This is a genomic window from Brucella sp. TWI432, from assembly GCF_039674445.1.
Classification (GTDB): domain Bacteria; phylum Pseudomonadota; class Alphaproteobacteria; order Rhizobiales; family Rhizobiaceae; genus Brucella; species Brucella chromiisoli.
Map to the genome: position 1 here is coordinate 1 of NZ_JBDJNL010000012.1, position 57671 is coordinate 57671.

The following is a 57671-nucleotide window of genomic DNA, read 5'->3' on the forward strand; positions in this document are numbered from 1 at the left end:
AGCTGATAGTCCTGCAACAAAACAGGGCCGCGCTCACCCGCAGTCAGGGAATTCTGGTTATCCGGGATCGGTGCACCAGCACTTGTCGTCATAATCGGACGGTCTGCCATGGGAATTTCCTTCCTAAAAATCGTTTGTGATCCTACATTCAGCTTGGATTCTGACCTTGGACAGCCCCGCCGCATCATGCCTACTGGATAATGAACCCAGTTTAGACTAATTCTAAGTATAATCTCCAATTGCTTTTTTTGTTATTATTGATAAGTTTTTCCTATCATGTTTACAGTTCGCCAAATGCGCTACTTCGATGCGCTCGCCAATACGCTGCATTTTCGTAAAGCCGCAGAGCTTGCCCATATTTCGCAACCCGCCCTCTCAGCGCAGATTGCTGAAATGGAAGCGGTGGCTGGCGCTTCGCTGTTTGAGCGCTCTCATCGCACAATCATTATGACTAAGCTTGGCCGCGAGTTGCTCCCCGGCATTCGGGCCATTCTCAAAGAGCTTCACGCGATGGAGGAAATCTCTGCGCAGAGCAAAGGCCTGCTGCAAACCCAGTTGCGACTGGGGATTATCCCAACCGTTGCTCCATATATTATCCCGCATCTCATCCCACTGCTGGCCGAGCGGCACCCGTCTTTCCGTCTGCAATTGCGCGAAAGCATAACGGCAACGCTTCTTGAGGAGCTTCATTCAGGTGAGACCGACGCTGTCATTGCAGCTTTGCCAATCGTGGATGATCGGCTTACGCATCAGAAACTTTTTGATGATCGTTTTCTGATCGCCACGTCAAGCAATGACCAGACGGTATTGTCTTCGACCATGACGCAGGATGATGCGGCGCTTGATCGCCTGCTGCTGTTGGAAGAAGGCCACTGTATGCGTGATCAGGCGCTGGCGATCTGTTCTCGGCCATCCCAGCGGCAACTGGTAAAATATGGCGCAACCAGCATGACGACACTTTTACAAATGGTCGCCCATGGAATGGGCCTGACGCTTATTCCGGAAATTGCTGTTCATGCGGAAACGCGCAGCAACACTATGCGCATCGTTCCGTTTGATGGGGAGCAGCCCAAACGGGAAATCGCACTTTTCTGGCGCAGGCAAAACAGACGCTTCGATGACTTTCGCGCACTTGCAGATTGCATTGTCGAAAGTGCATCCGGCCTTCTCATTGATGACGATAAAATGAAGGCACTCTCAAAATAAAAGGCGACCTCAATGAGGCCGCCCTGATGAAATGCACGTCCGATATGATATTACATACCGCCCGGATAATTCGGGCTTTCACGGGTGATGGATACGCCATGAGAATGGCTTTCACGCAAACCCGCATTGGAAATGCGAACAAAGGTTGCCTTGTCGCGGAACTCTTCCAGCGTCTTGGCACCGACATAGCCCATGGAGGCACGCAGTCCACCGGCAAGCTGATGCAGAACAGCTGAAATCGGTCCTTTATAAGCGACCTGACCTTCAATGCCTTCTGGTACAAGCTTCAGCTCATCACGCACTTCCGCCTGAAAATAGCGATCTGCCGAACCGCGCGCCATCGCACCAACCGAGCCCATGCCACGATAGGATTTGAACGAGCGGCCCTGATGCAGATAGACCTCGCCTGGGCTTTCTTCCGTACCCGCCAGCAGCGAGCCAGCCATGGCAGCAACCGCACCAGCGGCCAGCGCCTTGGCAAAATCGCCGGAGAACTTGATACCGCCATCAGCGATAACCGGAATGTTATGCTTGTGCGCGGCTTCAACTGCCGACATGATGGCTGAAAGCTGCGGAACACCAACACCGGCGACAATGCGCGTGGTGCAGATGGAACCCGGCCCGATGCCGACCTTGACGGCATCCGCACCGGCATCGATCAGCGCCTGTGTTCCGCCAGCCGTTGCAACATTGCCGGCCAGAATGGCAACATTGGGATAGGCTTTTTTGATTTTCGCAACGGCATCAAGAACGCGCTGTGAGTGACCGTGAGCGGTATCGACAACCAGAAGATCAACACCCGCATCGATCAGACGTTCAGCACGCTCGTAACCGTCTTCGCCAACGCTTGTGGCAGCAGCAGCGCGCAAACGGCCTTGCGCATCCTTGGCGGCATTCGGGTTAAGTTGCGACTTTTCCATGTCTTTGACGGTTATCAGGCCAACGCAGCGGCCCTTGTCGTCAACGACCAGCAGCTTTTCAATACGATGCGCATGTAACAGTCGCTTCGCTTCGTCTTGGCGCACGTTTTCGCGCACCGTAACCAGGTTTTCGCGCGTCATCAGTTCATAAATCTTCTGCGCTGGATCAGAGGCAAAACGCACATCACGATTTGTCAGGATACCGACCAGTCGTCCCGGACCCTTGCCAGCGTTTTCTACAACGGGAATGCCCGAAATTCGGTGTGCTTTCATGAGCGCCTGTGCGTCGGCAAGCGTTGCATCCGGCCCAATCGTGACAGGGTTTACGACCATACCGGATTCGAACTTCTTGACCTGGCGGACTTCTTCGGCCTGACGTTCAGGTGTCAAGTTACGATGAATAACGCCGATACCGCCCGACTGCGCCATAGCAATGGCGAGACGTGATTCTGTGACGGTGTCCATGGCAGCTGAAAGCAGCGGCAGATTAAGCTCAATATCTTTGGCAATACGGGTGCGCAGATCAACCTGCCCCGGCATCACCTCTGAATGGCCCGGCTGCAAAAGAACATCGTCGAATGTGAGAGCAAGAGCTCCGGTGGAAGATTCTACGATTTTAGCCATTGCCAATTCCTTTACCGGGTTTACCGAATGAGAAAAGCCGCCTCTCCGGTAAGAAACCGGGAGCAGCGACTGCGCTTCGTTGCGTATTGAATTGGCACCGGCTGGTAACATGCTTATGACTGATTGGAAAGTCTTTTGCGGACAAGTTTCAGTTACTGATAACGATTTTCATGATAAACCCGCCGCCATATTCTTTAAATTTCGCCCAAAGGGGGCAAAATGCGTAAGGCATATCAACGAATCCATCTCATTCGTCGCTCACGCGCAATGTGGATGTCTCCACGATTGTGGAAGCCCCGCCTCGTTTTCTGGTGTGGCGCGATTGCAATTGGTGTTCTCAGTGTGGCCTTCGCGGAAGCCGCCGACATTGCACAGGGTTGGTTCAAGAGTCTGACCGATGGCCAAACCAGCCCATGGCGGGCCTGGTTGCCACTGTTGATCACGCCCTTCGGCTTTATGCTATGCGCGTGGATTTCAATGAAATTTTTTCCCGGCTCCGGCGGCAGCGGCATACCGCAGGCAATTGCAGCGCGGCACCTCAATGACCCAAAAGACCGAACTTTGCTGCTCTCGATGAAAATCGCTTTCGGCAAAATCTTCCTCACAATCGTCGGGTTGTTTTCTGGTGCTTCGATTGGACGCGAAGGTCCGACTGTGCAGATCGGTGCGTCGATCATGCTGTTATCTGCACGCATTGGCAGCTTGGAACACGCGCGTGGACTTATCCTTGCGGGCTCTGCGGCAGGCATTGCTGCGGCTTTCAATACGCCGCTTGCAGGAATCGTCTTTGCCATTGAGGAAATGGGGCGAGCCTATGCAGCACGAACGAACGGGCTTGTTCTGTCCGCCGTCATTCTTGCAGGTCTTGCCTCGCTCGGCCTTGTTGGAAACTATAACTATTTCGGTCTTACGACCGTAACTGTTGTAAGCCGCTTAGACTGGATTCTGGTCATTCTGTGCGGCGTGATCGGGGGTGCATTTGGCGCAACATTCAGCGCTCTTGCGCTCAATCTGACCAACCGTATCAGGCGTCGTGTACAAAAAGCACCGCTGCGCGACACAGTCATTATAGCGGGCATTTGCGGCCTGCTGATTGCCGTGATTGGTATTACATCGGGAGGATCAACTTTCGGCACCGGCTATGATCAGGCTCGCAGCGCCATTGAAGGGCTTTCCTTGCCACCACTTTATTTCCTTGAGAAATTCATCGCCGGACTTCTCTCAATGGTTTCGGGCATTCCGGGCGGCATATTTGCCCCATCACTGTCGGTCGGCGCAGGCCTTGGCAGCACGATAGGCTTATTGCTTGGCACCAGCATCAGTCTCGCTGCCGTTCTTGGTATGGCAGGATATTTTGCAGGTGTCGTGCAAGCACCAATGACAGCCTTTGTGATTATTCTGGAGATGACCGGCAATCATAACAATGTTATTCCGCTTATGTGTGCATCAATGCTGGGCTACGGCACAGCAAGACTTATATCGCACGAGCCACTTTATCACGCTCTTTCACGTATATTTGTGGCAGATGTCTTACGTCTGCGCCGGGCACAGAAGAAGAGTGTATTAACTGAGTAATCATCAAATGGGGGGAGAACAGCCTATGGACAGGCGCGCGTTTGCAAAAGGACTTGCAGGGTTTGGAACAATGCCTTTCATTGTCGGCTCAGCGGCAGCAGCACAACGAGGGGAACAGAGCATGCTGGAACTCATGGGGGGGAGCATCACTGATGTTCCGGGACTAAAGCTGGGCCATCATACGCTGACAAAGCGCCCGACCGGCTGTACAGTTCTTCTTTGCGAAGAAGGGGCTACGGCAGGCGTCGATGTCCGCGGCTCGGCACCCGGCACCCGTGAGACTGATCTTCTGGACCCCATCAACCTTGTGCAGAAAGTACAAGCGGTCATGCTTTCGGGCGGCAGCGCCTACGGGCTGAATGCAGCAACTGGGGTCATGCGCTATCTCGAAGAAAACAAACTGGGATTTGCAATCAGCAAAGGCGTGGTTCCAATCGTGCCGGCTGCGGTTTTGATGGATTTAGGCGTCGGCGATTTTTCCATACGTCCTGATGAAGAAGCTGGCTATCTCGCCTGCAAGGCAGCAAAAAGCGAACCCTCCGCCGAAGGCAATATTGGCGCCGGTGCAGGCGCATCCGTCGGCAAAATGTTTGGCATGGACTATGCGATGAAGGGCGGTTTAGGCACCGCAAGCTATAAAGTGCCCGGCACCGACGTTGTGGTGGGGGCGATTGTTGCCGTCAATGCGGTCGGTGATGTCTATGCACCCAATTCGCAGCAGATTCTTGCTGGCGCACGCAATGAAGACGGCAAAGGTTTCCGCAATATCATGGATGCGATCATGCAGGGCCGCAATGTCGTCAAATCGGGTGGCGCCAACACGACAATCGGTGCGATTGCCACCAATGCGCCCTTCAACAAGGCAGAACTCAAGAAAATCGCCGGCATGGCGCATGATGGGTTTGCCCGTTCGATCAATCCGATCCACACAATGTGGGATGGCGATACAATCTTTGCGCTCTCGACAGGCAAGGCAGAAGGGGTGGAAGCTGATGTCACGGCCATTGGTGCGATTGCGGCAACTGTGATGGCACATGCAGTCGCCCGCGCAGTTGTGCAGGCAGAAAGTCTACCCGATCTCAACCTGCCCGCGCATCGCGACTATGTTTAAAGGCATGTCCCCCAAAAGCGGCTCCTCCTTTTGGAAGACATATTTTAAATTGAAAGCTCTCAATAACCACATGAACATCCAGCAATTGAAACAGTCAGCAATATAAGCGATAGAAAAGGCAGCCTCTATAAGGCCATTATATTAGCAGTAGATTGATTTTTATCTGGAAAACAGGCTCGGACAAGGCATGACAGGCAATTCCCTCAAATTCGGCACAAGCGGCCTTAGAGGTCTCGCAACAGAACTAAACGGATTGCCTGCCTATGCTTATTCGCTGGCATTTGTTCAGATGCTGAAATCCAGAGGGGAGCTGACTGCGGGCGAGCGCGTTTTTGTCGGTCAGGATTTACGCCCATCAAGCCCCGATATTGCGGCCCTCGCCATGGGCGCAATTGAAGACGCTGGCTTCACGCCCGTTGACTGCGGCGTGTTACCGACCCCCGCATTGAGCTATTTCGCAATAGCACAAAATGCACCCTGCATCATGATTACCGGAAGTCATATCCCAGATGACCGCAACGGCTTGAAATTCTATCGCGCCGATGGCGAAATCGACAAAAATGATGAGACAGCAATCAGCGCTGCCTATGCTGCCCTGCCCGCTGATCTTGCCACAAGAAAAGCGATGAACCTGCCTGTAAGCACTCAGGCAATGGATGCCTATGCTGCGCGCTACATCAAGCTGTTTGGCGTAGACAGTCTCGCGGGATTGACAGTCGGCGTCTATCAGCATTCCTCTGTGGCACGTGATCTTTTGATTAAAATACTGGATGCTCTTGGTGCTGAAACAATTGCGCTTGGTCGATCCGATATTTTTGTGCCGGTCGACACCGAAGCCCTGCGTACAGAAGACATTGAGCTGCTTTCGCAATGGGCAACTCAGACTTGTTTTGACGCGATCGTTTCAACAGATGGCGATGCAGACCGCCCGCTTATTGCCGATGAGCAAGGGCATTTTGTGCGCGGCGATCTCGTCGGTGCGATCACGTCTGCATGGGCAGGCGCAGACACAATCGTAACGCCTGTCACCTCCAATACAGCGCTTGAGGAATGCGGAAAGTTCGCTCACGTTTTGCGCACACGCGTCGGCTCACCCTATGTGATTGCCGGAATGCAGAAAGCTTTAAGCGACAATGCAAAACGCGTTGTCGGTTTTGAAGCCAATGGCGGCGTGCTGCTCGGCAGCACCATTGAGAAAAACGGCCAGCCATTAACAGCCCTCCCAACCCGCGATGCGCTGCTGCCTATCCTTGCATGTCTGAGTACCATCAAACAGTCGCAAAAGCCGCTCTCCGAAATTGCGAAAAGCTACGGCTTCCGCATCGCATTGAGCGACCGTTTGCAAAACGTCGCACAAGAAAAGACTGCTGCCTTTCTCTCGGTCATTACGCAAGAAGAAGCGCGCCTGCGCTTGTTTCCATTAACGGACGCAGTTATTCGCCTTGAAACAATTGACGGTGTGAAACTGTTTTTTGCATCCGGCAACGCAATCCACTATCGCGCCTCCGGCAACGCGCCAGAACTGCGCTGCTATGTGGAAGCCGCGACCGAAGAACAGGCCGCACAACTTTTGACCATGGGACTTGAGATCGCCCGTAAAGCAACGAAGGATGCCAACAGCAAATGAGCTTTATTCCGGTTATCATCAGTGGCGGTTCTGGTTCCAGACTCTGGCCGCTTTCGCGCGACGCCCACCCAAAGCCTTTCATCGAACTGCCCGATGGCGGCACGTTGATTGGAAAGACCTATGCACGCGCATCGCATCTTGATGATGTCGAACAGATCCTTACGGTTACGAACCGCGATTTCCTGTTTCTGACACTTGATGCCTATGCGGATGCGGGTGCACGCAAAATCGAAAACACATTTCTGCTTGAGCCGCTTGGCCGCGATACAGCTCCTGCTGTTGCCCTCGCAGCTCTTCAAGCCGCTTCAACCTATGGTGCCGACGCAACTTTGCTCGTTATGCCTGCGGATCATCTCATCGAAGATGAAGCTGCATTTGGCCAAGCCGTTCTCAAAGCACGCAAGCTTGCAGATAAGGGCCGCATCGTCACTTTCGGCATCGTTCCCGATCACCCGGAAACAGGCTTTGGCTATATCGAAGTCAATGGCGACGATGTTTTACGCTTTGTTGAAAAACCGGACGCCTCCACCGCGCAAAGCTACGTCGAAAGCGGCCGGTACTATTGGAATTCCGGCATGTTCTGCTTCAAGGCATCAACGATGATCGACGCCATGCAAAGCCATGCGCCCGATGTGCTTGCGGGTGTAAAGGCAGCCCTTGAGCACGCGCGCCATGGCCTGAACGGCGAAACCAAAACGCTCGAAATCGCCCGCGATGCGTTTGCAGCAACGCCTGCAATTTCCATCGACTACGCCGTCATGGAAAAGGCTGACAATATTGCCTGTGTTCCGGTTTCCTGTGGCTGGTCGGATATTGGGTCCTGGGCGGCGATGGCAGACCTGATTACACCAGATGCGAATGGCAACCGCTTACGCGGTGAAACTGTGCTTGAAGACACGACCGATAGTTTTGTCCTGTCAGAAACCCGGCTTGTAAGCCTCGTCGGTGTTCACGATCTCCTCGTCGTCGATACGCCGGATGCGCTTCTGGTCGCCCATCGCGACAAGGCACAGGACGTTCGCAAAGTGTTCAACAAGTTGCGCGCACAGGGCCATGAAGCAGCCAAGCTGCATCGCACGGCCCACCGTCCATGGGGAACCTATACGGTTCTTGAAGAAGGCGACGGCTTTAAAATCAAGCGTATTGAGGTTAAGCCCGGCAGCCGCCTCAGCCTGCAGGCGCATCACCACCGTTCCGAACACTGGATCGTGGTTTCCGGTACAGCCAAGGTCGTCAATGGTGAACGGGAAATCCTGCTGACCACCAACCAGTCCACCTATATCCCATGCGGTTTCAAACACCGTCTGGAAAATCCCGGCATTCTGCCGCTGGTTCTGATCGAAGTGCAAAGCGGCGAATATCTCGGTGAAGACGACATTGTTCGCTTCGACGATATTTATGGGCGGACATGATCAGACTGATGGCGAATTAGCGGTTCTTCGCAAAAGCGAATCCGCTATAGTCACATCATGACAATCCGGCACTTAAGCGAAACCATTATCAACCAGATTGCTGCTGGCGAGGTGATTGAACGCCCCGCAAGCGTAATCAAAGAACTTGTCGAAAACGCCATCGATGCAGGGGCAACCCGCATCGAGGTTGTAACAGCGGGCGGCGGCAAGACACTTTTGCGCGTCACCGATAATGGTTCAGGAATCGCCGTCGATGAACTGCCGCTGGCAGTCTCGCGCCATTGCACATCGAAACTTTCCGATGATGTGAACGATATTCGTGCACTGGGCTTTCGTGGCGAGGCATTGCCGTCGATTGGCTCTGTTTCAAAACTCTCGCTGAAATCACGTCCACAGGATGCGGAATCAGGCTTTGAAGTTGCCGTTAACGGCGGACGTCTGGAAGGCCCGCGTCCCGCCGCCCTTAATCGTGGCACCATTGCCGAAGTGCGCGATCTTTTTTATGCAACCCCTGCCCGTCTCAAATTTATGAAGACGGACCGTGCAGAAGCCACCGCGATTACCGACATTGTCAAGCGGATTGCCATCGCCTTTCCGCATGTGCGTTTTTCTCTCGCCGGCACCGATCGCACGCCACTGGACTTGCCAGCAACGGGCAGCGGCGCAGACGCAACGTTAGAACGTATCGGGCAGATTCTCGGCAAAGAATTTTCCGAGAATGCGCTTGCAATTGACGCCGAGCGCGATGGTGTTCGACTTGCTGGCTTTGTTGGCATCCCCTCATTTAACCGCGGCAATGCACTACACCAGTTTGCCTATGTGAATGGCCGCCCGGTGCGCGACAAACAGATTTTTGGCGCATTGCGCGGTGCTTATTCCGACGTGATTGCACGTGACCGGCATCCGGTTGCAGTGCTTTTTCTCACGCTTGATCCGGCGCTGGTGGACGTAAACGTGCACCCCGCTAAAGCCGATGTGCGTTTCCGCGATCCTGGTTTGGTGCGCGGCCTCATCGTTGGCGCAATCAAGCAGGCACTCGCGCAATCGGGCATTCGACCGGCAACCAGTGGTGCGGAAGCCATGTTGCAGGCATTTCGGGCCGAAGGCTTCCAGCAGCGCCCGGCAGCAAACACTTACGCATCGCAGAACTGGCGCACAACGCCTCCTGCCCCCCGCACCGAGTGGTCGCCGCAAACCGCACACCCTGCCCATAAGCCACTTGATTTTGATCATATCCCCGCATTTCGCGAGGATACACAGGCGATTATTGAGACTTTTTCGCAGCCGGCAGCCGATGCGCGCGCAACAATCGCGCAGGCACCTGTAGAACTGATGCAGAAGCCGCTGGGGGCTGCACGCGCGCAAATCCATGAAAATTACATCGTCGCACAAACAGAAGACAGCCTCGTCATTGTTGACCAGCACGCAGCCCACGAACGGCTTGTCTATGAGGCACTGAAAAATGCCCTGCATGCGCGTCCCATACCCGGACAAATGCTGCTCATTCCTGAAATCGTTGATCTCACGGAAGAAGATGCGGAGCGGCTCGCAACCCATTCCGAAACGCTTGCACGATTTGGTCTTGGTATCGAACAGTTCGGACCCGGCGCGATAGCGGTGCGCGAAACGCCTGCCATGCTGGGCGAAATGAATGTGCAGCAACTCATCCGCGATCTCGCGGATGAAGTTGCAGAACATGATACATCCGATGGCCTCAAAGCCATGCTCAACCATGTCGCCGCGACAATGGCCTGCCACGGTTCGGTGCGTTCGGGGCGGCGCATGAAGCCCGAAGAAATGAATGCGCTGCTGCGCGATATGGAAGCAACACCCGGTTCAGGCACCTGCAATCACGGACGTCCGACCTATATCGAACTAAAGCTCACCGACATTGAACGATTGTTCGGAAGGCGCTAAAGCATGTCGCGCAAAAGTGGAAACCGCCTTTGTGGGCAAATCAGTCCACCAGGCTGATTTCCATTCCCGCTACGATCCGAGAACGCCATGCGTAAAAACAAGAAGGTCGAGCGAGCCTATTAGGTACGATTAAGCGCGGCACGCTCTAGACGATGACGCTGGCACTTGATAGATTTCCGTATCAAGGAATTACACAATGAACAGATTTGAATCACCCCGCTCTTCTCAAGCCGTTCTGCGCTATCTCGATGGCGATTTTGAAATTGTGCAGCACGGTTCTTATGTCGTCTGTGCGGTGTCTAGCGCGCATATCCCGCTCGACGAGCTGAAATACTGGAGCGTGGCGCGGCAGGAGCCCTATGCGACGGGGCTTATTTCTTACGAGCGTGAGCTCGAACTCAATCCGGAATTGCGCAGCCGCAAAAAGGCTTGATAATCAGGCGATTGAGCGGGCTTTGAACCGCTCAACAGCCGTATCGAGAATTTGGCGCAGCGCATCCTTGCACTCAAATTGCAGATCGACATCAAGCACAGCCAACTGACTGATGAATGCGTGCGGCACGCTGCTCATGGTGGCAAGGCGAACATGGTCCTTGGCAGTGGTGATCAGTCCAAAGCCAAGCTTTTTCGCGGTTTCAACCAGCGTGCGGATATCATCCGGCTGATAGCTGTAATGGTCCGGGAAGCTTCGCGTTTCCTCCACACTACCGCCTGCCTGCTCTACACTTGCAAAGAACTTGGCAGGATTGCCAATGCCTGCAAAGGCCAGCCAGCGTTTGCCTGCAACGTCTGATGAAGAGGATGGCAGCAATTGCGCTTCATAGACAGCTCGTCCGGCACGCGATGCCTGTCGCACCACGAAATCTGCCTCGCGCGCCTTGCCAATGCGCAGCAGCGCATCGGTTTTGCGCATCTGGTCCGTCAAAGATGCCCTTAATGGCCCTGCCGGGATCACCCGCCCATTGCCAATACCACGCGTGGAATCGACCACCAGAAGTGAAAAATCGGCATGAAGGCGTGCGCTCTGAAAACCATCATCCATGATGATAAAATCGCAGCCACGCTCAATCAGTTCCAAAGCCGATTTCAGCCGATCCGGGCAAAGTGCAACCGGCGCGTGGCGCGCCAGTAAAAGCGGTTCATCGCCAACATGACGCGCACTGTCATTGGAGGGGGCGACAATATGCAACCCGGTATAATTGCCGCCGTAACCGCGGGAAACAATGCCGGGGTGCAAGCCGCGCTCCTTTGCGGCCTTGGCAAAGGCAATCGCAGTGGGGGTTTTGCCTGCGCCACCCACTGTGAAATTGCCGATGCAAAGCACAGGCGCTGCGATTTTGGGAGGTTCAGCATGGAGAAGCCTGCGGCCCGCAACAGCGCCATAGCCCCAGGATAGCGGAGCAAGTGCGTATGCCCGCCAGTCAGGCTTTCCCCACCAGAAGGGCGGTGCCTCGCTCACCATGATCAGATGCCGCCGTTGATAAAGATCGCATCATTGCGATTTCCCGGCAACTGCGCTTGCAGCACCAGCGGCTGGATAAAAGGCTCCAGTGAATTTAATGTGCGGTTGAGTGCGCCGCGCATGTCTTTCACGGTATCCGAACCGGCATTGATCATCGTCTGCAAATGCTGCGGATTGTTAAACAGGAAATTGATAGCGCCAGCCAGCATATTGCGGTCTTTCACAACACGCGCACCACCATTTTTGATGAGACGCTGGAAAGAATCGCGGAAATTCTGCACATTCTTGCCGGTCAGTACGGCTGTGCCCATCATCGCTGGTTCAAGCGGATTATGACCGCCTTCCTTGGTCAGTGAATTGCCAATGAATGCAATATCCGTCAGTTGCAGATATAGCCCCATTTCGCCAATCGTATCACCAAGCAAAATATCTGTATCGGCTGCAATCATATCGCCACGGCTGCGCGCTGCGACCTTCAAGCCCTTTTCGCCAAGCATTGCCTCAATGGCGGGAGCACGGTTGGGATGACGCGGTACAATGACCGTCACCAGACGCGGATAGCGAACTTTGAGCATCTGATGCACTTCGGCAGCGATTTCTTCCTCGCCGTCATGTGTCGATATAGCTGCCCAGGTGCGGCGCCCACCAATCTGGTGCTGAAGTGCAGCCAATGCCTGCGGATCAGCAGGAGCAGGCGCGGTATCAACCTTGAGATTGCCGGAAACGCTGACAGGCCGTGCGCCCAGCGCGCGGAAACGATCTCCGTCAAGCTCGGACTGCGCAATCACATGCGCGAAATTTTCAAACAAGGCTTCGGCCAGTTCGGGGCGCTTCTGCCATGCTGTAAAAGAGCGGTCAGAAAGACGACCATTCACCAGAACCTGTGGGATATGCCGTGAGCTGAGTGAGAGCACGGTCGCAGGCCATATTTCGGATTCACAGCCAATCGCCAGATCCGGCTTCCAGTGATCAAGAAAATTATTGACCGCCGGTTGCAGATCAAGCGGCGCATATTGATGAATCACCTGACTGCCAAGCAGATCCGCAACAAGTTTGGCAGATGTCACAGTGCCAGTCGTCATTACAATATGGATGCCCGCCGCGGCAATACATTCAATCAGCGGAGCAATCGCAACCGTTTCACCCACACTTGCTGCATGCGCCCAGATAACGGGGCCCTGCGGTCTGGGGATAGCGGTCTTGCCGTAGCGCTCTGCACGCCGCAAACGCTCTTCCTTGCCGCGCGAAGCACGATAGGAAATATATGTCCCGATGAATGGGTAAGCGGCAGAGCCGAGCATACGATAGGCCGACAACATGTTTCGTGCCCAACGTTCACTCATTTCATTGCCTCCAATGCGGCATAGGCTTTGATCGTCGCGTCATTAAGCTGGCGCGTCAATTCCATGCGCTTTTCTTCCAGTTGTGCCTCGTCGGCATTTTCATCCACCCAGACCGGCTCTCCGCAAACAATCATCGAGCGGCCAAATGGCAACGGAATAGTGGTCTTATCCCATGTCTTATGCAAAACATGATTCCGCGAAAAAGCATATGCAAAAGGCATTATTGGCCGACCGGAGAGTTTGGCCAGCAAAATAATCCCCTCGCCTGCTTCTCGCGCCTTGCCATGAGCAATATCGGCAATCATCGATGCCGATTGTCCCTTTTTCAGCGCATTTTTCAATGTCAGAAGTGCACGCGCACCACCTTTTTTCGCCGAATTTCCTTCGCCACGACCACCAGAGCCACGCACAGTTATAAAGCCGAATGTCTCGGCAATACGTGCATTAAGCTCCGCATCCGCACTGCGTGAAAACATTGCCACGACTTGAAGATCGTGCGGGCGCACCACAGGCGCCATAATGTGCTGGCCATGCCAGAAGGTTATGATGGAGGGACTGTGTTCACTCAAAAGACCTTTTATATCCGCAGACCCTTTAAGGGCCGGATTGGTCAGGTGCACGAATTTCAGATAGCCGGAAATCAACTGCACCAGCGCAGATTTGACAAATGCAGAGCGCGCCAGCGGGCCGCGAATGCGGCGCCACACGCGCTTGGCAAAGCCATCCGAGCGGCTGCGCGCATCGGCTTGCGATGCGCGCTCTGTTTCGGCCACCTGATCTTTATGCGGAGTGGACAAAAGCGTTTATTCCGCCTTCAGGTCCACGCCTTCCGGGTCCAGCAAGCGGTGCAGATGGACGATGAAATAACGCATATGCGCATTATCCACGGTCTGCTGCGCCTTCGACTTCCATGCAGTCTTTGCAGTTTCATAATCCGGGTAGATTCCGACAATATCGAGATTGTCGAGATCGCGGAACTGAACCGTTCCAAGCTTGGTCAGCTCACCGCCGAACACCAGATGAAGAAGCTGCTTTTTGTCGCCTTCGGCACTCATATGATCATTCCTTGAAACAAACCCGTTCGCCGCATGATTAGCTCAATGGCCAGTCCGCGACAACACTCAACATTTCCTGCAAAAGGTTTCCACTCGACGCCACCAGCGCGCCATGTTGCAGCGTCTGCCCACCATAAATGAGCGGTCGGGCATCATGGTTCAAGAGCGCACCACCCGACTCACTCAAAATGAGGTCTGCCGCAGCCAAGTCCCAATCATGAGAATTGGGCCGAATGAAGGTACCAGCAATATCCCCACGTGCAACCATCGCGATACGATAGGCCAGTGACGGGACATAGGGATGAAGAACCGCCCTGTCGCGCCAGCTTTCAGGCATAACGTCGACCATTCTCCTGGCGGAAGCGATTGAAATTTTTTCATCAACAGGCGGCAGCCGGGTTTGAATAGGCATACCATTCTGCGATGCGCCAAATCCCTTGCCAGCCTCAATCACCTCATTGAGTGCAGGGCATTGCAACACACCGGCAATTGGCTTTCCGTCTTCAACAATGGCAACACTGACACACCACTGCGCCTGGCCGTTGATGTAACCGCGCGTTCCATCAATCGGATCAATCACAAAGGCACGGCTTCGCACCGCAGCGGCGCGATCATCGGTCGTCTCTTCCGAAATCCAGCCATAATCGGGGCGCGCTTCGAGCAGCACGTCCTTGAGATAGCGATCAACCGCAAAATCTGCTTCGCTGACGGGAGACTGGCCGTCTTTCATCCAGACTTCCGGCGACTGGCCGAAATAGCGCATAGCGATGCGGCCAGCCTCCCGCGCTGCGTTACGCAGGAGTTCCAGCTCGTTCTGAATATCTCTTCGTTTCTCAATTTCCGGCAAGGGTCATGCCTTCAATTACAAGAGTTGGGGCGGTCATACCAAAATTCCGATCAATATCGGAGGCGGGAGTCATGTTGAGGAACATGTCCTTCAGATTGGATGCAATCGTCACTTCGCTGACCGGATAGGCGAGAGTGCCATTTTCAATCCAGAAGCCTGACGCGCCACGGCTATATTGACCGGTGATCATATCGACGCCCTGACCAAACACTTCCGTCACATAAAACCCTGTACCGACCGAGCGGATCAACTCTTCCGGCGATTGGATACCCGGCTCAATGGCAAAATTTGTTGAGGCAGGCGAAATATGTGAACCTGAACGCACGCCACGCCCATTGCCCACAAGGCCCAGTTCACGCCCACTCGAACCGGATAACAGCCAATGGTTCAGCACACCGTTTTCAACCATGGTCAGAGCCTGCCCCTCAATGCCCTCACCATCAAATGGACGCGATGAGGCCCCGCGAATACGCAGTGGGTCGTCGGTGACGTTGATTCCCGCTTTTAAAATCTGCTTGCCGAGACTATCGCGCAGAAAACTTGTCTTGCGCGCAACCGAAGCGCCATTGATGGCGCTGGCAAGATGCCCCGCGATACCACGTGCCAGACGCGGATCAAAAACAACGGTCACGGGCCCGGTTTTGGCCTGCCTTGCGCCCAGACGGCGCACAGCACGCTCACCAGCACGTTTGCCGATATTTTCAGGCGTATCGAGATCAGCAAAATGAAGGCGCGAACTAAAATCATAGTCACGCTCCATCTTCGTGCCCTCACCTGCAATTGCAGACACAGAACGACCAAAACGCGTTGCCGCATATTCCCCTGAGAAGCCGGATGAAGTGACGAGTACCAGTCCGCCCATGCTGCGCGATGCCCCCGCACCGCCTGAATTGGTAACACCGGCAACAGCGCGTGCAGCCGCTTCGGTTGCCAACGCATCTTCTGTAAGGCGGGCAGTGTTAATCTCAGTCGTGTCAAACAGATCAAGATCACGTGGTGATTTTACCAGCAGTGCCGGATCGGCCAATTGTTCGAATGGGTCCTCCGGGGCAACGCGTGCCATGGCAACCGCCCGCTCCGCCAATTGCATTGGATCACTTCCAGCATTGGCCGAAACACTGGCGATACGACGGCCGACAAATACGCGCAGAGAAAAATCATCGCTCTCCGACGATTCGGTTCCCTCAACCTTGCCAAGTCGGACAGAAACGCTCACCGAGCGCGCGCGGATCACAACTGCGTCAGCATGATCAGCCCCTGCGCGCTTCGCAGCTTCAACAAGACGGGCTGCGCGATCGACGATTTTTTCCGAAGAATTATTTGAAATCATTACATTATCCAAGTCCACAGGGGCCTAACTTAACCAGACTGGCAACCACGATATATAACCAACCGTAACGGGAGTTTGCGAAAATATCGTCAAATCGTTCGACATCAGACTGATTAGAGCCATATCTTGCTTCTATATTGCCGAAATCCGGGGGCTTCAAGGCAAGGCCGCCACATTCTTCAAATTCCAAGAGCATAACATGGTCGCAACTGGCGGAAGTCTCTACTTACAGGCCCTGGTAATTCTGGGTGGCGCGATCATCGCAGCGCCTTTGTTCAAGCGACTTGGCTTGGGCACGGTTCTGGGTTATCTCGCCGCCGGTATTGTTATTGGTCCGATAGCGCGTCTCATCGCGGACGGTGAAGATTTTCTGCATTTTTCCGAACTCGGCGTCGTGTTCCTGCTCTTTATTATCGGGCTTGAACTCAAACCGTCCCGGCTATGGGCATTGCGCCATGCCATTTTTGGCCTCGGTGCCGCGCAGGTGATCCTGACTGGCTCGGCATTGGCAGCGCTTGGCGTTTATCTCGCCGATCTGAACACAGAAGCTGCGATCATCATCGGCTTCGGCCTCGCATTGTCTTCAACAGCCTTCGCCATGCAGGTGCTGGAAGACAGAGCGGAGACCAACCAGAAGCACGGCCAGCGCGCTTTTGCGATCCTGTTGTTTCAGGATCTCGCAATCGTGCCGATCCTTGCGATTATCCCGGCACTCTCTCCCAATGAACCTTCACAAGCAAGCGCTGGCTTTCATCTCATAACGGCCATCGCAGCCATTGCAGCGCTGGTGATTGCCGGTCGCTATCTGATCAATCCGATGTTCCGCATCATTGCCAATACGGGCGCGCGCGAAGTCATGATTGCAGCAGCCCTTTTCGTTGTGCTGGGATCGGCAAGTCTGTTGCAGGCCGCAGGGCTGTCCATGGCGATGGGTGCTTTCATTGCTGGCGTTCTGCTGGCCGAATCCTCCTATCGCCACGAGCTGGAAGCCGATATCGAACCCTTTCGCGGAATATTCCTCGGGTTGTTCTTCGTGGCCGTCGGCCTTTCGCTTAACCTCACCGTTATCCTGCAATATTGGCAGACAATCCTGATCGCGGTTCCGATCTTCATGATCGTCAAAGCGGCCATTATCTATATTCTGTGCCGTATCTTCCGCTCAAACCACAACGATGCGATACGCATCGCATTCCTGTTGCCACAGGGCGGCGAATTCGCTTTCGTGCTGTTTTCGGCTGCGGCTGCGGCTGCCGTCATTTCGAACGCGCTCAGTTCTGAACTGGTGGCCGCCGTCACTGTTTCGATGGCACTGACACCGCTTTCTGTCGCCATAGGCACAAAACTGCTGATCAAAGACAAGACAGAAGACGTCATCGAAGAAAACTTTGAAGGTGCGGGGGCAGATGTGCTGATGATCGGCTTTTCGCGTTACGGACAGATCTCAGCGCAGATCCTGCTTGCAGGCGGCATCGATGTGACGGTGATCGACAATTCACCCAACCGCGTGCGTGCTGCTGGAAAATTCGGCTTCCGTATTTATTTTGGCGATGGCACCCGCAAGGACGTGCTGGAAGCGGCAGGGATTCGCAAAGCGAAAATCGTCGCCGTCTGCACGCATAAGAAGGAAATCACCAACCGCATCGTTAATATGATTCAGTCGGAATATCCCGATGTGCGCCTGTTTGTTCGTTCCTATGACCGTGAACACACGCTGCAACTGCGTGGGCAGGGTGTGGAATATGAACTGCGCGAAACCTTCGAGTCTGGTCTGTTGTTCGGTCAACGAACCCTTGAAGGTCTGGGAATAACGGAAACAATCGCCTATCAAATCCGTGAAGATGTACGCCAGCGCGACGAAGACCGCCTCCATGTGCAGGCATCTGAAGGAATCATGGCAGGCCGGTATCTGCTGTTCAACAAGCCGGTTACGCCAGAACCTCTTGTCAAACCTGCACGCGAAGGCCAGCGCATCGACAAGGCGGGCAGCGATATGGATGTTGTTGCACAGATTGATGAGGGCGCGCCTGCGAACTCGCTCGCAGCTGAATAATTTAAGATGCAGACGCCGCCACTGGCTTTCCACTGAGCACCGTATCAAGTGCGCGCTTCAACTCTTCGCGTATATCGGCGCTTTGTGACAATATCTGCTCGAACTTCAGGAAATCGAGCAGACCTATCCGCTCAACATTCGGACGCAGGAAGATGTGCGGCGGACGATTGCGGAACTTGTTTTCTATAATCGAGCACATGGTGAGTTGGTTGGCACCCATCACCGCTTCAATGGTCGTCGGCATATAATCGTCTGGGCCCACAGGCGCCCCGACAACATCGATGCCAATCACAATATCAGCCTTATCGAAGAGCAAATCGAACGGAACAGGATTGAGCAATCCACCATCCACCAGAATTCGACCATCGCGCCGCACCGGTCTGAACACTGGCGGAATGGCGCAGGAAGCAGCAATCGCCGAGCGCAAATCACCGCTTTGAATGTTGATTTCGGTGGCCGCATGAAAATCCGATGCTGTAATACTCATCGGAATTTTCAGATCTTCGACATTTTCCGGCAACGCCGCAGGGAGAAAGACGTCGAGTATTTTTTCAATGTTAAACTGGCTGACGCGAAAACCACCCTTGAGCAGCTCGACCCAGCGTTCAGGGCGCGCCTGCCACATACGACGCGCGACCTCCGAACGGCGATTGAAAATCGCTGCCATATAGTCGTGAATTTCCTTGCCGCTCATACCATTGGCCATACCAGCACCGACAATCGAGCCGATGGACGAACCGGCAATGGCCACAGGCTTGATGCCAAGCTCGTCAAGAACTTCGATAATGTGGATGTGGGTAATTCCACGCGCGCCACCGCCGCCAAAGGCGACGGCGATACGCGGCGTTGATGGCACGGTGGTATCCATGCTGTTCTTTCTGCAGTTAGAGCATTTCCAGCAAAGATGCGAGGCAGTTCTGCATGGGAGAATGCGTGAAAACAAACAGATAGAGCATTTCCTGTTTTGATTGAAACATTGGAAATGCTCTAGGACTGTACCAACTTAAGACTGTGCCGGCCCATAAACCAAAATTGCAGGTTCTGCTTCCAGAAGCTTTTTGGCAATAGCTTTTACCTGATCAAGCGTAACCGCATCGATCAGTTCGGCGCGTTTATCAATATAATCCCGATCAAGCTCTGCTTCCTGAAGACCAACGAGCGTGTCAGCAATCGACACAGACGAGTCCAGATTATTCACCGCATATGAGCCTTTAAGATAGCTCTTGGCAGCGGCAAGTTCTGCCTCCGTCGGGCCTTCATTGGCCATTTTCGCCACCTGCTCGCGAATAATCTTGAGTGCTTCCTGAGACTTGTCAGGGCGCGTGGCCGTCGAAATCGTCAAAGCCGAGACGTGATCACGCAGCGCCATGGACGAGGATACTGAATAGGCAAGCCCACGCTTTTCACGCACTTCTGCATAAAGACGCGAGGTAAAACCACCACCCAGAATATGGTTCATCAGGTAAGAGGCAAAAAACTCGTCGTCCTTGCGCGGCACAGCCGGATAGACAAGGCTGATCGATGTCTGCGGCATATCAAAGCTCAAGCTCGTCGTCGTACCAAGCGCGAGCTTCGCATCCGGCACAGGCACAAGCTCTGCATTTGCGGGCAGATCACCAAACACCTTGTCGAGCATTTCACCCAGATCCTTCGGGGTGATCGAGCCGACAACACCAATTGTCAGGTGATCCCGTGCAAAATTCTTGCGGTGAAAATTGATAAGGTCATCCCGGGTAATCGATTGCAGCGACTTGACCGTACCATCATCAGGGCGACCGTAAGGATGCTTGCCATAGAGGACTTCAGAAAATTTGCGCGAAGCGATCGTTGAAGGATTGCGCTGTGACGCTTCAAGGCCGGCAACAACCTGCTGGCGAATGCGATCAATCGCATCCTGATCAAAGCGCGGCTTATTAACAGCAAGAGCGAGAAGGTCAGCGACAGCATCGCGGTTTTCAGAAAGCATCCGAATGCTGCCTGCAACAGAATCAAGTGACGCCGAAAAGCTCATCTCCGCGCCGAGATTATCGATGCGTTCCTGAAAGCTATCGGCATCAAGATCGCCAGCACCTTCATCGAAGAGGCCTGTCATCAGGTTGGCAAGACCTTCCTTGCCACCCGGATCCTGCGATGTCCCCCCCTTGAATGAAAACCGCATCGAAACAAGCGGCACGGAATTATCTTCCACCAGCCAGGCTTTGATGCCTTTTGGCGAAACGACTTCCTGTATTTCAATTGCATTGGCCGGAAGGCTCAGAGCGGCCAGCAACAACATCGAGGTTACAACGGCGGCAATGGCATTTTTCGTCCGCAGAATGCTCAAAACAACAACATTACTCACTGGATTGCTCCTTCTGCGCCATTCACTCCTGCATTGCCCGCCGCTGCATTGGAATTTTCACTTGCATTTTCCGGTTCCGTATCGGGCGGCAACAGATAGCTCGTCACCGACTGGTCCTTCACAAGATAACGGCTTGCCGCGTCCCTGATCTGCTCAACCGTCACAGATTTGATCAGGTCTGGCCATTTCTGAATATCTTCAATGTTCTGACCAACAGACAATGCTGAACCGTAAATTCGCGCCATACCAGACTGGCTGTCCCGCGCAAAAATCACGGCCTTGAGAAAACGGTTGCGCGCCTGATCGAGTTCTTCTTGCGTCACACCATCTTTGATAATGCGTGCAACCTGCGCATCAACAGCCTTTTCCACTTCCGCCAATGTCTTGCCAGTTTGTGGAGAGCCGTAAACCGAGAACGTGCCGTCATCCAGCGCATCACCGTCATAGCTCGCGCCTGTATTGGACGCGATGCCCTGCTTAACGATCAGTTCCTGATAAAGGCGCGAGCGCAGCGATCCGCCCAGAATCTCGCCCAAAAGGTCAAGTGCAGGTGCATCGCCCTTCTTTACATTGGGAAAGCGCTTTTCATTGGCGTAAGATGGTACAAGCCAAGAAATGCGGAACGATGGGGTGCTGACGCGTTCATCATGCAAGGTCACAATCCGCGCCGCATGTTTTACCGGCTCCTGCGGACGGTCACGCGGCAGGACCTCAGCCCGCTTCGGGATTTTTGCCCAGGTTTTCATGACAAGATCACGCACGCGCTCAGGCGTCACATCGCCAGCGATCACCAGCGTGGCGTTGTTTGGCGTGTAATATTGCTGATAAAAATCGATCGCGTCTTTGAGGCTGAGCTTTTCCATTTCCTGCCGCCAGCCGATTACCGGCACGCGATAAGGATGATTATAAAAAAGCGTAGCGTCGGTGTTTTCCATCAACATCGCTGCGGGATTGGAATCCACCCGCATACTGCGTTCTTCGAGGATAACATCGCGTTCTGTCTTAACCGCCTCTTCATTAAGCACCAGATTGGCCATCCGGTCCGATTCATACCCCATCACCATCTCAAGCGCGTCGGGCGTCACTCGCTGGAAATACGCCGTGTAATCATAAGAGGTGAAGGCATTTTCCTGACCACCAATGGCCGCGACTTTTGCCGAAAATTCGCCTGCCGGGTAGGTCTTGGTGCCCTTGAACATCAAATGTTCGAGAAAATGCGCAATCCCGGATTTACCCGCAGCTTCATCAGCCGAACCCACATGATACCAGATCATCTGCGTCACGACAGGCGCGCGGTGATCCGGGATAACGACGACTTGCAACCCGTTTTCAAGGGTGAAGCTGCTGATACCTTCGGATTGCTTTATTTCAGGAAGCTTTTGAGGCGACAGCGACGCTGCGGCCTCGGTCGTTGCAGCCGGAGCTGCCGTTTGCGCCTGTACGGAACCAGATGCCAGCGGCAACACCAGTGCAAAACCAAGTGCCGTAGACAACAATAAGCGCCGGAGTGAGGGGTTATGCACCAAGCGACATCTCCAATCAGTTTACATTTCACCCAGATCCTGAGTGAAATGGCTTAATATAAAATCAAATATTACCCCCGGACCCGGTTTTCCGGTTCCGGTAAGTCATTAGCTTTACTTCAGCTGGATGAGGCGAATGATGGTGCCACCATAATTCCGCTCTTCATGCACGACGAATCGTTCATCCAGTTCAAGCGATGCTTCTGCATCCTCTTCAAGCACCAGAAGTGCGTCAGGATTAAGCCAATTGCCTTCAAGCGCAGACAAAAGTGCTTTTTCACCCATGCGACGTCCATAAGGCGGATCGGCAAAAACCAGATCAAAAGGCTCCATTGTTCCTGCCTCGCCGAGCTTGCAGGCATCACGACGCAAAACTTTGGTCTGCCCCTGAAGTCCAAATGTTTCAATGTTCTGGCGAAGAAGACCGCGTCCTTCCGCCGATTCCTCGACGAAAACCGCATAGCGTGCACCGCGCGACAGCGCTTCAAGACCGAGCGCGCCTGTGCCTGCAAAAAGGTCAAGGACACGCCCGCCGTCCACTTTGTCAGGAAAACTATGCGCGAGAATGTTGAACAGGCTTTCACGTGTGCGATCCGTTGTCGGACGGATCGCATTTGTTGCAGGTGTTACGAGCGTGCGCCCGCGGAATTTACCGCCGACGATCCGCACCACTACCCCCTGGCTTGCCACCGCGTGGCTTTCCATCGCCGGACCGGCCATTGCCTGGCTTGCCGCCTGAGCCACCACGATCCGGCCCCTTGCCTAAGCCGCCCGGCCCCTTCGACGGGCCGCGGCCTTCACTGGAGCGCGGACCGCTGCCACGTGGCCCGGATGGCTTACCAAAGCTCCGGCCTTCATAGCCGCCCGATGATCTTTCGCCGCCCTCACCCTTTAGTTCAGCGCGCTCACGCTTGCCGGGACGACGCTCTTGCTTGCGATCGTCGCGTCCTTCGGGCCGTGGTGCACGCGGTTCAAAACGGCCCTCGGCGCGCCGGGGACGCTCTTCACGCCCCTCATCACGGCGTTGTTCACCATCACCAAAGCGTCGTGGACGGGACGGGAAATCTCCCTCCGGGCGCGGACCGCGATGCGCCGGACGTCCTTCAGGGCGAGAGCCCTGCTTGTCAAAGCGCCCTTCAGAACGGCGCGGATCACCATCGGAGCGGCTTGCGCGCGCACCACGGCTCTCGGCACGAGCGGCCTTGATTGCAGCAGCCTTTTCACCCTGTGGGCGCGCGCCTGACGCCATCCAGACATTGGAATTGCCACGACGGCGCGGCTCAACCCTGTCTTCTTTCATTTCTTTCTGCTTGCGGCGTTCCGGCTGGCTCGAAATCCATTCGCGTTCCCGTGGCGCGCGCCGACGCTCTTCTTCCGGCTCACGCTGTTCCATTTCACGCGCGGTTCGGCCCTGAACAACCGTGTTGGAGAACTCGTTGAGAATGGGGGCATCGAAATCAGCCCCCGATTCCTCGACCAGCTTTTCACCAAGCTGGTCACGCAGAATGCGACCGCGAATTTCGCGCACGCCGCCTTCTTCCAGATCGCCCAGCTGGAATGGACCAAATGAGACGCGGATCAGACGACCAACGGTCAGACCAAGTGCACCAAGAATGTTCTTAACTTCGCGGTTCTTGCCCTCGCGCAAACCGATCGAAATCCAGACATTCGCACCCTGTTCGCGCTCAAGCGTCGCTTCAATGCTGCCATAAAAGACGCCATCAACGGCAATACCGTTTTTCAGCTCATCAAGCTGCGCCTGTGTTACCTTGCCATGGGCGCGCACGCGATAACGGCGCAGCCAGCCGGTAGAAGGCAGTTCAAGAACGCGCGACAGCCCACCATCATTGGTAAGCAGCAGCAGACCTTCCGTATTGATGTCCAGACGTCCGACCGAGAGCACACGCGGCATTTCCGCAGGCAGCGCTTCAAATACGGTCGGGCGACCTTCAGGATCGCGATTGGTCGTCACAAGACCTGCTGGTTTATGGTACAGCCAGAGACGAGTGCGCTCGGCCTGCTTAAGCTGTTTGCCGTCAACGGTGATGACATCGCTGCGCTTCACGTTCACAGCCGGGCTGTCTAGCACCTTGCCATTCACAGAAATGCGGCCTGCCGCAATCATCGTCTCGGCTTCGCGGCGCGACGCAATGCCCGCACGTGCCAGACGCTTGGCGATACGCTCGCTGGTATCTTCGCCTTCCTGCGGGGCGCGCGACCCAAACGTGCGCGGCGCACCACGATCGTCTTCGCGACGCGGCCTGTCTTCGCGCGGCTTACCTTCGCGAGGCCGGTCGTTACGCGGACGCTCTCCGCGACCTTCGCCGCGTCCGAATGGAGGACGTCGACCGCCCTTATTGTCGTCTTCAGTGCTCATCTGGTATTGGCCTCTCAGCAGCGTTGCCTTGTCCTCTGTCGCCTTTTTAGGGTCATCCAGAACCATACGGTCAAAAACGCTGTATAAATCCGTTTGCAAATCGGTTTTGATTTCGTGACTTATGCAGTAACAAATCGCTCAATGGCTTGCGAGCAAAATTTCCCGCTCTTTGCCACGAAATGAGGTTGGCTTGAAAAAGGTTGCAGATATTTCACCACCCAAACTAGCAACACCGATGGATATTGCGCTTGAGGAAGCGAAATCTGCGGCCCTTCGCGGAGAGGTGCCGATTGGCGCAGTTGTCGTATATGAAGGAAAAATCATCGCGCGCACGGGCAACCGGACACGGGAATTAAATGATGTGACAGCGCATGCAGAGATCCTTGCAATACGCATTGCGGGCGAGGCGCTCAAATCTGAGAGGCTGATCGATTGCGATCTTTATGTAACGCTTGAGCCTTGCGCAATGTGCGCGGCTGCAATCTCATTTGCCCGTATCCGCCGCCTTTATTATGGCGCAGCCGACCCTAAGGGCGGCGGCGTGGAATCTGGGCCGCGCTTTTACACGCAGCCCACATGCCATCATGTTCCAGAAATTTATACAGGCTTTTCCGAAGAGAAAGCGCAGAAGATACTCAGGGATTTTTTCCGCGAGAAGCGGTAATCATTTGGCCTCTCGGGCCACACGGCGCCCGGTCATAAGCTCCAATGTATTATCCCGCATTGCAAAATGATGCACAAACACCATCAGCACATGGCCAACAATGGCCGCCAGGAGTAACCAGCCAAGAAGGCCATGAACTGCAATGGCAGGCGCGGTCAGCAAAGTATTCGGCACTCCCGTGCGTTCAAAAATCTGAATCCCAAGAAACGAGAAGCCACGGCCATTACCATAGCTGCGCAGGACTGCAACCGCAGGCACGACAAACATCAGCCCATAAATAACCAGATGACCAAGACCCGCCAGCTTGCCCAAAACACCAGACTTATGCGGGCGCCTTGATAAATTCAGCAATCCCCACACGCCTCTGATCAAAACCAGCAAAAACAACGCAAAGCCAACCTGAAAATGTGTTGGCCATATCAAATTATAAATTGCTGTGTCTTTAGCAAAAAAGCGAAGGATTGTTGTGATGAATTGCCAAGCAAACAGTACAACCATCAGCCAGTGCAAAGATCGGCTGACCACCCCATAACCATCGGAGCCGTCTAAAAAAGGATTGTTTTTGTTCATAATAGATACCTTAATTTAAAAAATAATATAATAACGAATAGCCAATAACTTCACTTTGATTGAAATCACACATTGTTCAAAATAACCAAAATTAAAAATATTTAATATTTTGCAGCGCCCATCAAAGGGCATTTATATCTGCTTAAGTCAGACCGGCCTCTGAGGTCTTTGCTTTGAAGCATAATCCCAGAGCACTTTCTGTTTTGATCAAATCATCGGGAATGCTCTATCTATTTGTTTTCACACGTTATCTCACGCAAATCCGCTTCGCACTTCTGCTCGACATATGCTAAAGCTTGTGAACATTTAAAATCGGTAATTTTTCAATTTTGTGCTTCAATCTTCCTTTTGAGGGGGCTTTGATACGGCACGAGGAGGTCGTCATCGACTTGCTGGTAGATAGAGTGCGTCATATTCCGTTCTGACGCGGACTAAACAATCAACCGGGCACAACGCCGCCGCTGGCATCTATATGTCTCCGACTCCGATGTCTCGGGGTTATGTCTGCTTCGGTTCTGGCTTAAGAAGAGTCCCGCCAATGTGGCAACATACATGACATTATTCGATCGGTTGGTGAGTTGTCTGATCGTTATAAAACCATGCCTGCGAGGCAAAAGACCCCGCGCAACGGGCTGTTCTTTACCGCCGTGGCAAGCATTTTCTGAGGAAATATCATCCAACCGGACCTTATCATAAGAAAACGTGACCCCAACACACTGGCGATCCGGTGGAATTGCAGTTAATGGCCTTTCGATAAACATCTTACGAGGGGTCCATGTCCTATTTTCCAAAGTGGCATCTAACCAGGAACAGCACGGTGCTGCCCGACGAACGGCTTCCAACGACAGCGGCCGTTCCGATGGGCATTCAGCATCTGCTGGCCATGTCCGGCTCTACGATCGTTGCACCATTGCTGATGGGCTTTGATCCAAATGTCGCCGTCTTTTTCTCCGGCATCGGAACACTCATCTTCTTCCTAATGACCGGTGGTCGCGTGCCAAGTTATCTTGGTTCGTCCTTCTCTTTCATCGCGGTGGTGATTGCCGTCACCGCCTATTCCGGTAGCGGTCCCAATCCGAACATCGCACTCGCTCTTGGCGGTATCATCGCCTGCGGTGCACTTTATGCCGCAATAGGGCTGGTGGTCATGGCCATAGGCTCCGGCTGGGTCGAACGTCTGATGCCGCCCGTCGTCACAGGCGCCATCGGCGTCGCCATCGGGCTCAATCTCGCACCCGTGGCAATCGGCCAGCTTAAAGGCTCTGGCGCGCATATGGCAATCGCACTGCTGACCGTGCTTTGCATGGCAATGATTTCTGCCTATGGCTCGCTTGCAACCAAGCGCGTTGCCGTGCTGCTGGCGCTGCTGTTCGGATATTGCCTTGTGCTGATTTTCGGCAATGGCCTCGGCTTTGTTCCGGGCATCGATTTTGCCGCTGTGGGTGCCGCTCCATGGTTTGGCCTGCCCGCCTTCACGGCACCTGTTTTCACATGGCCTGCGATCACGTTGATCGCGCCGGTGGCGATCGTTCTGGTTGCTGAAAATCTCGGCCATATCAAAGCGCTTGGCGCTATCACCGGACAGAGCATGGACCGTTATATCGGGCGCGGCTTTTTTGGTGACGGCATTGCCACAATGATTTCAGGTTTCGGCGGCGGCACAGGTGTCACGACCTATGCTGAAAACATTGGCGTGATGGCCATGACCAAGGTCTATTCGACACTGATTTTCGTCATTGCTGCCGTTGTAGCGATTGCACTTGGCATGTCACCCAAATTCGGTGCAATGCTGCATACCATTCCCGCGCCGGTTCTGGCTGGTCTTGCGGTCTCGGTCTTTGGCCTGATTGCCTCGGCAATGGCGCGCATCTGGGTCGTTAACAAGGTTGACTTCTCCGATCCGCGCAATCTCTTCACTGTTGGCGTAGCACTCATTTTCGGTGCGGGTGACTTCACCCTCAATATTGGAAATTTTGCGCTCGGCGGAATTGGTACATCAACCTTTGCGGCTCTGGTGCTTTACCAACTTCTGAGCATTGGTCGCAAAAGCGACAAACCTGCTTAAAATCAAGCTGCGCAAAGCTATCAAAGCTTTGCGCAGCCTCTGAATTGGCGCAGAAACAGCGATAACCTTTTGATCTTACGTCAAATCGAGATGAGCTTTCAGCGGCATATCATCGTGAACAGAGACTGTTTGTCGCTCAATCATGCGATGCACGAGAGGCGGGGTTGCGCCCTTGTGAAGAGCAAGCAGTCTTTCTGACACTTCCGCATCCGATTGTGTGCGCCGTTGATTATGACGCACATATTCGACCCATGTTGGAACATGATAGCTCTCGGTCCATATTTCCGGATTTTCCAGATCACGCAGCAGCGCCCATTGCCGCGCACCATCGCGAATGCGGATACGGCGCCGCAACGCCATTGCCTCAAGAAATGCCCGGACATCTTCCTGTGCGATCTTATAATCAACCATGATCATGATCGGACCGCTGCGCGAACGCAAATCCAGGCGCAATTTCGGCTCACTGAAACGATTGAGCGGGTCGAGATTAAGCGATTCAAAATCCGGCTGCGGCAGAAGAATGCCGATCAACGCGCCAAACAGCAACACACCTGCCGCAACCATCAGCGCAAATGGCACCCCAAAACCGTCCGCCACGGAACCCCAGAGCCAGCTCCCTGCCGCCATGCCGCCAAAAGTGGCTGTTTGATAAAATGCCAATGCACGTCCCACCACCCATCGTGGCGTGGAAAGCTGCACAGTCACATTGAAAAGCGAAAGCGCGAGCACCCAGGACAGGCCAGCAGGGAACAGGAAAATACAACTCAGCCAAATGCTGCGGCTGAGCGACAACAAGACACAGCTGATTGCAAAAGTGGTAAAGGCAGCGCGTACGAGCCACTCATTGCCAAGATATTCGCGCAACCGGGCGCTTGAAAGCGCGCCGCCAATGGCACCGATGCCAAAAAAGCCAAGCATAATACCATATGTGAGCGCTGTACCGTCAACAAGATCCCGCGCCACAAGTGGCAAAAGGGCCAGAATAACAATCGCCGACAGTCCAAACAAAAAGCCACGAAACATAACCTTTAGAAGGCTCGGCGACATAGCCACATAGCGCAGACCGGCAACCATTGCAGGCCCCAGTGTTTCGCGCGGCAAAGTCGATTTGGTTATCTGCGGTTGCCAGCGCCAGAGCGCCAGAATAAGCGCGCAATAACTAAAGGCATTGAAAATGAAGGCAAAGGCTGCGCCAGCGATTGCGACAATCGCACCACCAATTGCCGGTCCAATGCTGCGCATCAGGTTAAAGCTCATGGAATTGAGAGCCACAGCCGCTGGCAAATCCGCTCTCGGAACAATATCGCCCATCGACGCCTGCCATGATGGGTTATGCAACGCTCCACCACATCCAATGAGAAAGGTGAAGCCAAGCAACATCCACGGTGTCAGCATGCCAAGATAGGCAAATGCCGCAAGTGCTACAGAAATGAACAACAGCAGGGTTTGCGCAGTGAGCATAATACGGCGGCGATCAAAATTGTCAGCCAGCGCACCCGCCGCTACAGAAAATATCATCACAGGCAACGTGGTGGAAGCCTGAACCAGCGCAACCATATCGTCAGAGTTCGCGATGGTTGCCATCATCCAACCCGCGCCAACGGTTTGCACGAGGCCGCCAAGATTTGAAAACAACGTTGCAGACCACAAAGCGCGAAAAGTTCCATATTGAAACGGCGCCAGGGGGGAGTTTTTTTGCGGCATTCGGACGAACCTCCATCCTCAACCAATACTTTAGATGATATCTAAATAGCCACCAAACAATAATTAAATTCAGGGGGGCGCTTTTCTATATGGATAAACCGGATCAGCGCTCTTCACCCAAGTATCGGTCCGCATGGTTCGTAGACGCTTGGTTCAACCCTTGTGGCGCTTAAAGATTTTAAGGCCTGCTGCGCCAGTCTCTGAGCGCTTGGGAAGTCTTGAGCGCGGCAAGGTGTCAGGCAACCTGCCCCGCGCACCAGCCGGACGACCACGCCCACTGAAAATTGTAACCACCGAGCCAGCCCGTAACATCGACCACCTCACCAATGAAATAGAGGCCGGAAACACCCTTGGCCTCCATGGTTTTGGATTCAAGATCGCGCGTGTCCACACCACCCAAAGTCACTTCCGCGGTGCGATAGCCTTCAGAACCGGCTGGCTTTACATGCCAGTCATTCACCGCAGCAGCAACACGCCGCAGCACGGTGTCTGAAAAATCCGCGAGGTTGTTTGCAGGAAAATCTGCCGCAATAAGCTGCGCCAGCTTTTTGGGGATGAAAAATGAAAGTGCCGTTTGCAGCGCCTGCTTGCCATTTTTTGAACGCTGATCACGCAGGACGTCAAACAGATCCGTCTTTGGCAGCATAGAGATAGCGATTTCGTCTCCCTCGCGCCAGTAAGACGAAATCTGCAAAATAGACGGGCCGCTGATACCGCGATGCGTAAACAGCATGGCTTCAGCGAATTTCGTCTTCTTGCAGGAAACAACTGCATCAACAGCAATACCGGCCAAGGGCTTCAGGCGTTCAAGCAAATGCGGCTCAAAAGTCAGCGGCACCAGCCCCGGACGCGTCTCAACAAGACGCAGACCAAACTGCCTGGCAATGTCATAGCCGAAGCCCGTCGCTCCCATTTTGGGAATGGATTTTCCACCGGTGGCAATAACCAGAGACTGCGCAGCAACGCTTCCGCCCGAATGCCTGACCACAAAACCGCGCTCAGTCTTTTCAACTTTTTCGATGGAGGTTTCGAGCTGCAAACGAGCGCTATACTGCCTCATTTCATCAAGCAGCATAGCGATAATCTGCGCTGCTGACCCATCGCAGAAGAGCTGTCCAAGCGTCTTTTCGTGATACGCAATGCGATGCCTTTCTACCATCTTGATAAAATCGCGCTGCGTATAGCGACTTAAGGCAGAAATACAGAAATGCGGGTTTTGCGACAGGAAATTTTTCGGGCTCGCATGGATATTGGTGAAATTGCAGCGTCCGCCACCGGAGATGCGGATTTTGTCGCCGGGCTTTTTCGCATGATCAATAAGGAGCACCGAACGGCCCCGTTTTGCCGCCTCTATCGCGCACATCATGCCAGCAGCGCCAGCGCCTATCACCAAAACATCGACGCTTTGCAAAAAACAACTCCAATCGAAAGATAAGCGCTGTGATTCATTGAAATCGAAACGCGCCCTAAGCGCGCAACATATTGCCGGAAATCACAAGCGCAAGGCGTGTTTTTGAGTTTTTAAACAATAGAGGTTAGAAAGAAACAGAGTCGGTCGATTTGTGCCGAACGGGGGCATCATTTGAAATTTTTATGACTTCATATACTGATAATGAAGATGGAGGCTCTCGCTTTCTCGGCGGCCCGATCTTCTGGATGCTGCTTGTCCTGCTTGTGCTGGTGGGCTTGTTAAGCATCGCACTGACAGTGCCAATCGGCGCGATGTATTGGGATACTTATCTTTATCTCGACGCGGCCCAACGTATAAATACCGGGCAGATCCCGTCCGTGGATTTTTCCACGCCTGGTGGTCCACTCGGATATTATCTTTTCACCTGGGGCATATCGCTTTTCCCGCATGCACAAACTCTGCTGCTTGCGCAATGGTCGTTGCTCGCAGTGGCAGCACCACTGATGATTATCATCATCGCCGATGTGGACAGAAAAAGCCGCATGCTGGCTTTTGCACTTCTCATTCCCTTTCTCGTTTTCGCGGTTTGTCCGGTCAATGTGCAGACCTATACGTCCTATCCGGGGCTGGATGGCTTTGGTATCTATAACCGACAGGTGTCAGTACTGCTTTATGTGCTGATCTGCGGACTGATATTCATTGCTGATGGCCGCAAGCTCGCAGCCATTTGTGCAGTGGCCATGCTGGCGCTGTTTCTGACAAAAATAACCGGGTTTCTGGTTGGCGGCCTTTTTTGCCTCACCGCACTTCTGGCGGGGCATATTTCAATCAAAAACATTCTGATTGCAACATTTGTCACCCTCATCGCTCTGGGGGCGCTCGAATTAAACCACCACTTGATTTCAGCCTATATTGCCGACGTCGGACAGCTTCTTGCCCTGAACAAAGGGGCGCTGCTGCCGCGCTTTCTGACAGTTGTTTCCGGTAAGCTCGATGTCATTTTACCAGCAGCAATACTGGTTCTGGTGCTGTTCTGGGTTGAAACCACACGCGGTATAACCTCTCGCCGGTTTTTCGATCGCAGTTCCGTTTGGCTTGCCATTGTCCTTCTGGGCGGCACCATTCTGGAAACACAAAACACCGGCAGTCAGGAATTCATTTTCATCTGGCCCGTTTTGCTGATGATCTATCAGCGTCTCAGACCTATTCAAAGCAAAGCAAAAATCGCGTTCATCGCGCTTTCTGCCTTTTGCGTCATACCGGCGTTCAGCACGGTAACGCATAGAACTTTGCGCACGATTGCCGTGGCGCCAACTTATATTCAGCCACCGGTAACTGAGCTTAAAAACATGCGTCAGGTGTCAACCAAACCCGACATCATGGAGCGTGCAAGATTACTTCCAGAACATTATGCCGCGTATTTCGCACCCTATGAAGCACTGGGAAAACAGGGACAATTGCCAAGCTGGCGGCTGTATTCTGAGCTTGATTATCAAATGTACTGGCTCATTTCGGTTGATGAAGCCGTCAAGGCCTTCAAACAATTTGAAGCCCAAACAGGCCTGCATCTGAACACGCTGATGGCACTTGATTTCACCGATCCGTTTCCATGGCTGCTGAACCGCAAGGCAACGCGCAAAATCCAGATCGGTGCAGACCCATTTCGCACCGTCCCGGCAATGACACCGGAAACCAAAGCCGCGGTGGAAGCAACCGACGGCGTGTTGCGTCCCAAATGCCCGATGACGTCATCGCGCTGGGCTTTGCAGGAAATTTATGCGCATGCGCTTAAAGATCGCGACGTGGTGCCGCTCAACGCATGTTGGGATTTGCTGGTACGCCCGGGCATTCTCAAAGAAAAGGCCGGGTAAAATCCCGGCCTTTTCACTTTACTTAATCTGCGCTTTCACAAAATCTTTGACAATGCGGACAATGCCGCGTCCAAGAACTTCATCAAGTGCCGCTATAAAATCATCAATATGCTGGCGCCCGCAAATCAATGGCGGCTCAAGCCGGATCACATTGCGATTATATTCGGTGAAAGCCACCAGCACCCCATGATCGCGCAAAAGATGACTGCCGATAAAGCCCGGCAACGAGCCTTTCAGCTTGTCATCCAGCATCGCCAGTACAGGGCGCAACACCATTGGCATGGCCTTTGAGAAATCGTGGAACTCAAGCCCCACCATCATGCCTTTGCCGCGCACATCCTTGATGAGCGTTGGGTAGCGTTCGTGAAGCTCTTTCAGACGATCCAGCAGATAATCCCCCATTTCAGCCGCGTTGTCGATCAGATGCTCATCGTAAAGCACATTGATCGTCTCAATGGAGGTGATGCAGGATTCGCCAATGCCGCCGAAAGTTGCCATGGCATGGATCATTGCCGTCTTCGGCGTGCCATAGGCTTTCATATAGACGTCGCGTCTGGCAATCATTGCAGCCATAGCCGTCTTGCCGCCACCCAGCGACTTGGCGAGCGCTGTGACATCCGGAATGACGCCGTAATGTTCAAAGGCATAGAACTTGCCGGTACGGCCAAAACCGCACTGCACTTCGTCGGCTACCCACACCACACCATACTGATCACAGAGCTGGCGCAGCTTCTGCCAGAATGCCGCATCGGCCTGAATGATCCCGCCGCCGCCCTGAACGGTTTCAAGAACAATGACACCGATTTCCGGATCGGACCGGAAGGCATTTTCAATGGCATCAATATCGCCAAATGGCACGCGAACGGTGTTATCAACCAGCTTGAACTCACCGCGATAAAGTCCGCCATCAGTGATAGACAACACACCCTTGGTCTTGCCGTGGAAAGAATTTTCAGCATAGACGATCTTCGGCTTCTTCGGCCCTGCGGCGCGTTCTGCAACCTTGACCGCAGCTTCCATGGCTTCAGAACCGGACGAGCCTAAAAACACCATATCAAGATCGCCCGGCGAGCAGGCGGCAATGTCATAAGCGAGGGCTGCTGCATATTGCGACATGAAAGCGATCGCGATTTCGTGCCGCATTTCCTCCTGAAATTTGTGACGCGCTTCGAGAATGCGCGGGTGATTGTGTCCTAATGCCAGCGAACCGAAACCGCCGAAAAAATCGAGAATCTTGCGGCCGTCCTGATCATAATAATACATGCCTTCGGCACGCTCGATTTTCACCTTATGAAAACCCAGCAGCTTCATGAAGTGCAACTGCCCCGGATTAAGGTGCGCGGTGAAAAGCTCTGTCATGCGGGGCAGATCAAGCGCCTTGGCGTCTTCAACGCTCAGCAACTTCGGCTTAGGCGTGGTATTTGTTGTTACAATATTGGTCATGGCCTGTTCTCACGCTGCCTTCGATTCGAGTTTCTTATGATATTCGCTATAGGCTGCGATCAGCATGTCCTCATCGCGATATTGCGGCACCCAGCCGAGTTCGCGCTCGCCCTTTGAAACGTCAAGAATACACATTTCATCAGCAATCAAATATTGCTCCGGGTCCATCAAAGGCTTGTTGAGCCAATCAAGGAAATCCAGCGTACGCTTGACCGCCCATGCCGGTGTCGGCACCAGAATGGATTTCGAGCCTGCGTGCTTGACCAGATCGCCGAGCAATTTGCGCACCGGTGGCGGATTAAGCGATCCAAGGTTATAAACCTCGTTCGGCACGCCTGCTTTGAAGGCCGCGTAACAAGCGGACGCACAGTCAAACACAGAAATGAACTGATAAGGATTTTTGCCTGAGCCAATCATCGGCACCGGCAGGTTATTATCAATCAGCTTAAACAGCTTTTCCAGAATACCAAGCCGTCCCGGTCCGATAATCAGGCGCGGACGGAACAGCGAAATATTCATGCCGCGCTTGCGCCATTCCGCTGCCAGTTCCTCGGTTTTCAGCTTCGACAAGCCATATTCGCCCAGCGGATTGCATGGGTGATCTTCTTTCTGCGGCCAGACATAAGTGTGGCCATAAACCATGTCGGTGGTAAAATGAACGAGACGCTTTGCGCCAGCCTCGTCCATCGCCTTGATGATGTTTTCCGTGCCGTAATAATTAACCGGGAAGAAAAAATCGTGACGCTTGGCCCGTACCTGAAGCGGCGAGAGCATTTTGGCCGAAAGATTATAAACCATATCGTCGGCGCGAAGCCCAAGCTTGCGGATGGCTTCCGGGTCGGTCACATCCGTATGCACAAAGGTTGCTTGGCCATAATGCGCGAGATCGCTTTTCACGATGTCTGCGACGATCACTTCATGGCCATCAGCGAGAAGCATAGGAGCGAGATAACGCCCCACAAAACCATCCCCACCGAAAATAATATGTCTCATAATCCTGCCCCGACTTTTAAATTTAGACTGACGAACGGTCATGAACCGCCGCGTTCTGTTCGACCTTCGGCGTCTTACCGCTCTGTGCGATCAATACTGTTCCAATGCAGATGAAAGCGATGCCTGCAATTTTGTAGGCACCCAGTTCTTCCTTGAACAAAAGCCACGCGAAAACTGCGACCGCAACATAAGCAAGGCTCAGAAAAGGATATGCGAAAGACAAATCGACTTTTGAGAGCACATACATATGGGATGCCATCGAAATCACGAACATGGTCAAGCCAGCGAAAACCCACGGATTAAAGACAATCTGAAAAATCCGATAAATCAGCGTATCCGCTGTATAGCTGGCATTGCTAAATGTCATCATGCCATATTTGAGCAGAAGTTGTGCTGCCGCATTGGTCATGACCGTAAAAAGAATGAATGGGATATATTTCATTGTCTGTCCCGTGGTTTAATTTTTCAATGCGGTACGCCGCCAGAAATCAGAGCAGAACCGCGCGTCACGCATCTCTTCAAGCTGCTGCCACTCTGGAAAGCCTGCCTTGAATGTCTCCGCACTCATGCGCTGATCTTTGTATGGATTGACACGACCACCGGCTTCTATCGTCATACGGTCAAGAAGGGTGAGCAATTCAAGCGTCTTTTGCCCACGATTTGGAAAGTCCATTGTCAGGGTATAACCCGGCTTTGGAAATGACATCAGCCCCGGAGAATGCGCATCGCCAAACCGCTTCAATACCGTAAGAAATGATGCCTGCCCTGCTGCCCTGCTTGCATGAAGCATTGCAGGAATGGCGCGCTCCGCCTCTTGAAGAGGGATCACACTTTGATGCTGATAAAGTCCTGCCGGACCGTAAAGCCGGTTCCAGTTGCGCAGGCTATCAAGCGGATAAAAGAACCCCTCGAACCCTGTAAGATGTGGCGCCTGCCTGCGGCGTTTTGCATGAAAATAGAGTGTGTTGAACGCAGTGAGACTCAGTTTGTTGAGCATCGAAAATGGCATCTCGAACGGAACGCCAAGCCGCGCTGCTCTATGATTGACCACGCGCTTGCCATTGACTGCATGATTTCCGGTAATCAGAATCCCGCGCCCTTCTGAACGGCCGCTTGCCAGTTGATCCACCCAGGCAACCGCATATTCATTTTGCTGGTCGGATTCTTCGGCCATCGCGAAATATTCGGGCAGGCTTTTAAAAGGTGTCAGGCGCTCTTCTACATCCAGCGAACCAACCGGCATCAACCGGATGCGGGCATTGAGGATCAACCCTGTCAGGCCCATGCCGCCAATCGTTGCTGAAAAAAGCTCTGCATTTTCTGCGCTTGAGCAGATGTAATGCACACCGTCAGAACGCAACAATTCAAAGCTCTCAACATGGCTCCCGAATGTTCCGCGCAGATGATGGTTTTTCCCATGCACATCATTGGCGATTGCCCCGCCAAGCGTTACAAAGCGCGTGCCGGGCGTCACGGGTAGAAAATAACCATGCTTGGCAACAGCGGCGATAATCTCACTCAACAAAACACCGGATTCCGCTTCAAGAACACCGGTATGCGGATCAAAGCTTACAATCCGCGCACGCGTGCGCATCGGCACAAGCAGCCCTGTGTCATTATGGCAGCTGTCGCCATAAGACCGTCCATTGCCGAATGCGAGCAGACTTTGCGGGCCTTCCAGCCTGGAAAACACATCGTCGAATGCAATTGCGCTTCGCCTATGACGATGAATGCGTCCAAAGCTGTCGAAAGACTGGTCCATCAGCGCATCCCGGCCACAAACAGCAGGCCCGCGCCAATCGCGATCACCAGCTGACTACGCCAGTCATTGGCAAGAAAGACGACCGGATCGTCATCCATTTCCTTGCGGTGCGCCAATATCCAAACACGAATGATGATATAAAGCACGATTGGGACCAGCGGCCAGATCAGCCACGGATAGTTGTAAAGCTGCTGAACGGCGGCACTGTTGACATAAAGTGCTAAAACCACTGCTGCGGTAAAACCAGAAGCAACCCCGCTTTGGCCGACAATATCCAAATCTTCCGGGCGATAGCCGCGACCAGCGATACGATCTTTTTCGGTTACCGTGGAATTCTGCAGCTCGACATAGCGTTTGACCAGCGCGAGCGACAAGAAGAAGAACATAGCGAATGCCATCAGCCAGAATGACGGAGGAATTTCTGTAATCGTTGCACCGCCAAGAAGACGCAACGTATAAAGCCCCCCCAAACAGATCACGTCTATCAGCAACATGCGTTTGAGCGCCACCGAATAGGCTGTTGTGGCAAGCAGATAAAGACCGATAACCAAGCTGAAAGGCAATGGCAGAAACAAGCACAGTCCGGCCGTGATCATTAACAGCAACAATGAAACTTTCAGCCCGAATGGAATACTGAGCGCTCCACTGGCGAAAGGACGTGAGCGCTTTCTGGTATGCTGGCGGTCAAGCGGCAGGTCTACAATATCATTGAGAATATAGATCGCAGAGGCTGCCGCTGAGAACGCAACGAAAGCGAGTACAGAGGACAGCATTATCTCTGGATAGAATATGGTATGGCTGAGGAAGGCGGGCACAAAAACCAACAGATTCTTGAGCCATTGGTGAACACGCAGCATTTTAAGATAGGGCTTTATGCCTGTCTTATCGGCCTTGAAAAGGCGGCCGCCATTTTGTTTGTGAAAGCGTGCGGCAGCACGGTCGGGCGCAACGACAATCACCTTGCGCGCAGCCGCAAAGACGGCAATATCAGCGCGATCATTACCGGCATAATCAAAACCGTTCTGGCCAAATTTTTCACTTAGAAGCTGTGCCTTACGGTGTGAGGACAGATTTGTTTTCCCACTTGTCGCGTAAACACTTTCAAAAATCCCAAGCTCAGTCGCCACAACCTTCGCGAGCGGTTGCGCTGCGGCAGTTGCCAACACCAGCCTGCGACCCAGCGAATGTTCATGACGCAGATATGCGAGAAAATCCTGCCGGTAAGGCAAAAGCGCTGCGTCAATAGAAATACGACTGGCTATCTGCTGCTTGAGATTGGCCTTGCCTGACAACAGCCAGACTGGCAGCAGAAATACAAAAAGCGGGTTTTTCTTAAGAAGAACAAAGACACTCTCCCATAGCAAATCTGTCGCAACGAGTGTGCCATCCAGATCTACCGCTAGCGGGACATCCCGGCTTTTTAGCGGTTTATCCATATTTTGCCCCCTGAAATCATCGCATCCATACCGCTTTCAAAGGCTTCAGACGAGACTCAATCGAAAATTGTTATTGACGAACGGTCTCTACCAGATTGGACTTTAATCAATCGCTACAAAATTAGGTTAATAACACGCTTCTATAGATAAGTGCTGGTTTATCTTTTAACCGCATAATATAAGGCAATCATTATCTGCCAATCTGGTCTGCGAATAATGCAACAACGCCTCAGGTTTAGAACCGAACGATGAATATTGAATCTGCCTTAAATGACGGTGCCAATGTCTTTGAACTCGCGCCAATTTCCCTGTGGCTTGAAGACTATAGCGGCCTGCGGAAGCAATTTGAGCAATGGCGCAAGCTCGGCGTGACAGATTTAAGAGCCTTCCTCAAAGAAGATCTCAGCCGCTTGCGCATCTGCACAAGCCAGATCCGTGTGCTCAAGGTCAATCGCAAAACGTTATCGCTTTATGAAGCACGCGACATCCACCATCTAAAGGAAAATCTGGAGCGTGTGTTCCGCGACGATATGGTTGATCCGCATATCGAAGAAATGGTTCAGCTCTGGAATGGTGACAACGCCTTTATGAGCGATACCATAAACTATTCTCTCGGTGGCAAGCGTCTCGATATTCAGCTTAAGGGCGTGGTTCTCCCCGGCCATGAAGAAAGCTGGGAGCGTGTTCTGTTGTCTATCGAAGACGTGACAGCACGCGAAGAAGCGCGGCGCGAGCAAAATAAGCATAAGCAGCATGCGGAAGGCCTGTTTGAGCATTCCCCTGTTTCGCTCTGGGTTGAAGATTTCAGCCGTATCAAACAGATGATGGACGATATTCGCGAGCGCGGCATTGTCGATTTTCGCATTTTTACGGATGTGCATCCTGAATTTGTGCGTCAGTGCATGAGCGAAATCCGCGTCCTTGATATCAATCGCGAAACACTCGAACTGTTTCTGGCGCCCGACAAAGCTACCTTGTTGCAGAACCTGCAAAATGTTTTCAAAGGCGATATGGAAACGAATTTCCGCGAGCAACTCATCGACCTTTGGAATGGCGTTCTGTTTCAGCGCCGCGAGGTCGTCAACTATGCACTTGATGGAAGCGAGCGGCATTTACTCTTGCAGTTTTCAGTGCTCCCCGGACACGAAAAAGACTGGTCGCTGGTTCAAGTCGCCTTGGCTGATATTACCGCGCGCAAAAAGGCAGAAGCCTATCTCGAATATCTTGGCAAACATGATGTGCTGACCAAGCTGCACAACCGCGCTTTCTATGTCGATGAACTCAATCGTCTTGAGCGCAAGGGACAGCCCCCAGTCTCAATCATCATCATTGACCTCAACGGCCTCAAGGCAGCCAATGACCAGCTGGGGCACGCCAGCGGCGATGGTTTGCTGCGCCGTATCGGTGAAGTGCTCAACGAAGCCGTAAAACTTCCCGGCCATGCTGCCCGTATCGGTGGCGATGAATTTGCGGTTGTGCTGCCATATGTTGATGAACGCGGCGCGGACGCGGTGATGGAAGATATTCGCCGGCTGGTCGATATCAACAACCAGTATTATTCGCAGCTTAAAATCGAGCTTTCGATGGGTGCCGCCACCAGTATGCCGGGCGAAAAACTGGAAACGGTTGCGAAGCGCGCTGATCTTTTGATGTATGAAGACAAGCGTAAACATTATTCAGCAGAAGCGCTGCGGAAATCGCAGCTTTCCTGATCAGTCGTCAAACTTTATCACGGTTTTACCGCGAGTGATGTCGCTCACCAGACGCGCCAGATCATCTTGTGCGGCAAGCGGCATCGCACCCGTTATTTCGACGCCGGTTGCGGTGAAGTTCTCGTTCGCAATCGTCACATTCTCAACAGCCGTCAGGCGCGCTTTTATAAGCGCATGATCAGAAAAAACACACGCCAGCGCAAAACCAATTACGGGGATGACTTCGGTCTTCACAGCCTGCCGAAGACACATGGCCGCCGTGCCACCATAAGCGCGCATTAACCCGCCACTGCCCAGCAGAATACCGCCAAACCAGCGTGTGACAACCACCACAATATTATCAAGCTGCTGACCGTCTATCGCTTGCAAAATAGGCTTGCCTGCTGTGCCACTCGGCTCACCATCATCGCTGAAGCGATAATTCTGTCCCATGCGCCATGCCCAGCAATTATGCGTCGCAGACAGATCGGAATATTCAGTCAGGAAATCCTTTGCCGCCTGTTCGTTCGCCACAGGAGCGGCAATAGCCAGAAAACGGCTCTTCTTGATCTCCTGTGTCATGGTTTCAATGCGGCTGATGGTGAACATGGCTATCCTGCTAACAGTATTTTTGCGGACTAGCATTTTACGTTGCGGATGACGACCCCTTATGGCTCCGTCAGCATTGCGTGCGTGCAAAGTTGGGTATAAGTCAAAACGCAAATGAGCAGCAGTTTATAGCGCTCATATTTTTATAATGACCAAGAGGCCGCCCATGTTCGATCTGATTGTAAGAAACGCCAATCTCCCCGACGGACGTGAAAAGCAGGACATTCTGGTCAAAGGCGGCAAGATTGCCGATATTGTGCCATCCACGGGCGATCATCAGGCAGCCAAGGAAATCGACGCTTCAAACCGGCTGGTCACACCGCCTTTCGTTGATCCGCATTTCCATATGGATGCAACTCTGTCGCTCGGCTTGCCGCGCTTAAACCGCTCCGGCACATTGCTCGAAGGCATCGCGCTTTGGGGTGAACTCAAGCCCATGCTGACCGTTGACGCCATGGTTGAGCGCGCGCTTCGCTATTGCGATCTCGCTGTCAGTCAGGGCCTGCTTGCCATTCGCAGTCATGTCGATGTCAGCGATCCGCGTCTGCTCACGGCAGAGGCGATGATCGAAGTGCGCGAAAAGGTAAAACCTTATATCGACCTTCAACTCGTGGCGTTCCCGCAGGACGGGTACTATCGTTCGCCCGGTGCTGTCGATCTCGTCAATCGTTCGCTCGATATGGGCCTTGATGTTGTCGGCGGTATTCCACATTTCGAACGCACCATGGCAGACGGTGCAGCATCGCTAGAAGAACTCTGCCGCATTGCCGCAGAACGCGGCCTGCCGGTTGATATTCATTGCGACGAAACCGATGATCCAATGTCGCGCCATGTCGAAACACTGGCCGCACAGACAATGCGGTTTGGCCTTCAGGGCCGCGTCTCCGGCTCGCACCTCACCTCCATGCACTCCATGGACAATTATTACGTTTCCAAGCTCATTCCGCTGATTGCGGAAGCGCAGATGAACGCCATTCCAAACCCGCTCATCAACATCACATTGCAGGGCCGTGCAGATACCTATCCGAAGCGTCGCGGCATGACCCGCGTGCCGGAACTGATGGCGGCTGGCATTAACGTAGCCTTTGGCCATGATTGCGTGATGGACCCATGGTATTCTATGGGTTCGGGTGACATGCTGGAAGTCGGCCATATGGCTGTTCACGTTGCGCAGATGACATCGATTGAAGGCAAGAAACAGGTCTTCAACGCGCTCACCGTCAATTCGGCTAAAGCGCTGGGCCTTGAAGGTTACGGCCTTGAAAAAGGCTGCAATGCAGATTTCGTGGTGCTTCAGGCACGCGACGCGCTGGAAGCACTTCGCCTGAAAGCCAACCGCCTGACAGTCGTCAAACGCGGAAAAATCATCGCCGAAACACCACAACGCATCAGCGCACTCAACCTTGAAGGCCGTCCGTCTTCGGTTGATGGCGCCGATTATGCGCCACAGGAATAATATTCCCACAAAAATACGACGAAAAAGCAGTGCCTCTTTTTCAACCGTCTGATAAAAGCGCTTGAATTAACGGCAGATTCGTCTGAAATACGTGACGTTGCTCATAAGCCTCGCAAAAAGAGGCGGAGCGATCAGTCGCGCATAATTGCACGTCTACACATCACCCAAGAGGGGTTTCCATGACCACACCGTCCAAACTCACACGCCGCAGCGTTCTCGCAATGTCTGCGGCTCTCAGTGTAACAGCACTCTCCACCAGCGTTTTCGCGGCAGAAGAAAAGTTAAAAGTCGCAGGCATTCATGCATCACCTGTTGAAAACGCATGGAACTCGCGCCTTCATGAAGCGCTCAAGCAGGCCAATGACGACGGCGTTATCGAATATGTCTTTTCGGAAGGCGTTTCGGCCAGCGACTATCCGCGCGCCATGCGTGAATATGCAGAACAGGGCATCAAACTGATCGTCGGCGAATCCTATGCTGTCGAGCGTGAAGCGCGTCAGGTTGCTGCCGATTACCCACAGACCACTTTTATCATGGGCTCGTCCGGCAAGGAACAGGGCGACAATTTCGGCGTGTTCGGCACATGGAATTTTGAAGCGGCCTATCTCGCAGGAATGCTTGCGGGTGGCATGAGCAAGACCGGCACTTTCGGCTCGGTCGGTGCTATCCCAATTCCTGAAGTCAACATGCTTATCAATGCATTTCAGGACGGCGTGAAAGAAACCCGCCCGGATGCGAAGTTCAACGCTTCGTTCATCGGCACATTCTTCGATCCGCCAAAGGCACGCGAAGCTGGTCTCGCCCAGATCGACGCTGGCGCTGACATCCTGTTTGGCGAGCGTATCGGTACGGCAGATGCTGCCAAAGAACGCGGCATCAAAGCAATTGGTTCGCTGATCGATTACACGCCACGCTACCCGGATACCGTCTTTGCCAATGCGATGTGGAACTTCCGCCCGATCCTTGATGCAGCCGTTGCAGACGTCAAGGCTGGAAATCCAACCGGCAAGGATTACACGCCATTCAGCCTGATGAAGGAAGGCGGTAACGACATCGTTTACGTCAAGGGTGTTGCCCCGGCAGACGTCGAAGCCAAAATGGAAGCCCGTCGCGCCGAGATCAAGGCTGGCACTTTCAAGGTCGAGCCAAATCCGGCAGAGCCTAAGTAAGAAATTTCAGGACAGCAACGTGGCACTCGATATGAAGCAACAGGATGCAACAGCGCTCGCACTCGCGATTGCGAAAGGCGTTTTGACCGCACGAGAGGCCATGGATGCCGCGATTGAAGCCGCAGAAAAATGGCGCCCTCTGGGCGCCATTGCATATCTCGATGAAGAATTGGGGCGCAAAAATGCGAGCGCTTTTGATCACAAAGCGCCATTCGCCGGGGTACCGTCCCTGTTCAAGGATCTTGGTGGTCCATGCGCTGGCCTGCCGATCCGCCTTGGTTCGCGCGCCTGTGCGAACGCACCGCGAGACCTTGATTCAGAACTCGCTGCGCGTTTGCGCAAAGCGGGCCTTAGCTTCTTCGGCACGACAACCGTTCCAGAATTCGGCATGGCCCTTGCAAGCGAGCCAATAGACGGCCCTCTCGCTCGCCATCCTTTCGACGACACACTCTCGCCTGCCGGATCATCGGGCGGTGCAGCCGCAGCCGTGGCAGCCGGTATTGTTTCAATAGCGCACGCAACCGATGCTGGTGGTTCGATCCGCGTTCCAGCGGCAACTTGTGGGCTGATCGGCCTCAAGCCAAGCCGTGGCGCTATGCCAGCCGGTCCGCATTTCGGCAATTATCTCGCAGGCATCGCAAGCGAATTTGCGCTTTGCCGTTCAATTCGCGATGCAAAGACTTTATTCCCGCTCGTTGCTGGCAACGCCGAAAGCTTCCTGCCTGATTTGGCATTCGTACCGGACACGAACCTCTCAAAATTGCGCATCGGTATTGTTTCGGGAGATTTGACCAAATATCCGGTAACGGAAGAGCGTCAACAAGTGGTTGAAGATGCAGCCCGTTTTTTAGAAGCGCAGGGCCACATAATTCGGGCGATCAATGCGGATGCTCTTTCCCCGCTCGTTGACACGAGTGCCACAGCTTTTGACCGGATCATCTCGGCCAATCTGGCATCGGCGATTGATGCATTCTCAATTGACGAAGATAAGCTTGAAAGACTGACGCAAGCCGTGGCATTGCGCGGACGCAGAATGAGCGCAGTCGAACTCTACGACGCCATGAATGGCGGCGTTATGACCGCCTATCAACTCTGGCAGATTTTCCATGACATTGATGTGTTAATAACGCCGATGCTGGCGCGTGGTCCGCAGCCGGTCGGCTCATATCCTATGGATCATGACGATGTGGACGCACATTGGCATAAGATGAATGCATTCGCGCCTTATGCGGCCTTGGCCAATATTTCTGGCTTTCCGGCGCTTTCCATGCCTTTTGGCACGGACGCAAACGATATGCCGCTTGCAATTCAGTTGATTGCTCGTATGGGAGCGGACAATCTTCTCTTAAACCTGGGCGAGTTGATGGAAGAGGACTGTCGCTTTCAGCATAAATTTGGCGTTGCGGGGTTGAACGCATGACCACCACAGTTCTCGAACTGCAAAATATAACCAAACGCTTTGGCACGCTGACCGCCAATGACGCTATTTCGTTAAAGCTTGAGCGCGGCGAAATCCTCGCTTTCTTAGGCGAAAATGGCGCTGGCAAAACCACGCTAATGAACATTCTGTTCGGCCATTACGTGCCTGATGAAGGGCGCGTTTTCGTCAAGGGCACCGAAATCCCGCAGGGTAAGCCACGCGCCGCAATCGATGCGGGCGTTGGTATGGTGCATCAGCATTTTACACTGGCTCCCAATCTCACGGTTCTGGAAAACATCATCACGGGCACCGAAAGCCTCTGGAAACTAAAATCAGCGCATGGTGCAGCGCGAACGAAGATTTCGGAAATTGCCAAACGCTTTGGCTTGCAGGTCGATCCCGATGCACGGCTTGGCGATCTATCGGTCGGCGAGCAGCAACGCGTGGAAATTCTAAAAGCGCTCTACAACGATGCCGATATTCTGATCCTCGACGAGCCGACTGCCGTTCTGACCACACAGGAAGCCGAAAATCTGTTTGCGACATTGAAAGAAATGGCGCGTCAGGGCCTGTCACTCATCTTCATTTCGCACAAGCTGCATGAAGTCATGTCTGCCGCTGACCGTGTTGTGGTCTTGCGTGGCGGCAAGCTTGTCGCAGAACGCAAAGCGTCCGAAACCTCCAAGGAAGAGCTGGCTGAACTGATGGTTGGCCGCCGTGTTTCGCGCCCTTCGCGCGCAGCCGCCACCCCCGGCGAGACTTTGCTTGAAGCAAAGAATGTCACTGTGGTGGAAGATGGTGTGGCGCGCTTGACCGATCTTGATTTTCATCTGCGCGCTGGCGAAACCCTCGGCATCATCGGCGTTTCCGGCAATGGTCAGGCGGCGCTCGGCCGTCTTGTTTCCGGCCTCAGCCAGCCTGCCAGTGGCTCACTCGTTATGTTCGGCGAGGCGGTTAAGAAGTTTGATCCGCGTCAGTTTGTGGGAATGGGTGTTGGCCGTATCCCGGAAGATCGCAATGCGGAAGGCGCAATCGGCGATCTCACACTTTGGGAAAACGCTATACTTGAGCGCGTCCGCGATCCGCAATTTTCCAGTGGCATTCTGGTCAATCGAACGGCTGCGCGTGAATTTACCAACCGCATCATTAAAGATTTCGATGTGCGTGGCGGCACGCCCGACAGCCGCATTCGTCTGCTTTCAGGCGGCAACATGCAGAAACTCATTCTGGGCCGCAACCTTGAAACAGCCCCGCGCATTTTAATTGCTGCCCAGCCAACGCGCGGCCTTGATGAAGGTGCAGTCGCTGCCATTCATGCCCGCATTTTGGAAGCGCGGGCCAAAGGTGCTGCCGTGCTGCTTATCTCGGAAGACCTTGACGAAATTATCGGCCTTGCCGACCGCGTGCAGGCTATCGTCAAAGGAAAGCTGTCTCCACCCATTGATGCAGCCGAGGCCAATGCGCAAAGACTGGGCCTGATGATGGCCGGCGAATGGCAGAATAATATTACGAAGGGGCTCAACTGATGCGTATTGAACGACGCGAAACAAGGCCCATGGCTCTGGTGGCAACGGCTCCGGTTCTTGCGGTTCTCGCTGCCTTTGTGCTGGCTGGTCTGCTGATCGCAGCCGCAGGCGCGCCAGTACTTGAATCCTTCCGCCAGATTGCAATCGGCGCATTCGGTACGAAGCTTTCCATCACCGAAACATTGACCCGCGCGGCCCCTTTGATGCTGACCGGCCTTGCTGCGGCTGTTGCCTTCCGTTCAAAACTCTGGAATATCGGCGCTGAAGGCCAGTTCTATATGGGTGCCCTTGCGGTTGTTGCCTGTGGCACGCAATTAGCCCTGCCAGCACCCTTACTCATTCCGCTGTTGCTGATCGTGGGTGCGATTGCTGGCATGATCTTTCTGCTGATCCCGCTCGGCCTTCGCCTGCGCTTTGGCGTTGATGAAGTCGTGACCACGCTGCTGCTCAATTTCGTCGCTGTTCTATTCGTTTCGATGATGATCGAAGGCCCGATGAAAGACCCGCTGGCTTTCGGCTGGCCGCAGTCGGAACCTGTACCGGATGCAGCCGTGCTGCCAAAAATCATGCCGGGCATGCGGCTCCATATCGGCATTCTGATTGCCATCGCGCTTGCGCTGATCATCGCCTATGTCCAAAAGCGCACCGTGTTTGGTCTTGAAACCAAAGCTGCGGGGCTTAACCCGAAAGCCGCGCGTTTTGCAGGTGTACCCCTTGGCAAAACGCTGGTGAAAGTCGCCTGCATTTCCGGTGGTCTTGCGGGTCTTGCCGGTGCGATACAGGTCATGGGTGTCAAAGGTTATGTCACAACCGATCTGTCGCCGGGCTTTGGCTATTCCGGCATCATCGTTGCCATGCTTGCCAATCTGAACCCCATTGGTGCGATTTTTTCGGCCCTTTTTGCAGCAGCCATGTTCGTTGGCGCAGACGGCATGAGCCGCGCCATTGGCATTCCGAGCTTCATCGCCGATGTGACGGTTGCACTGTCGCTGCTCACCATGCTGGTCGCCCTCTTCTTCACCCAATACAGGATCGCCCGATGAACGAGTTGATGGATATCCTGCTTTCCGCTGGCCTCTGGGTATCGGTTCTGCGCATCGCAACACCGCTGATTTTCGGCACGCTCGGCGCACTTTATTGCGAACGTGCAGGCGTTCTGAATCTCGGCATCGAAGGCATCATGACCTTTGGCGCAATGATCGGCTGGCTGACCGTCTTCAACGGGGCAGATCTTTGGGTCGGCGTGCTGGCTGCTGCCGCATCGGGTGCTGTTTTTGGCCTGCTGCACGCAGCGCTGACCGTTCCACTCGGCCTGTCGCAGCATGTGGTCGGCCTTGGCATCACGCTGTTTGCGTCGAGTCTGAGCTATTTCCTGTTTCGTCTGCTGGTGCCATTGTCTTCCACACCACCGACAATCACACCGTTCCAGCCAGTCAATCCGTCTTGGCTTGCGGATATTCCGTTTATTGGACCGGTGCTCGGCACCCAGACAGCACTCACATGGATCGCCATTCCACTGGCACTGCTGCTTGGTTATGTGCTTTTCCGTACGCCGTTGGGCCTTGCCATACGCATGACCGGTGAAAATCCACATGCAGCCGAAGCGCAAGGCATCAACCCGATCCGGGTGCGTATTTTCACCATCATGTTCGGCAGTGCATTGATGGCTGTTGGCGGCTCGTTTCTCACGCTCTCCGCGTTCAACTCGTTCTTCCCGACCATGATGCAGGGACGCGGCTGGGTGTGTATCGCGCTCGTCGTATTTGCCTCATGGAAGCCTGCGCGCGCACTTTTAGGCGCCTTGCTGTTTGCGCTCTTTGACGCGTTCCAGCTGCGTCTACAAACCGTTTACGGCAAGCTCGTGCCTTATCAGCTCTTCCTGATGATCCCATATATCATGTCGATTGTGGCGCTGATTGTTATGGCGCGCCGTGCACGCGTTCCACAGGCGCTGATGCAGCCCTATCGCCGCGGCGAGCGATAAAGAATAAATCTTGTTACCCCAAACAAAAACGGCGCCCGAAGGCGCCGTTTTTTTATAGCATCAGAAAGATCAGGCAGCGCTTGACTTGCTGCTCTTTTCAAAACGCTTACGCTCATTTGGATCGAGATAGAGCTTGCGCAGACGGATCGACTTTGGCGTGACTTCAACCAGTTCGTCGTCCTGAATCCATGACAGAGCGCGTTCCAGTGTCATGCGGATCGGCGGCGTCAGCTTCACAGCTTCATCCTTGCCTGCCGCGCGAACGTTGGTGAGCTTCTTGCCCTTCAGCACGTTTACTTCAAGGTCGTTATCGCGTGAGTGGATGCCGATCAGCATACCCTGATAAACCTTGACGCCTGCGTCAATGATCATTGGACCACGATCTTCAAGGTTAAAGAGCGCATAGGCAACAGCTTCACCCTGATCGTTGGAGATCAGAACGCCATTGTTACGGCCAGCGATTTCACCCTTATATGGCTGATAATCGTGGAACAGGCGGTTCATGATCGCCGTGCCGCGTGTATCGGTCAAAAGTTCCGACTGATAGCCGATCAGACCACGGGTCGGTGCGTAGAACACCATACGAACGCGGTTGCCGCCCGAAGGACGCAGTTCGACCATTTCGGCTTTGCGCTCAGACATCTTCTGAACAACGGTGCCCGAATATTCTTCATCAACGTCAATGACGACTTCTTCAACAGGCTCCAGCTTCTCGCCGTTTTCGCCGTCCTTCATGACAACACGTGGACGCGAAACGCCAAGCTCAAAACCTTCACGGCGCATGTTTTCGATCAGAACAGCAAGCTGCAATTCGCCACGACCGGAAACGAAGAACGAATCCTTTTCGCCGGATTCTTCAATCTTGAGAGCAACACTGCCTTCAGCTTCTTTCATCAGGCGATCGCGGATCACGCGGCTGGTAACCTTATCACCTTCCGTGCCAGCCAGAGGACTGTCATTGACGATGAAGGACATGGTTACAGTCGGTGGATCAATCGGCTGCGCTTCAAGTGGTGTGGTCACGGAAGGATCGCAGAACGTGTCTGCAACCGTGCCCTTGGAAAGACCGGCAATAGCAACGATGTCGCCTGCCTGTGCTTCTTCAATCGGCTGACGTTCGATACCGCGGAAAGCGAGGATCTTCGAAATACGGCCGTTTTCAAGAAGCTTACCTTCCTGATCAAGAACCTTAACGCTCTGGTTCGGCTTGATCGAACCGGAATGGATGCGACCGGTGATGATGCGGCCAAGGAACGGATCAGCTTCGAGGATCGTGCCGATCATACGGAACGGACCTTCCGCAACCTTTGGCGCAGGAACGTGCTTGAGAACCAGATCGAACAGCGGCGCAAGACCTTCGTCCTTTGGGCCGTCTGGGTTCAATGCCATCCAGCCATTGCGGCCTGAACCGTAAAGCACCGGAAAGTCGAGCTGCTCGTCAGTTGCGTCGAGGTTGGCAAAAAGGTCAAACACTTCGTTGATGACTTCTTCATGACGGCCATCCGGGCGATCGATCTTGTTGATCGCAACGATTGGCTTCAGACCAACCTTAAGCGCCTTGCCAACCACGAACTTCGTCTGTGGCATTGGGCCTTCAGCAGCATCAACGAGAACGATAGCGCCGTCCACCATCGAAAGAATACGCTCAACTTCACCGCCGAAATCGGCGTGGCCGGGCGTGTCAACGATGTTGATACGGGTGTTCTTCCAGACAACCGAAGTGGCCTTGGCGAGAATGGTGATGCCGCGCTCGCGCTCGATATCGTTGGAGTCCATCATGCGTTCTGCAACGCGCTGATTGTCGCGGAAAGAGCCGGACTGCTTCAGCAGTTCGTCGACCAGCGTTGTTTTGCCATGGTCGACGTGTGCGATAATAGCGATATTACGCAATTCCATATAGAGATCACTTCTGTATGAGTTGGGAGCCGCGCCAAGATGGATGCACGGAAAATCAATGGGGCGCTCTTACAGGTTTTTTTACGTTTTAGAAAGGGGCAGCGCGAAACTGCCCCTCATTTAACCCGAAAAGACCGGATTTAGATGTTTGTTTACAGGCTGATTGTGACAGTTTTGCCGGTGTTTCTATAACAAGGTACCCGACAAAATGACCAGCGCAACGCTGAAATAGATCACGAGACCCGTCACATCAACCAGTGTGGCGACAAAAGGCGCCGAGGCACTTGCGGGATCAAAGCCCAGTCTGCGCAGAATGAACGGCAGCATCGAACCTGTCAGCGAGCCGAAGGTCACGATACAGACAAGCGCCATCCCCACCGTGACCGCAACCAGCATCCAGTGCTCTCCATAGTCATAGATGCCGAGATTCTGCCAGATAGCAATACGGACAACACCGATAAACCCAAGGAATGCACCAAGTGCCAGACCGGTTGGTATTTCGCGAATTGCGACCCGCCACCAGTCCTTAAGCGTCAGTTCCTGTAGAGCCAGCGCGCGAATGATCAGCGAGGTTGCCTGCGAACCGGAATTACCGCCGGACGACATGATCAACGGAATAAACAGCGTCAGAACCAGTGCTTTTTCCAGCTCCAGCTCAAAATGCTGCATCGCACTTGCGGTCAGCATTTCGCCAAGGAACAGGATACCCAGCCAGCCACCGCGTTTTTTAAGCATTTCGCCAAAGCCGATGCGCATATAAGGCTTATCAAGTGCCTCCATGCCGCCAAAACGATAAGCATCTTCGCTGGCATCCTCGGTCATGGCATCCAGCACATCATCGACAGTAACAATGCCGATGATGTGGCGGCTGTCATCAACGACAGGCACCGCCAGAAGGTCGTGCTTGCGGAAAAGCCGCGCAACATCTTCACGGTTGGCAAGGGGCGAAATGGTGATCGGATCATCATCGCGGGCAAGCGAGAGGATCGGCTCATCAAGCTCACGAACAATCAGACGACGCAGGCTGACCACGCCCAGCAGAACGCGGGTCTGTGGCTCAACCACATAGATTGCATAAACCGTCTCCCGTGTGCGCTCGACCTTACGAATATGATCAAGCGTTTGCCCGACATTCCAGTCCGAAGGAACCGTGATGAATTCAATGGTCATCAGACTACCAGCCGTGTTCGGCGGATAGCCCATAAGCTTTTTCAACGCAGCCTTTGTCTCAGGCGCGAGAATGGGAAAAAGCCTTGCCCGATCCGCATCTTCCATGTCCTGGAAAACGTCCGTGGCACGGTCAGCGGACATGCCATCAAGCAGCGAGCTTGCGATATTGGGCTGTAAATTTGCAAGAATTTCGGTCGCACGTTCCAGTTCCGGCTGGTCAAGCAGGCGGATGGCATCATCGTGCGATAGCTGTGCAAGAACCGCGATTGCATCATCTGCATCCAGTTCATTGACGATCTCGACCGCGTCGCCTGTACGAATATCGGCGATGCGGCTGGCAATTGCCGCAGCAGGGAGGTCGGCAACATTAAGCACTTCAGAGAAGAAGTTGTTGTCGGTCATAGGCTTGCCTTTCTGTCGATCCGCCGTCAGAGGCAGATCGTGCAAGCCGACCGCAAGCGATCAGATCACGAACTGCCTTGACGGCTGAAACAATCGACTGTGACTGTCGCTTGGCATAAGAGAATAAAACTCCGGTTGAAATGCAGCCAAAGAAAATGCGGCTGCGAGGCTCATGTGCGCCGGGTCGGCATCAAAGTCAACCCCTGCGCGACTTTCATGACGGCTTTTTCATATTCTGCTTATACTGCCAATTGCCCTTGTCCTCAACGCATTCAAATCCTAAGTCTTACTCATATCGAGTTCATTTAAGTGAGAGTTTTGCGATGTCCGACACGCCCGTCTATAATCATGCACTGACCGAATGGAATGGACCTCTCGGCCTGCCGGATTTCACCGCGTTCAAGGATGACGATTTCGCTCCCGCCTTTGATGCTGCTTTGGCTTACGACCTTGCAGACGTGGAAACCATTGCAAACAGTGCCTCCGAGGCAACGATTGAGAATACGCTCAAAGCCTTACAGCTTTCAGGCAAGGCGCTCGACCGTGTTTCGTCAGTTTTCTGGTTGCGCGCGGGTGCACATACCAATGATACGATTCAGGCGCTTGAGCGCGAAATCGCGCCGAAAATGTCGCGCCATTACTCGCGTATCATGATGGACCCGGCTCTCTTTGCGCGTATCAACGCACTGTATGAAAAGCGCGATCATCTGGATCTCGACATGGAGACAAAGCGTGTGCTGGAAAAGACCTGGAAAGGCTTTGTGCGCTCTGGTGCGAAGCTTGATGAGGCAGGCAAAAGCGAACTCGCAGGCATCAATGAAAAACTCGCCGGGCTTGGCGCACGCTTTGGTCAGAATGTGCTGAAGGATGAAGCAGGCTGGGCGCTTTTCATCACCGACGAAGCCGATCTTGCGGGACTTCCCGATTTTCTTAAAAACGCCATGCAAAGTGCGGCTGGCGAACATGGCCGACCTGACGTTTGGGCGGTGACGCTCTCACGCTCGATTGTCGAACCATTTTTGAGCTTTTCAGAAAATCGGGAACTTCGAGAGCAAGCTTTCAATGCCTGGGCCAAGCGTGGCGAAAATGGCGGCGACAACGACAATCGCGCGATTGTGCGCGAAATGGTGGAACTGCGCGAGCGCAAGGCGCATCTGCTCGGTTATGCCAATTTTGCCGCCTACAAGCTTGATGACACCATGGCCAAGACGCCAGAGGCTGTCATGAACCTGCTGGAACCCGTGTGGGATAAGGCGCGAGCCAAGGCGCGCGAAGAAGAAGCTGAACTGGAACGTCTGATCGCCGCCGATGGTGGCAATCACAAGGTCGCGCCATGGGACTGGCGTTTTTATGCCGAGAAGCTGCGTGCCGAGCGTTTTGCTTTCGATGAGGCTGAACTGAAACCCTATCTGCAACTCGAAAAGATCATCGAAGCCAGCTTTGATGTGGCAACGCGCCTTTTCGGTATTCGCTTTGAAGAAAAGAAGGGCATTACCACTTGGCATCCAGATGTACGGGTGTTTCAGGTGCTCAATGCGGACGGCAGCGAACGCGGCCTGTTTCTCGGCGATTATTTTGCCCGTAAATCGAAACGTTCCGGCGCGTGGATGAGTTCGCTGCAATCGAGCCACAAGCTCGATGCAGGCCAAAAACCATTCATCTACAATGTCATGAATTTTGCAAAACCAAAAGCCGGAGAACCGGCGCTTCTCTCGCTTGATGATGCCCGCACACTTTTTCATGAATTTGGCCATGCGCTGCACGGACTTTTGTCGGATGTAACATGGCCAGCCGTTTCCGGCACCGCCGTTTCGCGTGACTTTGTTGAATTGCCGTCGCAGCTTTACGAGCATTGGCTGACCGTGCCGCAGGTGCTTGAAAAATACGCCGTGCATTATCGCACGGGAGAAGCCATGCCAAAGGCACTTCTTGATAAGGTGCTTGCCGCGCGCTCGTTCAATGCAGGCTTCAACACGGTTGAATTCACCGCATCTGCGCTCGTCGATATGGCGTTCCATACCGGCAAGGAAAAGATCACCGATCCACTGGCATTTGAAACAGCAGCGCTGAAAAAGCTATCGATGCCAGATGCAATTATCATGCGTCACCGCACACCACATTTCACCCATGTCTTCTCCGGTGATGGCTATTCAGCCGGTTACTATTCTTACATGTGGTCGGAAGTGCTCGATGCCGATGCATTTGCGGCTTTTGAAGAAACCGGCGACGCGTTTAACCCGGAACTGGCTGCAAAACTCAGGCAATATATCTATTCAGCCGGTGGCAGCCGCGATCCGGAAGAGCTTTACAAAGCCTTCCGCGGCAAGATGCCAACGCCCGATGCAATGATTGAAAAGCGTGGACTGAACTGAAAAAATAAAGGCCGGGAAACCGGCCTTTTTCTTGTCTTATCAATAATCGCCGAGCTTGATGTCCGGCGTATAGTCTACACCTTCAACTTCCTTGATAACCGGCTGGCCGCAATGGAGCAGGCCCGTTGCTGCATTGAACGCATAGGTTGGCGAGCCATGAAGCTGCCAGCCCTTGTTCAAAGCGGCGGTCACGCGATGACAAAATGCGGAGTCATCCGGGCCAGTGATGAAACGATAAAGCTTCATAGTCTTTCTTCCTTTGTCATGATGATGAATTTGATTTTGCAAGCAGACGCTCAGCCATTGCGAGATGCAGGCGCTCGACCATCTGGCCGTCCAGCGACACAACGCCTTTATCCGCATTTTCTGCTTTCGAAAACACCTCTATCACAGCGCGGGCATGGGCAAGCTGGTCATCCGATGGCGAAAAAGCACGGTTTGCAGCGCCAATTTGCGACGGATGAATGAGCGTCTTGCCGTCAAAGCCCATCAGAGCCGCTTGCAAGCATTCAGCCTCGAAGCCAGCGCTATCGCGAAAATCATTATAAACGCCATCCAGCACATCGATACCGCCTGCGCGCGCCGCGAGAACAATCTGCATGAGCCATGGGATCAAATAAGGCCGTCCGGCTTGCGGACGAACGCCCGTGGCGAGCGCAATATCATTGGGTCCAACCACAAAACAGCCAAGCCTTGCCGCCGAACGATGGCCAAGCATGGCAATTTCATCCGCATTGAGAATGCCGCGTGGCGTTTCAATCATTGCCCAGATGCGCAAGGACAACGCGGCATCGCTGCCATCCAGCAGATTAGCGGCATCAATCACATCCTGCGGTCGCTCGACCTTTGGCAGAAGAACGGCATCCGCGCCGATTTTCGCGCCCGCCAGAATATCCGCCTCTCCCCATTGCGTGTCCGCAGCATTCACCCGCACGATGCGCTCAAACTGAACCTTGGGATAAAGGGAAAAATGCGCAATCAACGCATCGCGGGCAGCGATTTTTGCTTCTGGCGCAACAGAATCTTCAAGATCGTAAATCACGCAATCGGCTGAAAGCGCCAGCGTTTTCTCCAGCGCACGGCTGTTGGAGGCAGGAACAAACAAAACGGAACGACGTGGGCGAGCAAGTGTTTTCATGCGCAATTTGTGCACTGAACAGCGCCAGGGTGCAAGCACCCCATTCCCATATTGAGGGGCTTGTAATCCTCCTCACATATGCCTATTTTCTGCCCTTGGGTTGGAATGCACCCGCCGCTCGCAGCCTCATGGCCATGGTAAAGCATTCTGAATTCACGTTCCTGTTCCGGTGACGGCAGAAACGGCAATGCGGGTACCCGTTCACGAAAACGCTGCTCACATTCAGGAGCAAAACCATGACCACAGCTACCCTTGCTGGGCATAATACGACGCATTTTAAACATCAGGCTCGCCGTTTGCGGCAGGCTCTGGGGGAAGAGGGCATCCAAATCAGCCACGGAAAAGCGCTTGACCTCGTTGCTCGCCAGTCCGGTACACGTGACTGGAACACGCTGGCAGCCTATGGCGCGAAGACCGATGCCGCGCATATCGAAGACGGTGCGGCCCCTTACCGTGTCAGTCAACGCGTTTCAGGCACCTTTCACTCAACCGTTTTTAAAGCACGCATTATCGCTGTTGAAGAAACGATCAAGCCTGATCTCTGGCGGATCACCCTGCAATTCGACCCTGCCATTGATGTCGCAGTTTCGCCAAACCTCACCATGCTGCGCAGACGCTATACCGTTGTCGTCGGAGCAGATGGAAAAGCACGCAGGCTGACTGGCAGTGAAGCCGGCGGCATCGCACTTGATATGCAATAATTTCGCCCAAACCAACTCCGGCGCATGATTCTGAATTTTAGATACTAATTTCAGACATATTCATGCGCAAAACACGATAACCACTTCCGGCCTCTTCAAAACAGGCCGGAAGCGCTGCTAATCTGCTTCAAGGTTGCGACCTATTGGGCACTCGCCTCCTGAAAGATTGACTCTGTGCTGGGCTGATGTAAATCAGACTGCAAATTTAAAATACCCAACCGACAGGTCAGGAAGATGGATAAGTTCACCAAGCTCACGGGCGTTGCAGCCCCCCTGCCGATCGTCAATATCGATACGGACATGATTATCCCGAAGGATTATCTCAAGACGATCAAGCGCACAGGTCTGAGCAAGGGGCTTTTTGCCGAAATGCGTTTTAACGAAGACGGAACCGAAAATCCGGATTTCGTGCTCAACAAGCCCGGCTATCGCAATGCGCAGATTCTTGTCGCAGGCGATAATTTTGGCTGTGGCTCTTCGCGTGAACATGCGCCTTGGGCATTGCTCGATTTTGGTATCCGCTGTGTGATCTCAACCTCGTTTGCCGACATCTTTTACAACAATTGCTTCAAGAATGGCATTCTGCCGATCAAGGTCAGCCAGGAAGATCTCGACAAGCTGATGGACGACGCATCGCGTGGCGCCAATGCAACGCTGACTGTTGATCTCGAAACCAAGGAAATCCATGGCCCCGATGGCGGTTCGATTTCCTTTGACCTCGACGACTTCAAGCGCCACTGCCTGCTCAATGGTCTTGATGACATCGGCCTGACCATGGAAAAGGCTAAAAGCATTGATACGTTCGAGGCGAAAAACGCTGAATTGCGTCCTTGGGCATAATGATCAAATCATTATCTACCTCTGGTCTAAGCATGGTGGCCTGAACGAGTGAATAGGACACGATTGGCTGAAATGGCCCGAGAAGATCAAAGCGGTGACTGGGCGGCACGTTTGTCGCCGTCACTTGATGAAGTCGAATCTATCGCGATTGAAGCTCTTGCGCATCTGCCTCAGGAGTTCAGGACGCTGTGCGGCGATATTATTATCCAAATATCTGACTTCCCCGAAGAACAGATTGTCGAAGATATGGGACTGGAAACGCCTTTCGACCTGTTAGGACTGTTCGAGGGCGCGGGCATCGGTGAACGCTTCAGCCTGCAAACGGGCGACACCCCAAACCGCATCACACTTTTCCGCCGCGCTATTCTCGACTACTGGTCCGAGCATGAAGAGACGCTCGGCGACATCATTACCCATGTGCTTATCCATGAAATTGGCCATCATTTCGGCCTTTCGGATGACGATATGGAAAATCTTGAAGCACAGGCGGAATAGAATGACAGATTTGCGATGAATGGCGCAGCTTGGCCATTTCTGACCAAAACAGTGACAATTTCGTGAGATTTCGATACAATCGCAATACAGATATTGCATGCGGAGAATGCTATTGATTGCCTCAGTTCAAACTGAGTGACGATCATGAACCTTTCTCCGGCTG

At 53.6% G+C, this 57671-nt stretch carries 49 protein-coding genes (1 of these 49 running past the window's edge); 23 read left to right on the forward strand and 26 right to left on the reverse strand.

Features of this window, described 5'->3' with window-relative positions:
* The coding region (locus tag ABE527_RS15425; protein WP_499694877.1) for a catalase at nucleotides 1-110 on the reverse strand (110 nt) is incomplete at its 3' end.
* A gap of 166 nt (nucleotides 111-276) precedes the next feature.
* Between ABE527_RS15425 and ABE527_RS15430 the strand changes: the two genes are divergently transcribed.
* Nucleotides 277-1206: a hydrogen peroxide-inducible genes activator gene (locus tag ABE527_RS15430; RefSeq protein WP_265986140.1), complete on the forward strand. Its 930-nt coding sequence runs from the start codon at nucleotides 277-279 to the stop codon at nucleotides 1204-1206.
* A 50-nt stretch (nucleotides 1207-1256) separates the two neighbouring features.
* Here ABE527_RS15430 and guaB read toward each other — a convergent pair whose 3' ends face one another.
* Complete coding sequence (gene guaB, locus ABE527_RS15435; RefSeq protein ID WP_265986139.1) at nucleotides 1257-2750, reverse strand: IMP dehydrogenase; 1494 nt, start codon at nucleotides 2748-2750, stop codon at nucleotides 1257-1259.
* A 219-nt stretch (nucleotides 2751-2969) separates the two neighbouring features.
* Between guaB and ABE527_RS15440 the strand changes: the two genes are divergently transcribed.
* The 6 genes from ABE527_RS15440 to ABE527_RS15465 all read left to right on the forward strand — a co-directional run bounded on the left by ABE527_RS15440 (nucleotide 2970) and on the right by ABE527_RS15465 (nucleotide 10825).
* Nucleotides 2970-4325 (forward strand): chloride channel protein, encoded by a 1356-nt coding sequence (locus ABE527_RS15440; RefSeq protein ID WP_499697461.1) that lies wholly within the window; start codon nucleotides 2970-2972, stop codon nucleotides 4323-4325.
* 25 nt (nucleotides 4326-4350) lie between these two features.
* On the forward strand, nucleotides 4351-5436 hold the full coding sequence (locus ABE527_RS15445; RefSeq protein WP_396997180.1) for a P1 family peptidase: 1086 nt from the start codon (nucleotides 4351-4353) through the stop codon (nucleotides 5434-5436).
* Between the two features lie 187 nt (nucleotides 5437-5623).
* Nucleotides 5624-7063: a phosphomannomutase gene (locus tag ABE527_RS15450; protein WP_499697462.1), complete on the forward strand. Its 1440-nt coding sequence runs from the start codon at nucleotides 5624-5626 to the stop codon at nucleotides 7061-7063.
* Complete coding sequence (locus ABE527_RS15455; protein WP_499694810.1) at nucleotides 7060-8475, forward strand: mannose-1-phosphate guanylyltransferase/mannose-6-phosphate isomerase; 1416 nt, start codon at nucleotides 7060-7062, stop codon at nucleotides 8473-8475. The genes ABE527_RS15450 and ABE527_RS15455 overlap by 4 nt, the downstream gene beginning before the upstream one ends.
* Before the next feature lie 57 nt (nucleotides 8476-8532).
* A complete protein-coding gene (mutL, locus tag ABE527_RS15460; RefSeq protein WP_499694811.1) occupies nucleotides 8533-10392 on the forward strand; it encodes a DNA mismatch repair endonuclease MutL in 1860 nt (619 codons plus the stop codon).
* A gap of 196 nt (nucleotides 10393-10588) precedes the next feature.
* Nucleotides 10589-10825: a DUF2093 domain-containing protein gene (locus ABE527_RS15465; protein WP_265986133.1), complete on the forward strand. Its 237-nt coding sequence runs from the start codon at nucleotides 10589-10591 to the stop codon at nucleotides 10823-10825.
* A 3-nt stretch (nucleotides 10826-10828) separates the two neighbouring features.
* On the opposite strand, the gene lpxK is transcribed toward ABE527_RS15465, so the two are convergent.
* From lpxK to ABE527_RS15495, 6 genes are read right to left on the reverse strand one after another with little or no spacing between them, the layout of a single operon-like run.
* Complete coding sequence (gene lpxK / locus ABE527_RS15470; RefSeq protein WP_499697463.1) at nucleotides 10829-11854, reverse strand: tetraacyldisaccharide 4'-kinase; 1026 nt, start codon at nucleotides 11852-11854, stop codon at nucleotides 10829-10831.
* A gap of 2 nt (nucleotides 11855-11856) precedes the next feature.
* Nucleotides 11857-13197 (reverse strand): lipid IV(A) 3-deoxy-D-manno-octulosonic acid transferase, encoded by a 1341-nt coding sequence (waaA, locus tag ABE527_RS15475; protein WP_265986131.1) that lies wholly within the window; start codon nucleotides 13195-13197, stop codon nucleotides 11857-11859.
* Entirely contained in the window at nucleotides 13194-13970 is a 777-nt protein-coding gene (locus tag ABE527_RS15480; RefSeq protein ID WP_265986153.1) for a lysophospholipid acyltransferase family protein, read from the reverse strand. Before ABE527_RS15480 ends, waaA begins: the two co-directional genes overlap by 4 nt.
* A 30-nt stretch (nucleotides 13971-14000) precedes the next feature.
* Entirely contained in the window at nucleotides 14001-14252 is a 252-nt protein-coding gene (locus ABE527_RS15485) for a DUF4170 domain-containing protein (protein ID WP_265986130.1), read from the reverse strand.
* A gap of 37 nt (nucleotides 14253-14289) precedes the next feature.
* Entirely contained in the window at nucleotides 14290-15099 is an 810-nt protein-coding gene (locus tag ABE527_RS15490; protein ID WP_499697464.1) for a 3'(2'),5'-bisphosphate nucleotidase CysQ, read from the reverse strand.
* Nucleotides 15086-16429 carry a TldD/PmbA family protein gene (locus ABE527_RS15495; RefSeq protein WP_396997187.1) on the reverse strand — a complete coding sequence of 448 codons (1344 nt, stop codon included), beginning with the start codon at nucleotides 16427-16429 and terminating at the stop codon, nucleotides 15086-15088. Before ABE527_RS15495 ends, ABE527_RS15490 begins: the two co-directional genes overlap by 14 nt.
* Nucleotides 16430-16628: 199 nt before the next feature.
* On the opposite strand from ABE527_RS15495, the gene ABE527_RS15500 reads away from it, so the two are divergent.
* Nucleotides 16629-18479: a monovalent cation:proton antiporter-2 (CPA2) family protein gene (locus tag ABE527_RS15500; RefSeq protein WP_265986127.1), complete on the forward strand. Its 1851-nt coding sequence runs from the start codon at nucleotides 16629-16631 to the stop codon at nucleotides 18477-18479.
* Nucleotide 18480: 1 nt separating this feature from the next.
* Here ABE527_RS15500 and ABE527_RS15505 read toward each other — a convergent pair whose 3' ends face one another.
* From ABE527_RS15505 to ABE527_RS15525, 5 genes are all read right to left on the reverse strand, one after another.
* Nucleotides 18481-19347, reverse strand: coding sequence for a patatin-like phospholipase family protein (locus ABE527_RS15505; protein WP_265986126.1), 867 nt, complete (start codon nucleotides 19345-19347; stop codon nucleotides 18481-18483).
* 135 nt (nucleotides 19348-19482) lie between these two features.
* Complete coding sequence (locus tag ABE527_RS15510; protein ID WP_499694878.1) at nucleotides 19483-20754, reverse strand: M16 family metallopeptidase; 1272 nt, start codon at nucleotides 20752-20754, stop codon at nucleotides 19483-19485.
* A 62-nt stretch (nucleotides 20755-20816) separates the two neighbouring features.
* Nucleotides 20817-22343 carry a M16 family metallopeptidase gene (locus ABE527_RS15515; RefSeq protein ID WP_265986150.1) on the reverse strand — a complete coding sequence of 509 codons (1527 nt, stop codon included), beginning with the start codon at nucleotides 22341-22343 and terminating at the stop codon, nucleotides 20817-20819.
* Between the two features lie 114 nt (nucleotides 22344-22457).
* Nucleotides 22458-23048: a 16S rRNA (guanine(966)-N(2))-methyltransferase RsmD gene (rsmD, locus tag ABE527_RS15520; RefSeq protein WP_407673272.1), complete on the reverse strand. Its 591-nt coding sequence runs from the start codon at nucleotides 23046-23048 to the stop codon at nucleotides 22458-22460.
* Nucleotides 22993-24720 carry a pseudouridine synthase gene (locus tag ABE527_RS15525; RefSeq protein WP_499697465.1) on the reverse strand — a complete coding sequence of 576 codons (1728 nt, stop codon included), beginning with the start codon at nucleotides 24718-24720 and terminating at the stop codon, nucleotides 22993-22995. Before ABE527_RS15525 ends, rsmD begins: the two co-directional genes overlap by 56 nt.
* A gap of 235 nt (nucleotides 24721-24955) precedes the next feature.
* Here ABE527_RS15525 and ABE527_RS15530 point away from each other — a divergent pair, with 235 nt between their 5' ends.
* Nucleotides 24956-25384 carry a nucleoside deaminase gene (locus tag ABE527_RS15530; RefSeq protein WP_499697514.1) on the forward strand — a complete coding sequence of 143 codons (429 nt, stop codon included), beginning with the start codon at nucleotides 24956-24958 and terminating at the stop codon, nucleotides 25382-25384.
* On the opposite strand, the gene ABE527_RS15535 is transcribed toward ABE527_RS15530, so the two are convergent.
* Nucleotides 25385-25954: a cytochrome b gene (locus tag ABE527_RS15535; RefSeq protein WP_499697466.1), complete on the reverse strand. Its 570-nt coding sequence runs from the start codon at nucleotides 25952-25954 to the stop codon at nucleotides 25385-25387.
* A gap of 775 nt (nucleotides 25955-26729) precedes the next feature.
* Between ABE527_RS15535 and ABE527_RS15540 the strand changes: the two genes are divergently transcribed.
* Complete coding sequence (locus ABE527_RS15540; protein WP_265985145.1) at nucleotides 26730-28019, forward strand: solute carrier family 23 protein; 1290 nt, start codon at nucleotides 26730-26732, stop codon at nucleotides 28017-28019.
* A 75-nt stretch (nucleotides 28020-28094) separates the two neighbouring features.
* Here the strand turns inward: ABE527_RS15540 and ABE527_RS15545 are convergent, their stop codons facing one another.
* Nucleotides 28095-29723 (reverse strand): MFS transporter, encoded by a 1629-nt coding sequence (locus ABE527_RS15545; RefSeq protein WP_265985144.1) that lies wholly within the window; start codon nucleotides 29721-29723, stop codon nucleotides 28095-28097.
* Nucleotides 29724-29958: 235 nt separating this feature from the next.
* Complete coding sequence (locus ABE527_RS15550) at nucleotides 29959-31134, reverse strand: BaiN/RdsA family NAD(P)/FAD-dependent oxidoreductase (RefSeq protein ID WP_499697467.1); 1176 nt, start codon at nucleotides 31132-31134, stop codon at nucleotides 29959-29961.
* A 182-nt stretch (nucleotides 31135-31316) separates the two neighbouring features.
* Here ABE527_RS15550 and ABE527_RS15555 point away from each other — a divergent pair, with 182 nt between their 5' ends.
* Nucleotides 31317-33005 (forward strand): hypothetical protein, encoded by a 1689-nt coding sequence (locus ABE527_RS15555; protein WP_499697468.1) that lies wholly within the window; start codon nucleotides 31317-31319, stop codon nucleotides 33003-33005.
* Nucleotides 33006-33023: 18 nt separating this feature from the next.
* Here ABE527_RS15555 and ABE527_RS15560 read toward each other — a convergent pair whose 3' ends face one another.
* From ABE527_RS15560 to ABE527_RS15580, 5 genes are read right to left on the reverse strand one after another with little or no spacing between them, the layout of a single operon-like run.
* Entirely contained in the window at nucleotides 33024-34448 is a 1425-nt protein-coding gene (locus ABE527_RS15560; protein ID WP_265985142.1) for an aspartate aminotransferase family protein, read from the reverse strand.
* 9 nt (nucleotides 34449-34457) lie between these two features.
* A complete protein-coding gene (locus ABE527_RS15565) occupies nucleotides 34458-35441 on the reverse strand; it encodes an NAD-dependent epimerase/dehydratase family protein (protein WP_265985141.1) in 984 nt (327 codons plus the stop codon).
* Nucleotides 35442-35463: 22 nt separating this feature from the next.
* On the reverse strand, nucleotides 35464-35883 hold the full coding sequence (locus tag ABE527_RS15570) for an EamA family transporter (protein ID WP_499694821.1): 420 nt from the start codon (nucleotides 35881-35883) through the stop codon (nucleotides 35464-35466).
* Between the two features lie 15 nt (nucleotides 35884-35898).
* Entirely contained in the window at nucleotides 35899-37203 is a 1305-nt protein-coding gene (locus tag ABE527_RS15575) for an FAD-binding oxidoreductase (RefSeq protein WP_499697469.1), read from the reverse strand.
* Nucleotides 37203-38639, reverse strand: a complete 1437-nt coding sequence (locus ABE527_RS15580) for a UbiA family prenyltransferase (protein WP_499697470.1) — start codon at nucleotides 38637-38639, stop codon at nucleotides 37203-37205. The genes ABE527_RS15575 and ABE527_RS15580 overlap by 1 nt, the downstream gene beginning before the upstream one ends.
* Nucleotides 38640-38887: 248 nt before the next feature.
* Between ABE527_RS15580 and ABE527_RS15585 the strand changes: the two genes are divergently transcribed.
* Nucleotides 38888-40351, forward strand: a complete 1464-nt coding sequence (locus ABE527_RS15585; protein ID WP_499694824.1) for a sensor domain-containing diguanylate cyclase — start codon at nucleotides 38888-38890, stop codon at nucleotides 40349-40351.
* Here the strand turns inward: ABE527_RS15585 and ABE527_RS15590 are convergent, their stop codons facing one another.
* Nucleotides 40352-40939, reverse strand: coding sequence for an IMPACT family protein (locus tag ABE527_RS15590; RefSeq protein WP_499697472.1), 588 nt, complete (start codon nucleotides 40937-40939; stop codon nucleotides 40352-40354).
* 166 nt (nucleotides 40940-41105) lie between these two features.
* Between ABE527_RS15590 and ABE527_RS15595 the strand changes: the two genes are divergently transcribed.
* The 6 genes from ABE527_RS15595 (at nucleotide 41106) to ABE527_RS15620 (ending at nucleotide 48494) form a co-directional block, all read left to right on the forward strand.
* Nucleotides 41106-42395, forward strand: a complete 1290-nt coding sequence (locus tag ABE527_RS15595; protein WP_499697473.1) for an amidohydrolase family protein — start codon at nucleotides 41106-41108, stop codon at nucleotides 42393-42395.
* A 179-nt stretch (nucleotides 42396-42574) separates the two neighbouring features.
* Nucleotides 42575-43564: a BMP family protein gene (locus ABE527_RS15600; protein WP_265985134.1), complete on the forward strand. Its 990-nt coding sequence runs from the start codon at nucleotides 42575-42577 to the stop codon at nucleotides 43562-43564.
* Nucleotides 43565-43595: 31 nt separating this feature from the next.
* Complete coding sequence (locus ABE527_RS15605; protein ID WP_499697515.1) at nucleotides 43596-44984, forward strand: amidase; 1389 nt, start codon at nucleotides 43596-43598, stop codon at nucleotides 44982-44984.
* Nucleotides 44981-46510 carry an ABC transporter ATP-binding protein gene (locus ABE527_RS15610; RefSeq protein WP_499697474.1) on the forward strand — a complete coding sequence of 510 codons (1530 nt, stop codon included), beginning with the start codon at nucleotides 44981-44983 and terminating at the stop codon, nucleotides 46508-46510. Before ABE527_RS15605 ends, ABE527_RS15610 begins: the two co-directional genes overlap by 4 nt.
* Complete coding sequence (locus ABE527_RS15615) at nucleotides 46510-47553, forward strand: ABC transporter permease (protein WP_499694828.1); 1044 nt, start codon at nucleotides 46510-46512, stop codon at nucleotides 47551-47553. Before ABE527_RS15610 ends, ABE527_RS15615 begins: the two co-directional genes overlap by 1 nt.
* Nucleotides 47550-48494: an ABC transporter permease gene (locus ABE527_RS15620; RefSeq protein WP_265985130.1), complete on the forward strand. Its 945-nt coding sequence runs from the start codon at nucleotides 47550-47552 to the stop codon at nucleotides 48492-48494. The genes ABE527_RS15615 and ABE527_RS15620 overlap by 4 nt, the downstream gene beginning before the upstream one ends.
* Nucleotides 48495-48563: 69 nt before the next feature.
* Here ABE527_RS15620 and typA read toward each other — a convergent pair whose 3' ends face one another.
* Both typA and mgtE read right to left on the reverse strand, forming a co-directional pair.
* A complete protein-coding gene (gene typA, locus ABE527_RS15625) occupies nucleotides 48564-50390 on the reverse strand; it encodes a translational GTPase TypA (RefSeq protein ID WP_396996840.1) in 1827 nt (608 codons plus the stop codon).
* Nucleotides 50391-50576: 186 nt separating this feature from the next.
* Complete coding sequence (gene mgtE, locus ABE527_RS15630; protein ID WP_265985128.1) at nucleotides 50577-51962, reverse strand: magnesium transporter; 1386 nt, start codon at nucleotides 51960-51962, stop codon at nucleotides 50577-50579.
* 323 nt (nucleotides 51963-52285) lie between these two features.
* Here mgtE and ABE527_RS15635 point away from each other — a divergent pair, with 323 nt between their 5' ends.
* A complete protein-coding gene (locus ABE527_RS15635; RefSeq protein WP_499697475.1) occupies nucleotides 52286-54334 on the forward strand; it encodes a M3 family metallopeptidase in 2049 nt (682 codons plus the stop codon).
* Nucleotides 54335-54373: 39 nt separating this feature from the next.
* On the opposite strand, the gene ABE527_RS15640 is transcribed toward ABE527_RS15635, so the two are convergent.
* Together ABE527_RS15640 and ABE527_RS15645 are read right to left on the reverse strand one after the other, a co-directional pair.
* Nucleotides 54374-54580, reverse strand: coding sequence for a DUF1737 domain-containing protein (locus ABE527_RS15640; RefSeq protein ID WP_265985125.1), 207 nt, complete (start codon nucleotides 54578-54580; stop codon nucleotides 54374-54376).
* Between the two features lie 16 nt (nucleotides 54581-54596).
* Nucleotides 54597-55472, reverse strand: coding sequence for an HpcH/HpaI aldolase/citrate lyase family protein (locus tag ABE527_RS15645; protein ID WP_499697476.1), 876 nt, complete (start codon nucleotides 55470-55472; stop codon nucleotides 54597-54599).
* A 236-nt stretch (nucleotides 55473-55708) separates the two neighbouring features.
* Here ABE527_RS15645 and ABE527_RS15650 point away from each other — a divergent pair, with 236 nt between their 5' ends.
* The 4 genes from ABE527_RS15650 to ABE527_RS15665 all read left to right on the forward strand — a co-directional run.
* Nucleotides 55709-56173, forward strand: coding sequence for a glyoxalase superfamily protein (locus ABE527_RS15650; protein WP_265985123.1), 465 nt, complete (start codon nucleotides 55709-55711; stop codon nucleotides 56171-56173).
* Nucleotides 56174-56407: 234 nt separating this feature from the next.
* Nucleotides 56408-57013, forward strand: a complete 606-nt coding sequence (leuD, locus tag ABE527_RS15655; protein WP_265985122.1) for a 3-isopropylmalate dehydratase small subunit — start codon at nucleotides 56408-56410, stop codon at nucleotides 57011-57013.
* Nucleotides 57014-57085: 72 nt separating this feature from the next.
* A complete protein-coding gene (locus ABE527_RS15660; RefSeq protein WP_265985121.1) occupies nucleotides 57086-57508 on the forward strand; it encodes a metallopeptidase family protein in 423 nt (140 codons plus the stop codon).
* Nucleotides 57509-57652: 144 nt separating this feature from the next.
* Nucleotides 57653-57671 carry the 5' portion of a LysE family translocator gene (locus ABE527_RS15665; RefSeq protein ID WP_499697477.1) on the forward strand. Its footprint extends 623 nt past the window's final position, so the window shows 19 of its 642 coding nt (coding positions 1-19); the start codon lies at nucleotides 57653-57655; the stop codon falls past the right edge of the window.

Excerpts from the sequence above, each read along its gene's own strand:
- ABE527_RS15430 (WP_265986140.1), top strand. The coding sequence starts at position 277 with ATGTTTACAGTTCGCCAAATGCGCTACTTCGATGCGCTCGCCAATACG.
- guaB (WP_265986139.1), bottom strand. The coding sequence starts at position 2,750 with ATGGCTAAAATCGTAGAATCTTCCACCGGAGCTCTTGCTCTCACATTC.
- ABE527_RS15440 (WP_499697461.1), top strand. The coding sequence starts at position 2,970 with ATGCGTAAGGCATATCAACGAATCCATCTCATTCGTCGCTCACGCGCA.
- ABE527_RS15445 (WP_396997180.1), top strand. The coding sequence starts at position 4,351 with ATGGACAGGCGCGCGTTTGCAAAAGGACTTGCAGGGTTTGGAACAATG.
- ABE527_RS15450 (WP_499697462.1), top strand. The coding sequence starts at position 5,624 with ATGACAGGCAATTCCCTCAAATTCGGCACAAGCGGCCTTAGAGGTCTC.
- ABE527_RS15455 (WP_499694810.1), top strand. The coding sequence starts at position 7,060 with ATGAGCTTTATTCCGGTTATCATCAGTGGCGGTTCTGGTTCCAGACTC.
- mutL (WP_499694811.1), top strand. The coding sequence starts at position 8,533 with ATGACAATCCGGCACTTAAGCGAAACCATTATCAACCAGATTGCTGCT.
- ABE527_RS15465 (WP_265986133.1), top strand. The coding sequence starts at position 10,589 with ATGAACAGATTTGAATCACCCCGCTCTTCTCAAGCCGTTCTGCGCTAT.
- lpxK (WP_499697463.1), bottom strand. The coding sequence starts at position 11,854 with ATGGTGAGCGAGGCACCGCCCTTCTGGTGGGGAAAGCCTGACTGGCGG.
- waaA (WP_265986131.1), bottom strand. The coding sequence starts at position 13,197 with ATGAGTGAACGTTGGGCACGAAACATGTTGTCGGCCTATCGTATGCTC.
- ABE527_RS15485 (WP_265986130.1), bottom strand. The coding sequence starts at position 14,252 with ATGAGTGCCGAAGGCGACAAAAAGCAGCTTCTTCATCTGGTGTTCGGC.
- ABE527_RS15495 (WP_396997187.1), bottom strand. The coding sequence starts at position 16,429 with ATGATTTCAAATAATTCTTCGGAAAAAATCGTCGATCGCGCAGCCCGT.
- ABE527_RS15500 (WP_265986127.1), top strand. The coding sequence starts at position 16,629 with ATGGTCGCAACTGGCGGAAGTCTCTACTTACAGGCCCTGGTAATTCTG.
- ABE527_RS15505 (WP_265986126.1), bottom strand. The coding sequence starts at position 19,347 with ATGGATACCACCGTGCCATCAACGCCGCGTATCGCCGTCGCCTTTGGC.
- ABE527_RS15510 (WP_499694878.1), bottom strand. The coding sequence starts at position 20,754 with ATGTTGTTGCTGGCCGCTCTGAGCCTTCCGGCCAATGCAATTGAAATA.
- rsmD (WP_407673272.1), bottom strand. The coding sequence starts at position 23,048 with ATGGAAAGCCACGCGGTGGCAAGCCAGGGGGTAGTGGTGCGGATCGTC.
- ABE527_RS15525 (WP_499697465.1), bottom strand. The coding sequence starts at position 24,720 with ATGAGCACTGAAGACGACAATAAGGGCGGTCGACGTCCTCCATTCGGA.
- ABE527_RS15530 (WP_499697514.1), top strand. The coding sequence starts at position 24,956 with ATGGATATTGCGCTTGAGGAAGCGAAATCTGCGGCCCTTCGCGGAGAG.
- ABE527_RS15535 (WP_499697466.1), bottom strand. The coding sequence starts at position 25,954 with ATGAACAAAAACAATCCTTTTTTAGACGGCTCCGATGGTTATGGGGTG.
- ABE527_RS15540 (WP_265985145.1), top strand. The coding sequence starts at position 26,730 with ATGTCCTATTTTCCAAAGTGGCATCTAACCAGGAACAGCACGGTGCTG.
- ABE527_RS15545 (WP_265985144.1), bottom strand. The coding sequence starts at position 29,723 with ATGCCGCAAAAAAACTCCCCCCTGGCGCCGTTTCAATATGGAACTTTT.
- ABE527_RS15555 (WP_499697468.1), top strand. The coding sequence starts at position 31,317 with ATGACTTCATATACTGATAATGAAGATGGAGGCTCTCGCTTTCTCGGC.
- ABE527_RS15560 (WP_265985142.1), bottom strand. The coding sequence starts at position 34,448 with ATGACCAATATTGTAACAACAAATACCACGCCTAAGCCGAAGTTGCTG.
- ABE527_RS15565 (WP_265985141.1), bottom strand. The coding sequence starts at position 35,441 with ATGAGACATATTATTTTCGGTGGGGATGGTTTTGTGGGGCGTTATCTC.
- ABE527_RS15570 (WP_499694821.1), bottom strand. The coding sequence starts at position 35,883 with ATGAAATATATCCCATTCATTCTTTTTACGGTCATGACCAATGCGGCA.
- ABE527_RS15575 (WP_499697469.1), bottom strand. The coding sequence starts at position 37,203 with ATGGACCAGTCTTTCGACAGCTTTGGACGCATTCATCGTCATAGGCGA.
- ABE527_RS15580 (WP_499697470.1), bottom strand. The coding sequence starts at position 38,639 with ATGGATAAACCGCTAAAAAGCCGGGATGTCCCGCTAGCGGTAGATCTG.
- ABE527_RS15585 (WP_499694824.1), top strand. The coding sequence starts at position 38,888 with ATGAATATTGAATCTGCCTTAAATGACGGTGCCAATGTCTTTGAACTC.
- ABE527_RS15590 (WP_499697472.1), bottom strand. The coding sequence starts at position 40,939 with ATGTTCACCATCAGCCGCATTGAAACCATGACACAGGAGATCAAGAAG.
- ABE527_RS15595 (WP_499697473.1), top strand. The coding sequence starts at position 41,106 with ATGTTCGATCTGATTGTAAGAAACGCCAATCTCCCCGACGGACGTGAA.
- ABE527_RS15600 (WP_265985134.1), top strand. The coding sequence starts at position 42,575 with ATGACCACACCGTCCAAACTCACACGCCGCAGCGTTCTCGCAATGTCT.
- ABE527_RS15605 (WP_499697515.1), top strand. The coding sequence starts at position 43,596 with ATGAAGCAACAGGATGCAACAGCGCTCGCACTCGCGATTGCGAAAGGC.
- ABE527_RS15610 (WP_499697474.1), top strand. The coding sequence starts at position 44,981 with ATGACCACCACAGTTCTCGAACTGCAAAATATAACCAAACGCTTTGGC.
- ABE527_RS15615 (WP_499694828.1), top strand. The coding sequence starts at position 46,510 with ATGCGTATTGAACGACGCGAAACAAGGCCCATGGCTCTGGTGGCAACG.
- ABE527_RS15620 (WP_265985130.1), top strand. The coding sequence starts at position 47,550 with ATGAACGAGTTGATGGATATCCTGCTTTCCGCTGGCCTCTGGGTATCG.
- typA (WP_396996840.1), bottom strand. The coding sequence starts at position 50,390 with ATGGAATTGCGTAATATCGCTATTATCGCACACGTCGACCATGGCAAA.
- mgtE (WP_265985128.1), bottom strand. The coding sequence starts at position 51,962 with ATGACCGACAACAACTTCTTCTCTGAAGTGCTTAATGTTGCCGACCTC.
- ABE527_RS15635 (WP_499697475.1), top strand. The coding sequence starts at position 52,286 with ATGTCCGACACGCCCGTCTATAATCATGCACTGACCGAATGGAATGGA.
- ABE527_RS15640 (WP_265985125.1), bottom strand. The coding sequence starts at position 54,580 with ATGAAGCTTTATCGTTTCATCACTGGCCCGGATGACTCCGCATTTTGT.
- ABE527_RS15645 (WP_499697476.1), bottom strand. The coding sequence starts at position 55,472 with ATGAAAACACTTGCTCGCCCACGTCGTTCCGTTTTGTTTGTTCCTGCC.
- ABE527_RS15650 (WP_265985123.1), top strand. The coding sequence starts at position 55,709 with ATGACCACAGCTACCCTTGCTGGGCATAATACGACGCATTTTAAACAT.
- leuD (WP_265985122.1), top strand. The coding sequence starts at position 56,408 with ATGGATAAGTTCACCAAGCTCACGGGCGTTGCAGCCCCCCTGCCGATC.
- ABE527_RS15660 (WP_265985121.1), top strand. The coding sequence starts at position 57,086 with ATGGCCCGAGAAGATCAAAGCGGTGACTGGGCGGCACGTTTGTCGCCG.